This is a genomic window from Salinicola sp. JS01 (assembly GCF_030284585.1).
GTDB lineage: Bacteria > Pseudomonadota > Gammaproteobacteria > Pseudomonadales > Halomonadaceae > Salinicola.
The window spans coordinates 2,464,484-2,522,154 of record NZ_CP127244.1 but is presented as its reverse complement, the minus strand read 5'-3'; the positions used below and the strand labels follow the sequence as shown (position 1 = coordinate 2,522,154).

44 protein-coding genes and 1 pseudogene (1 of these 45 cut by a window edge) are annotated in these 57,671 nt (G+C 67.5%); 24 read left to right on the top strand and 21 right to left on the bottom strand.

Features of this window, described 5'->3' with window-relative positions:
- Window positions 1-222: 222 nt before the first annotated feature.
- The 5 genes from gpgF to QO259_RS11570 all read right to left on the bottom strand — a co-directional run bounded on the left by gpgF (window position 223) and on the right by QO259_RS11570 (window position 6,036).
- On the bottom strand, window positions 223-1,224 hold the full coding sequence (gene gpgF / locus QO259_RS11590; protein ID WP_207031037.1) for a glucosaminyl phosphatidylglycerol flippase: 1,002 nt from the start codon (window positions 1,222-1,224) through the stop codon (window positions 223-225).
- Window positions 1,221-2,012 carry an N-acetylglucosaminyl phosphatidylglycerol deacetylase gene (gpgD, locus tag QO259_RS11585; RefSeq protein WP_285950093.1) on the bottom strand — a complete coding sequence of 264 codons (792 nt, stop codon included), beginning with the start codon at window positions 2,010-2,012 and terminating at the stop codon, window positions 1,221-1,223. The genes gpgF and gpgD overlap by 4 nt, the downstream gene beginning before the upstream one ends.
- Entirely contained in the window at window positions 2,005-3,138 is a 1,134-nt protein-coding gene (gene gpgS, locus QO259_RS11580; protein ID WP_285950092.1) for an N-acetylglucosaminyl phosphatidylglycerol synthase, read from the bottom strand. The genes gpgD and gpgS overlap by 8 nt, the downstream gene beginning before the upstream one ends.
- Window positions 3,139-3,357: 219 nt before the next feature.
- The gene (locus QO259_RS11575) at window positions 3,358-5,298 is read right to left on the bottom strand and encodes an exoribonuclease II (RefSeq protein WP_285950091.1); all 1,941 of its coding nucleotides are present in this window, start codon (window positions 5,296-5,298) and stop codon (window positions 3,358-3,360) included.
- Window positions 5,299-5,403: 105 nt separating this feature from the next.
- On the bottom strand, window positions 5,404-6,036 hold the full coding sequence (locus QO259_RS11570) for an SDR family oxidoreductase (RefSeq protein ID WP_285950090.1): 633 nt from the start codon (window positions 6,034-6,036) through the stop codon (window positions 5,404-5,406).
- 177 nt (window positions 6,037-6,213) lie between these two features.
- Between QO259_RS11570 and QO259_RS11565 the strand changes: the two genes are divergently transcribed.
- From QO259_RS11565 to QO259_RS11535, 7 genes are all read left to right on the top strand, one after another.
- Window positions 6,214-6,948: a GntR family transcriptional regulator gene (locus QO259_RS11565; protein ID WP_285950089.1), complete on the top strand. Its 735-nt coding sequence runs from the start codon at window positions 6,214-6,216 to the stop codon at window positions 6,946-6,948.
- Window positions 6,949-6,979: 31 nt separating this feature from the next.
- Window positions 6,980-7,237 carry a hypothetical protein gene (locus QO259_RS11560; RefSeq protein ID WP_285950088.1) on the top strand — a complete coding sequence of 86 codons (258 nt, stop codon included), beginning with the start codon at window positions 6,980-6,982 and terminating at the stop codon, window positions 7,235-7,237.
- The gene (locus QO259_RS11555) at window positions 7,198-8,115 is read left to right on the top strand and encodes an N-acetylglucosamine-6-phosphate deacetylase (protein ID WP_285950087.1); all 918 of its coding nucleotides are present in this window, start codon (window positions 7,198-7,200) and stop codon (window positions 8,113-8,115) included. Before QO259_RS11560 ends, QO259_RS11555 begins: the two co-directional genes overlap by 40 nt.
- The gene (locus QO259_RS11550) at window positions 8,106-9,125 is read left to right on the top strand and encodes an SIS domain-containing protein (protein ID WP_285950086.1); all 1,020 of its coding nucleotides are present in this window, start codon (window positions 8,106-8,108) and stop codon (window positions 9,123-9,125) included. Before QO259_RS11555 ends, QO259_RS11550 begins: the two co-directional genes overlap by 10 nt.
- Before the next feature lie 260 nt (window positions 9,126-9,385).
- Complete coding sequence (ptsP, locus tag QO259_RS11545; protein ID WP_285950085.1) at window positions 9,386-12,112, top strand: phosphoenolpyruvate--protein phosphotransferase; 2,727 nt, start codon at window positions 9,386-9,388, stop codon at window positions 12,110-12,112.
- 65 nt (window positions 12,113-12,177) lie between these two features.
- A complete protein-coding gene (nagE, locus tag QO259_RS11540) occupies window positions 12,178-13,866 on the top strand; it encodes an N-acetylglucosamine-specific PTS transporter subunit IIBC (protein WP_285950084.1) in 1,689 nt (562 codons plus the stop codon).
- A 185-nt stretch (window positions 13,867-14,051) separates the two neighbouring features.
- A complete protein-coding gene (locus tag QO259_RS11535) occupies window positions 14,052-14,852 on the top strand; it encodes a Cof-type HAD-IIB family hydrolase (protein ID WP_285950083.1) in 801 nt (266 codons plus the stop codon).
- 182 nt (window positions 14,853-15,034) lie between these two features.
- Here QO259_RS11535 and QO259_RS11530 read toward each other — a convergent pair whose 3' ends face one another.
- The 3 genes from QO259_RS11530 to QO259_RS11520 form a co-directional block, all read right to left on the bottom strand.
- A complete protein-coding gene (locus QO259_RS11530; protein ID WP_285950082.1) occupies window positions 15,035-16,096 on the bottom strand; it encodes a YcjF family protein in 1,062 nt (353 codons plus the stop codon).
- Window positions 16,093-17,484: a YcjX family GTP-binding protein gene (locus tag QO259_RS11525; RefSeq protein WP_285950081.1), complete on the bottom strand. Its 1,392-nt coding sequence runs from the start codon at window positions 17,482-17,484 to the stop codon at window positions 16,093-16,095. The genes QO259_RS11530 and QO259_RS11525 overlap by 4 nt, the downstream gene beginning before the upstream one ends.
- 180 nt (window positions 17,485-17,664) lie before the next feature.
- Complete coding sequence (locus QO259_RS11520) at window positions 17,665-19,260, bottom strand: solute:sodium symporter family transporter (protein WP_285950080.1); 1,596 nt, start codon at window positions 19,258-19,260, stop codon at window positions 17,665-17,667.
- Between the two features lie 661 nt (window positions 19,261-19,921).
- Between QO259_RS11520 and QO259_RS11515 the strand changes: the two genes are divergently transcribed.
- The 6 genes from QO259_RS11515 to QO259_RS11490 all read left to right on the top strand — a co-directional run bounded on the left by QO259_RS11515 (window position 19,922) and on the right by QO259_RS11490 (window position 29,344).
- Window positions 19,922-21,508, top strand: coding sequence for a glucan biosynthesis protein G (locus QO259_RS11515; protein ID WP_233076485.1), 1,587 nt, complete (start codon window positions 19,922-19,924; stop codon window positions 21,506-21,508).
- A complete protein-coding gene (mdoH, locus tag QO259_RS11510) occupies window positions 21,501-23,999 on the top strand; it encodes a glucans biosynthesis glucosyltransferase MdoH (protein ID WP_285950079.1) in 2,499 nt (832 codons plus the stop codon). The genes QO259_RS11515 and mdoH overlap by 8 nt, the downstream gene beginning before the upstream one ends.
- 161 nt (window positions 24,000-24,160) lie before the next feature.
- Window positions 24,161-24,403 carry a GlsB/YeaQ/YmgE family stress response membrane protein gene (locus tag QO259_RS11505; protein WP_035473219.1) on the top strand — a complete coding sequence of 81 codons (243 nt, stop codon included), beginning with the start codon at window positions 24,161-24,163 and terminating at the stop codon, window positions 24,401-24,403.
- Between the two features lie 174 nt (window positions 24,404-24,577).
- Entirely contained in the window at window positions 24,578-25,858 is a 1,281-nt protein-coding gene (locus QO259_RS11500; RefSeq protein WP_285950078.1) for an acyltransferase family protein, read from the top strand.
- Between the two features lie 140 nt (window positions 25,859-25,998).
- Window positions 25,999-28,422, top strand: a complete 2,424-nt coding sequence (locus QO259_RS11495) for a DUF1266 domain-containing protein (RefSeq protein ID WP_285950077.1) — start codon at window positions 25,999-26,001, stop codon at window positions 28,420-28,422.
- A gap of 292 nt (window positions 28,423-28,714) precedes the next feature.
- Entirely contained in the window at window positions 28,715-29,344 is a 630-nt protein-coding gene (locus QO259_RS11490; RefSeq protein ID WP_285950076.1) for a C40 family peptidase, read from the top strand.
- Between the two features lie 162 nt (window positions 29,345-29,506).
- Here the strand turns inward: QO259_RS11490 and QO259_RS11485 are convergent, their stop codons facing one another.
- Window positions 29,507-29,989, bottom strand: coding sequence for an FKBP-type peptidyl-prolyl cis-trans isomerase (locus QO259_RS11485; RefSeq protein WP_207031222.1), 483 nt, complete (start codon window positions 29,987-29,989; stop codon window positions 29,507-29,509).
- Window positions 29,990-30,184: 195 nt separating this feature from the next.
- On the opposite strand from QO259_RS11485, the gene QO259_RS11480 reads away from it, so the two are divergent.
- Window positions 30,185-30,472, top strand: a complete 288-nt coding sequence (locus QO259_RS11480; protein WP_207030986.1) for a hypothetical protein — start codon at window positions 30,185-30,187, stop codon at window positions 30,470-30,472.
- Between the two features lie 92 nt (window positions 30,473-30,564).
- On the opposite strand, the gene QO259_RS11475 is transcribed toward QO259_RS11480, so the two are convergent.
- The 8 genes from QO259_RS11475 to QO259_RS11440 form a co-directional block, all read right to left on the bottom strand.
- Window positions 30,565-31,545 carry a lipid A deacylase LpxR family protein gene (locus QO259_RS11475; protein ID WP_285950075.1) on the bottom strand — a complete coding sequence of 327 codons (981 nt, stop codon included), beginning with the start codon at window positions 31,543-31,545 and terminating at the stop codon, window positions 30,565-30,567.
- A 197-nt stretch (window positions 31,546-31,742) separates the two neighbouring features.
- Window positions 31,743-32,210: an outer membrane lipoprotein gene (locus QO259_RS11470; RefSeq protein ID WP_035473204.1), complete on the bottom strand. Its 468-nt coding sequence runs from the start codon at window positions 32,208-32,210 to the stop codon at window positions 31,743-31,745.
- A 139-nt stretch (window positions 32,211-32,349) separates the two neighbouring features.
- Window positions 32,350-33,558 (bottom strand): cupin domain-containing protein, encoded by a 1,209-nt coding sequence (locus QO259_RS11465; protein WP_285950074.1) that lies wholly within the window; start codon window positions 33,556-33,558, stop codon window positions 32,350-32,352.
- A gap of 29 nt (window positions 33,559-33,587) precedes the next feature.
- Entirely contained in the window at window positions 33,588-34,961 is a 1,374-nt protein-coding gene (gene purB / locus QO259_RS11460) for an adenylosuccinate lyase (protein ID WP_285952768.1), read from the bottom strand.
- Window positions 34,962-35,039: 78 nt separating this feature from the next.
- Window positions 35,040-35,684, bottom strand: a complete 645-nt coding sequence (hflD, locus tag QO259_RS11455; RefSeq protein WP_285950073.1) for a high frequency lysogenization protein HflD — start codon at window positions 35,682-35,684, stop codon at window positions 35,040-35,042.
- The gene (gene mnmA, locus QO259_RS11450) at window positions 35,681-36,868 is read right to left on the bottom strand and encodes a tRNA 2-thiouridine(34) synthase MnmA (RefSeq protein ID WP_285950072.1); all 1,188 of its coding nucleotides are present in this window, start codon (window positions 36,866-36,868) and stop codon (window positions 35,681-35,683) included. Before mnmA ends, hflD begins: the two co-directional genes overlap by 4 nt.
- A gap of 209 nt (window positions 36,869-37,077) precedes the next feature.
- Window positions 37,078-37,527, bottom strand: coding sequence for an NUDIX domain-containing protein (locus QO259_RS11445; RefSeq protein WP_035473198.1), 450 nt, complete (start codon window positions 37,525-37,527; stop codon window positions 37,078-37,080).
- A 116-nt stretch (window positions 37,528-37,643) separates the two neighbouring features.
- Complete coding sequence (locus QO259_RS11440) at window positions 37,644-38,234, bottom strand: pseudouridine synthase (RefSeq protein ID WP_285950071.1); 591 nt, start codon at window positions 38,232-38,234, stop codon at window positions 37,644-37,646.
- Window positions 38,235-38,688: 454 nt separating this feature from the next.
- On the opposite strand from QO259_RS11440, the gene clpS reads away from it, so the two are divergent.
- A complete protein-coding gene (gene clpS / locus QO259_RS11435) occupies window positions 38,689-39,018 on the top strand; it encodes an ATP-dependent Clp protease adapter ClpS (protein ID WP_285950070.1) in 330 nt (109 codons plus the stop codon).
- A 112-nt stretch (window positions 39,019-39,130) separates the two neighbouring features.
- Window positions 39,131-41,394 (top strand): annotated as a pseudogene (clpA, locus tag QO259_RS11430) (ATP-dependent Clp protease ATP-binding subunit ClpA).
- 255 nt (window positions 41,395-41,649) lie between these two features.
- Here clpA and infA read toward each other — a convergent pair.
- From infA to aat, 3 genes are all read right to left on the bottom strand, one after another.
- A complete protein-coding gene (gene infA / locus QO259_RS11425; RefSeq protein WP_013332816.1) occupies window positions 41,650-41,868 on the bottom strand; it encodes a translation initiation factor IF-1 in 219 nt (72 codons plus the stop codon).
- Window positions 41,869-42,033: 165 nt separating this feature from the next.
- Complete coding sequence (locus QO259_RS11420; protein WP_285950069.1) at window positions 42,034-42,798, bottom strand: arginyltransferase; 765 nt, start codon at window positions 42,796-42,798, stop codon at window positions 42,034-42,036.
- A complete protein-coding gene (aat, locus tag QO259_RS11415; protein WP_502949110.1) occupies window positions 42,795-43,658 on the bottom strand; it encodes a leucyl/phenylalanyl-tRNA--protein transferase in 864 nt (287 codons plus the stop codon). Before aat ends, QO259_RS11420 begins: the two co-directional genes overlap by 4 nt.
- On the opposite strand from aat, the gene QO259_RS11410 reads away from it, so the two are divergent.
- The 3 genes from QO259_RS11410 to lolA all read left to right on the top strand — a co-directional run bounded on the left by QO259_RS11410 (window position 43,649) and on the right by lolA (window position 50,258).
- Window positions 43,649-45,658 (top strand): methyl-accepting chemotaxis protein, encoded by a 2,010-nt coding sequence (locus QO259_RS11410; protein ID WP_285950068.1) that lies wholly within the window; start codon window positions 43,649-43,651, stop codon window positions 45,656-45,658. The two genes, aat and QO259_RS11410, sit on opposite strands and share 10 nt — an antisense overlap.
- A gap of 204 nt (window positions 45,659-45,862) precedes the next feature.
- Window positions 45,863-49,558 (top strand): DNA translocase FtsK, encoded by a 3,696-nt coding sequence (locus tag QO259_RS11405; RefSeq protein ID WP_285950067.1) that lies wholly within the window; start codon window positions 45,863-45,865, stop codon window positions 49,556-49,558.
- A gap of 55 nt (window positions 49,559-49,613) precedes the next feature.
- A complete protein-coding gene (gene lolA, locus QO259_RS11400; RefSeq protein WP_285950066.1) occupies window positions 49,614-50,258 on the top strand; it encodes an outer membrane lipoprotein periplasmic chaperone LolA in 645 nt (214 codons plus the stop codon).
- 102 nt (window positions 50,259-50,360) lie between these two features.
- On the opposite strand, the gene QO259_RS11395 is transcribed toward lolA, so the two are convergent.
- Window positions 50,361-51,698 (bottom strand): replication-associated recombination protein A, encoded by a 1,338-nt coding sequence (locus QO259_RS11395; protein ID WP_285950065.1) that lies wholly within the window; start codon window positions 51,696-51,698, stop codon window positions 50,361-50,363.
- A gap of 357 nt (window positions 51,699-52,055) precedes the next feature.
- On the opposite strand from QO259_RS11395, the gene QO259_RS11390 reads away from it, so the two are divergent.
- The 5 genes from QO259_RS11390 to QO259_RS11370 all read left to right on the top strand — a co-directional run.
- Window positions 52,056-52,604 carry a hemerythrin domain-containing protein gene (locus QO259_RS11390; RefSeq protein WP_035476854.1) on the top strand — a complete coding sequence of 183 codons (549 nt, stop codon included), beginning with the start codon at window positions 52,056-52,058 and terminating at the stop codon, window positions 52,602-52,604.
- Between the two features lie 110 nt (window positions 52,605-52,714).
- Complete coding sequence (locus tag QO259_RS11385; protein WP_285950064.1) at window positions 52,715-53,614, top strand: LysR family transcriptional regulator; 900 nt, start codon at window positions 52,715-52,717, stop codon at window positions 53,612-53,614.
- Window positions 53,607-54,461, top strand: coding sequence for a glutamate racemase (murI, locus tag QO259_RS11380; RefSeq protein WP_285950063.1), 855 nt, complete (start codon window positions 53,607-53,609; stop codon window positions 54,459-54,461). Before QO259_RS11385 ends, murI begins: the two co-directional genes overlap by 8 nt.
- Window positions 54,462-54,603: 142 nt before the next feature.
- Complete coding sequence (gene trmA / locus QO259_RS11375) at window positions 54,604-55,728, top strand: tRNA (uridine(54)-C5)-methyltransferase TrmA (protein WP_285950062.1); 1,125 nt, start codon at window positions 54,604-54,606, stop codon at window positions 55,726-55,728.
- Between the two features lie 165 nt (window positions 55,729-55,893).
- A protein-coding gene (locus QO259_RS11370) for an NAD-glutamate dehydrogenase (protein ID WP_285950061.1) crosses the window boundary here: on the top strand, window positions 55,894-57,671 show its 5' end (the start). It continues 3,055 nt past the right edge of the window; the window shows 1,778 of its 4,833 coding nt (coding positions 1-1,778); it begins with the start codon at window positions 55,894-55,896; its stop codon lies off the right edge, out of view.

The window sequence follows — 57,671 nt, the reverse complement described above, 5'->3', positions numbered from 1 at the left end:
CACGGCGCGCAGCTTGCGCTGCGACGACGGCCCGCCAGGCACTGCCTGTCGGGCCGTTTGCGTTATGGGTCGGCTATATCGGAGATCGATCGCCGGCGGCGCTGGGCGCCATTAGTTGACTGGCAAACAGAGCGTGGCTGGGAAACAGTGCGACGAGCTTGGCCCCGGCAATCTCCCGGGCGCTAGATCAGGCCTGTGCGGCGCCGATCACGGCAGCGGCGCTCAGCGCCGCTGCTGGCGGCGCGCCATCATGCGCAAAAAGGCGCGGCCGGCGGTGGCGAGAAAGATCGGGAAGCCGGCCAGCAGATAGAAGTAGTAGGTGACGAAGCGCCAGATCAGCACCGAGGCGGCCGCTGCCTGGGCGCCGATCAGCGGCGTCAGCAGTGCCGAGGAGGTGAGTTCGGCACCGCCGGCGCCCCCGGGCAAAAAGCTCAGCTGGCCGGCGGCCATCGATACCATCTGCACCAGGAAGGTCCAGGCCCAGTCGATATGCTGCCCCAGCCCCTGTACCACCAGGAACAGTACGCTGTAGCGCACCAGCCAGTGGGCGCAGCAGAGCAGGAAGATGGCGAACAGCAGCCAGCGCGGCAGGCGCAGGGTCTCGACCAGCGAATTGCGAAAGTGCAGCAGACGCCGCGCCAGACCGAAGCGCGAGCGGCGCTTGACGTTGAGCTTCTCGAGCCAGCGCCCGGTCACCTGCATCACCCGGTTGTAGTGGCTCAGCGTCAGCCACAGGATCGCCAGCGCGCTGACCAGCAGCGTCGTGGGCAGGCCCACCAGCCAGCCCAGCTGCAGATCGACCGCTTCGATCAGCACATAGGCGGCGACGCCGACCAGGCCGGAGAGGAAGAACAGCAGGTCGGTGAGCTGGTCGACGGCAAAGATCGCCGAGGATTGCGCCGGGCGCACTCCGCGCCGGGCGAGCAGGCCGAGCAGAGTCAGCGGCCCGCCGGTACCACCCGGGGTGGCACAGATGGCGAATTCGGTGGCCATCACGATCGAGAAGGCGCGCGCCTGGGACAGCTTGCCGGCGCGCCCGGCCAGCAGCAGGCGCAGGCGCAGGGCGTTGAGATTCCAGCACACAAAGATCATGCCCAGCATCAGCAGCAGCGTGGAGGTGGGAAAGCCGCGCAGCTCGGTGACGATACCTCGCCCGCCGATCAGCAGGGGAATCGCCAGTGCTGCCACCAGGCCCAGCACCAGACACCAGATGATCCGTTTCATGCCGCCGAACGATCCTTGCGCATGGCGAGGTCGGGGGCGTGATGATCCAGCCAGTGCTGCTTGGTCACCGCCTGGCGTCCTTCACCCATGAGCTGTTCCACCAGCCGATACCAGTAGTCGTAGGAGACGCGGTAGCGCATGTCGACCGGATGCAGGGCCAGGCGCAGCAGTGCGGCCTGCTTGAAGCGGCGCTGCTGGACGGCACTGACCACCCGCGACATGCCGCGTCGCCAGGCACTGCGCGCGCTCCAGACGATACTCGGCGCCTTGATCGGCTCGAAACCGGGCAAGCGGTAGAGCTGCTGCGGGTCACTGGTGTAGGTGAAGGGGCGCTGGCGCAGCGCGACACGGGTGCCCTGGCTCATCAGCCAGGCCGGTGCCACGAAGCCGCCGTGGGGCCAGCCACAGGCGTCGAACTGCGCCATGCCGTCGTCGAGCAGGGCGCCGGCGGTGGCCTGGTCGAGGGTATAGAACTCCCCCTCCCAGGTGTAGATGCGGCGCATGTAGAAGTCGTGCAGGGTGCGCGGTCGGGGCGCATCGTCACGGTGAAAGTAGCCGTGCAGCACCAGTTCGTCGCCGCGGGCGAGGCGGCTGTCCAGGACCCGGCGCAGCTCGTCGCTATAGCGGCATGCGCCGCGACCGTGGAAGTCGGGTACTACCAGCCAGGTGATGGGAATCGGGCCGAGACGCTCGCTCAGACGGTCGATCGCCTCGACGAAGCCCTGGTAGTCGGGCCAGGTCTCCGGGGCGATGTCGTGCAGGACCAGGGAAAAATGCCGTTCAACCATGCTGCGACCCATGCTGCGCTGCCGTGGCGCTGGTGGTGGCATTGGTCAGGCGGCGATAGTGCGTGAGCAGGCCATCGATGACGATGTCCCAGTCGTGGTGGCGCTCGACGTAGCGCCGCGCGCGGCGTCCGGCCTGTTCGGCATCCTGCTGGGTGAACAGTTCGCGCACCGCGCGGGCCATGTCGGCAGGGGAGTGCGGCTCGCTGAGCAGGCCGCAGCCCAGCGGTACGTTCTCGGCCAGCGCGCCGGCGCGCGCGGCGATCACCGGAATGCCGCTGGCCATCGCTTCCAGCGCGACCAGGCCGAAGGTCTCCTGGGTGCCGGCGTGAACCAGGGCGTCGCTGGAGGCGAGCCAGCCGGCAACTTCCTCGGTCGGGGTATAGCGATCGATCACGCTGACGTTGTCCGGCGTCTGGCTGGGCATGCTGGGGCCGACCAGCAGCAGGTGATAGCCCTTGCCCAGTTGACGCGCCATCTCCAGCAGGTGATGCAGGTTCTTCTCGCGCGAGCCGCGACCGACGAAGATCAGAAGCTTGGTGTCGTCGTCGAGGCCGAGCTTGGCGCGCAGCGCCGGATCGCGAAAACGCGGATGGAAGCTCTCGAGATCCACGCCCAGCGGCTGTACCGCGACCTGCTCGATCCCCAGTCGGGTCAGCCGCTCGGCCATCACTCGGCTGGGCGCCAGCACCTGATCGAAACGGCGGTAGAGGCGATAGACATAGCGCTCGACCAGGCGGTCGGTGCCGCTGCCGAGGCGGTTGCTGATCAGGCGCGGCAGGTCCGAGTGGTAAAAGCCGACCACCGGTACGTCGAGCTGGCGCCCGGCATCGAGCGCTGCCCAGCCGGTGACGTAGGGGTCGCCCGCTTCGATGATGTCCGGCTTGACCCGCAGGAGCTCGCGTTTCCAGCCGCGACGGCGCAGCGGAAAGCGATAGCCCTGGCTGAACGGCAGCGGCGGCGAGGGGACTTCGTAGACGCCGTCATGGGAGACGCGCTCGGCGCCGGGAATCAGCAGGCTGCAGGTGACCCCGGGAAGTTTGGCCAGGCGCCGGTGCTTGGCGTCGAGGTAGGTACGGACCCCGCCACTGGCAGGGGCATAGAACATCGTGACGTCGGCAATATGCAACGAGCCGCTCCTCTAAAAAACGATCCCTGTCGATACGGCGCATTCCCGAGAATGGCGATGACGCCAGAAAAGACCGGATGACGGAGTGCCGGCGGATCGCTCGCGCCGCGCGTTGAAGGTCTTTCCTAGACAGCAGTATATCGCGTCGCTGTCACAGGGTGTTCACACCATGGTGGTAGCCTGAGTGCGCCATCCCTGGCGCACGCGGCTCGGTTCGTGTCACTCGGCGGGTGTCGCCACCAGCGAGCGGGTCGCTTCGCGCGCCTCGACGAGCTTGACGCGCAGCGTGCCGCCCAGTTGATAGCGCGGCTCGCCGGCGATCTGGATGCGGCCTTCCTTGTCGTCGATCGCCACCTGATTGCGGTCGCTGTGCAGCATCGGCGCGGGAATGAAAGCGGTGGCGCCGTTGGCGCTCAGCCGGACGCGCATGCCACCGCGGCGGATATCGATGATATCGGCGTCGTACACCGTGCCTTGATCCAGGAACTGCCCCAGATAGCGCACGTAGAGCCAGTCTTTGACGTCGCGCTCGGCCATTCGGTTCAGTCGGCGGCGTTCGGTCAGCTGCTCGGTCAGCCGCTGGCTGGCTTCCGCCGGCGCCGCTTCACCCTTGAGCACGCGCTTGATCAGGCGATGATTGACCATGTCGCCGTACTTGCGGATCGGCGAGGTCCAGGTGGCGTAGGCAGGCAGGCCCAGGCCGAAGTGGGGGCCGGGGCGGGCCGACATGTTGGTGTAACCCTGGAAGCGGCGCAGGCGGGCGTCGAGCCAGGCGTCCTCGCGGCTGTCCAGCGCCCGGCGCAGCTCGCGGTAGCGCGGCAGCTCGCTGAGCTGTTCGCGTTCCACCTCGATCCCCTGGGCGGCGAGGAACTCCAGCGCCGGGTCGAGCTTCTCCGGCTCGAAGGCGTGGTGGACGTTGAAGATACCGTGCCCCACTTCCCGCGACAGCAGGTCGGCGCAGCAGGCGTTGGCGACGATCATCGCCTCTTCGATCATGCGCTGGCCGGTGCGGCGGGTCTCGGTACGGATAGCGAGCACGTTGCCGGCGTCGTCGAGATCGAAGACGTAGTCGGGGCGATCCTTGAACACCAGCGTGTTCTGTTCGCGCCAGGCCGACCGGGCCTGGGCCAGGTCGCGCAGGGCCTCGAGCTGGGGCGCGACCGCCGCCGCCGGTGTCTCGGCGTTATCCACGCCTTCGAGCCAGTCGGAGACGTCGTCGTAGACCAGCCGCGCCTGGGAGCGGATGGTCGCGGCGAAGAAGCGATATTCGCCGAGGGTGCCGTCGCGTCCCACCTGCAGGCGGCAGGCGAGCACCGGACGCTCGACGTCGGGCTTGAGCGAGCACAGATCGTCGGCCAGCGCCTCCGGCAGCATGGTCACGTTCTGACCCGGCAGGTAGACGGTGAAGGCGCGGGTGCGCGCTTCCTGATCGGCCGGGTGGGTCTCGTCGACATAGGCGGTGGGGTCGGCGATGGCGACGGTCAGGGTCCAGCCGTCGTCGCTGGTCTCGACGCGCAGGGCGTCGTCCATGTCGCGGGTCTTCTCACCGTCGATGGTGAAGAACGGCTCGGCGGTGAGGTCTTCGCGCTCGAGACCCTCTTCCTGCAGCGGCCAGGAATCCGCCGCCGGCGGGCACTCCTGCTCCAGCGCATGGCGCGCCAGGGTCACCCGCCACGGCACGGCAGGGTCGTCGCGCTTGACCACCAGCTCGTCGATCTGGGTGAAAAAGCCGCGGTCGTCGGCACGCAGCGGATGGCGCACCAGACGTGCCACGACCCAGTCGCCGTCGGCGATGCTGGCCTCGTCGAGGGAGCGCTTGATGCGCGCCTTGAGCGGCTGGTTGATCGAGGGATGGTCGGGGATTACCGCCAGGCGGCCCTCGCGCAGCTGCACGCGGGCGATGAAGCGATCGAGAGAGGCTTCGATCAGCTTCTCCGGTTCGGCCTGCTTCTTGTCGCCATCCTCCTTGATCGCGGCCTCGATACGGTCGCCGTGCAGAACCTGCTTCATGGCGGGCGGGGGAATGAAGTAGGAGGTCCCGTCCTCGGTCTCGAGGAAACCGAAGCCCTTGTCGGTGGCTTTGATCGTGCCCTGGGCACGCGGGGTCTGGGCGCGGATGTTTTGCTTCAGCTGGGCCAGAAGAGCGTTGTTCTGCAGCATCGTATCGAATCGGTCGTTGGGCGAGAGCGCCACTATACGGATTCCCGCCTTTTCACGCCAATCCGCCACGCCGCCCCCAGGCCCCCGGCCGGCGTGGCTGGGGCTTCAGCTCGCGCTCATCGCCTCGGCGATCGGGGTGTCGCCCGCCAGTAGCACATACTCGCGCGCCGGGGCGGGGTGCCCGAGCACCGCCAGGGCAACGCTGGCGACGTCGTCGCGTGATATCTCGCCGCTGGCCGCAGCCGCCTGCGACAGCGCGACGCGGCCGCGGCCCGGTTCATCGGTGAGACGCCCCGGGCGCAGTACCGTCCAGTCGAGTTCGCTGGACATCAGGTAGGCGTCGGCGGCGCGCTTGGCGACCAGATAGGGCTGCAGCTTCTCGGGTCCTGCCAGCGGGTCGACGTGCAGCGTGGAAACCATCACGAAGCGTCGGATGCCGGCTTTGCGTGCCTCGTCCACCGCGCGCATGGCGCCATTGAGATCGATCATCAGGGTGCGGTCGAGTCCGGTGGACGCGCCGGAGCCGGCGGTGAACAGCACCGCGTCGCAGCCCTCGAAAGCGTCTGTCATGTCGCCGGCGAGATCGCCGATCACGCTCTCGACGCCCAGTTCGTCGAAGAAAGCCTGCTGGGAGGTGTCGCGCAGCATCGCCCGCACCGGCGCGCCCTGGGCGGCGGCCTGCTGGCAGAAGCGGCGGCCGATCTGGCCGTTGGCACCGATGACCAGTGTCTTGCTCATCTCATGTCTCCTTGCTGTCGTGATGACGTGCTTGATGACGTTTTGGGTCTATCTCCGAGCATGGCAGAGGATGCGTGATACGACCAAAGTGGGGGCTGGTGAAGTGGTATTGCAGTGGTTATGTTAGTGGTATTGAACTGGTATCCATCCTGACGCCTAACCCTGGAATAACGCGCCATGCCGTCGTCACTCTCCCGCCTGCAGCTCGATGCCTCGCGCGCCACGCCGCTCTATCGGCAGCTGGCGCAGCAGCTGATCGAAGCGATCGAGTCGGGTGACTGGGAGGCGGGCGAGGCGCTGCCCTCCGAACGGGTACTGGCGGAGACGCTGGACATTTCCCGCATCACCGCGCGCAAGGCGCTCGACCGGTTGGTGGCGCTGGGGCTGATCCAGCGCAGCCGCGGCTCGGGCACCTTCATCGCTCCCCGGCTCAACCAGTCACTGACCCGGCTCACCAGTTTCACCGAGTTGCTGGTGCAGCGCGGACATCGCCCCAGCTCGCGCTGGCTCGAGCGGCGTCTGGGCGTACCCACGGCGGAAGAGGGGCTGCGCCTGGGGCTGACTGCGGACAGCCGGGTGGCGCGGTTGAAGCGTCTGCGCCTGGCCGACGACGTGGTGGTGGCGGTGGAGGAGAGCTGCCTGCCGCTGAGCGTGGTGGCTGACCCGCAGGCGGTCGAGCACTCGCTCTACCGCTATCTCGAGAGTCAGGGCACCCCGGTGGTGCGGGCGCTGCAGCACGTCTCTGCGTGCAACGCCGACGCCGAGCTGGCGGCGCTGGCCGAGGTCGCCGAGTCCCAGGCGCTGCTGGTAATGACGCGTCTGGGCTATCTGGCGGACGGACGCGCGGCTGAGCTGACCGTCACCTACTGCCGCACCGACTACTACGACTTCATGGTGGAACTGACGCAGTGATGCCGGCGGCGGCATCACCCGAGGAGAGTACATGCTGTACGGTAACATCCTGACCCCGGAGGGCTGGCGCCTGGGCTGGCTGCGCTGGCAGGCAGGGCGGGTGACGGCGATCGACGGCGAGGCGGTCGACCCCAACGACAACGCGCATCCGCGGCTGCTGCCCGGGTTCGTCGACCTGCACGTGCATGGCGGCGGCGGTGCCGACGCCATGGAGGGGGCGAGGCCGCGGCGACCCTGGCACGCACCCATGTGCGCTTCGGCACTACCAGCCTGCTGGTCACGACCATGACCGCACCGGCGGCGGAGATCGAGCGCGCCCTGCGCGATGCCGCTGAGTGGATCGCTGCGCCCCCCGAGCGCGCCGCGCGCCTGCTCGGGGTCCATCTGGAAGGGCCCTATATCAACCCCGGCAAGCTCGGCGCTCAACCGCCCTGCGCGCGCCCCGGGGTGATCGCGGAGGTCGAGGCGCTTTTGGCGCTGGCACCGATCCGGCTGTTGACCCTGGCCCCGGAGCTCTCCGGGCATGCCGAGCTGATCCGCCATCTGGACGGGCGCGGCGTGCGGGTGCAGATGGGGCACTCGCTGGGCAGCTACGAAGAGGGCGTGGCGGGGCTCGCCCACGGTGCCCGTGGCTTCACGCACCTGTTCAACGCCATGAGCGGCCTGCACCACCGCAAGCCGGGCATGGTCGGTGCCGCCCTGGCCCATGCCGAGTACGCCGAGATCATCCCCGACCTGCTGCACGTGCACCCGGGGGCGATCCGCGCCGCGCTGCGCTGCATTCCGCGGCTCTACGCGGTGACCGATTCCACCGCGGCGGCGGGCATGCCCGACGGCGAGTATCGGCTTGGCGCGCAGCGCGTCACTAAGTGTCTGGGCGGGGTGCGCCTGGCCGATGGCACGCTCGCCGGCAGCACCCTGACCATGGATCAGGCGCTGCGCAATCTGGTCGCCATCGGTCTCGATCTGGCCGATGCCGCCCAGCGGCTGTCGCGCTTCCCCGCGGAGTTTCTCGGCGAGCACGAGATCGGCCGGCTCGCCCCCGGCGCCCACGCCGACGTGGCGGTGATGAGCGCCGATCTCGATCTCGACGCCGTCTATGTCGGCGGCGAATGTGTTCACCGCCGCGATGCGGCGCCTACCGCGGAGACAGACCCATGTCGCTGATGCTGGAAGAGGCGCTGAGCGCGCCGCAACGCCTGCGCGAGCAGTGGCAGGCCAATGCCGCCACGGTGGCCGCGCTGGGGCGCGAGCTGCGCGCCGCGGATCTACATGGGGCCGTGACCGTGGCCCGTGGCAGCTCCGATCACGCGGCGGCCTACTTCGCCTATCTCGGCATGAAGCGCCTCGGGCTGCCGATCGCCTCGATTCCGCCGTCGCTGACCACCCTCGCCGGGACGCCGTGGCGGGTCTCCGGGCAGCTGGCATTGGCGATCTCGCAGTCCGGGGCGAGCCCCGATCTGATCGCTACCCAGCGCGCGCTGGCCGCGGGCGGGGCGCGCACCCTGGCGCTGGTCAACGCCCCCGACGCCGAGCTGGCGTCGGTCTCGCAGCACCACCTGGGCCTGCATGCCGGGGTCGAGCGCAGCGTGGCCGCGACCAAGAGCTATCTCGCGACTCTGGCCGCCACGGCGCATCTGATCGCGACGTGGCAGGGCGACCCTGAGTTGCTGCGTGCCCTCGAGCGGCTACCCGAGCGGCTGGAAAGCGCCGCCGCCTGCGATTGGCAAGCCGCGGTGGAGGCATTGAGCGGCGCCGATCGGCTGCTTGTGATCGGGCGCGGGGTGGGGCTCGCCGTCGCCCAGGAGGCGGCGCTCAAGTTCAAGGAGACCTGCGGCATTCAGGCCGAGGCGTTCAGTGCCGCCGAGGTCAAGCACGGCCCGATGGCGCTGATCGAACCCGGCTACCCGGTGCTGGTATTGGCACCACCGGGGCCGGATCAGGCCGGCCTGCTCGACCTGGCGGCGTGGCTGCGCGGAGTCGGCGCGCGGGTGCTGCTGGCGGCGGACGCCAGCGTCGCCGGGCGCGAGCTGGACGTGAGTGACGCCGGTCACGACGATCTACAGCCGCTGGCGGTGATCCAGAGCTTCTACGTCATGGCGGCGCGTCTGGCGGTGGCCCGGGGCGGGGATCCCGATCGTCCGCGGCACCTGCAGAAGGTGACCCGAACACTCTAGGTTTTGTACGAAAACTACCTGCGCTCGGCAATACGGCGTTAAAAATCGGCTGGATCGCCAGCCCGGTCAAAATGCTCATTTACACCCCGTAAACTCCGCGTTTTCGCCAATTTTTGCCTTGTCTTGCCTTCGCTCGCTGACTTTTCGCACAAAACCTAATTTTACGCTCGGTCGCCTCCCCGTCGCCCCCATTCACTATCTCGGGTGGGGGCGCGGACAGGCGCCATCCATTCATGCTTTGACACGCCGCCGGAGGTCTCATGGCTGCTTCTCCTCACATGCTCAGTGCGCCCTTGCGAGGCCTGGTGGTGGCGCTCGGTGAGCTACCCGATCCGGTCTTCGCCGCCGAGGCCCTGGGGCCCGGGATTGCGCTCGATCCGCTCGACGACGCCCTTCACGCTCCCTGCGACGGCGAGGTGATCCAGTGCGCGCGCACGCGCCATGCGCTGACCCTGCGCGACGCTGCCGGTGGCGAGTGGCTGTTGCACCTGGGACTCGATACCGTCGATCTGGCCGGCGACGGCTTCAGCCTGCTGGTCGCCGAGGGGGAGCGGGTCAGCGCCGGCACGCCGCTGCTGCGCTTCGACGCCGACCGGGTGGCGCGCCAGGCCAGAGCGCTGTTGACACCGATCGTGCTGACCAACGCCGTGGACCAGCGCCTCGAGCTGCTGGTGACCCCGGGGCAGGTGGTCGAGCGTGGCGAGCCGCTGCTGCTCTGCCATGGCGAGGCTGTCGCGGGCACAGACAGTGCGAGCGCCACTCAGGCGGTGAGTGATGCGGGGCGCGATGCGGCGAGTAGCGTCGATGAATGTACTGACGAATGTACTGGCGAAGGTACTGGCGAAGGTACTGGCGAATGTACCGACGAAGGCGCCGAGGCCCGCGGCGGGGCGACCGTCGCCGCCGCCAGCGGTATCCATGCACGCCCGGCGGCGCGTCTGCGTGCCATTGCCCGGGCGCACGACGTCGCCCTGCGGCTGGTGACAGCGGATGGCCGTGAGGCCGACGCCGCGAGTGTCAGCGCGCTGCTCAACCTGGGGCTGGTTCAGGGCAGTCGGGTGACCCTGGTGGCCCGGGGCGCGCAGCGTCAGGCGGCACTCGCCGCCGCCAGTGCGCTGCTGGGCGCCGAGGAGGCGTCTGATGTGTCCATGGCGCCCGAGGCCGTGTCCACGGCGCCCGACGCCGCGCCGACCGGGAACGTTTCCACGGCGCCCGAGACCGCGCCGCCGGTGAGCGGCGTGCGCCAACTGGAGGAGGGCTTGCTGCGGGGCATCAGCGCCAGCGCCGGGATCGCGATCGGTCCGCTGCGGCGCTACGACCCGCCGCTGCCGCGGGTCGCCGAGACGGCCGCCGACCCGGCGGCGGAGCGTCAGGCGCTGGCGGTGGCGCTGGAGACGGTCGCCGCGACGCTGGAAGCTGCCCGACGCTCGGCCGAGACCCAGGGGCAACAGGAGGAGGCGGAGATCTTCGACGCCCACCTGGCGTGGCTGGAAGACCCGGCGCTGCGCGCGGCGGCCGAGCGCCATATCAATGCGGGGCAGAGCGCCGGGCAGGGCTGGTACGCGGCCCTGCAGGCGGAGGTCGAGCGCCTGCGCCAGAGCGACAGCGCGCTGTTGGCGGCGCGCGTCGACGATCTGCGTGACCTGCAGCGGCGGGTGATGGTGGTGCTGGCGGCGGACAACGGTGCTGCGGAAGCCGCGGATGACGATCTCGATGGGGCGATTCTGATCGCCCGCGAGATGACGCCGTCGCAGTTCGTGGCCGTGGCCGGGCGTATCCAGGGGCTGTGTCTGGCCGCCGGGGGTGCCACTTCGCATCTGGCCATTCTCGCCCGGGCGCGGGGCATCCCCTGCGTGATGGGGCTGGGCGAGGCGCTGCTCCAGCTCGACGCCGAGCAGGCGGTGCTCGATGCCACCCGCGGCGTGCTCGAGCGCGCGCCCGACGCCGAGCGTTTGGCGGCGTTCGTGGCCGAACGTGAACGCCGCCAGGCACAGGCGCGCAGCGCGGCCGAGCAGGCCGGTGCGGCGGTGATCACCCGCGACGGTCGCCAGGTGCAGGTCGCGGCCAATGTCGGTTCGGCGGCGGAGGCGCAGGCCGCCGCGCGCGCGGGAGCCGATGGCGTGGGCCTGTTGCGCAGCGAGTTTCTGTTCCTGGGGCGCAGCGCAGCGCCGACCCGCGAGGCTCAGCGCCAAGAGTACGCCGCCGCGCTGGCCGCGCTCGGCGGCAAGCCGGTGATCGTGCGCCTGCTCGATATCGGCGCCGACAAGCAGCTCGACTATCTGAGCCTGCCGGCGGCCCCCAATCCGGCCCTGGGCGAGCGCGGTATCCGCCTGTGGCAGACCTTTCCCGAGCTGTTCGAGACCCAGCTCGATGCACTGCTGCTGGCAGGCAACGAGGCGCCGGCGGCGGACGCGGCGACGCCGCTGCAGCTGATGCTGCCGATGGTCAGCGATGTCGGTGAGCTGCGCTGGGTGCGCCAGCGTCTGGCGGCGCGTGCCGCTGCACTCGGGGTCGACCGACTGCCGGCCCTCGGGGTGATGATCGAGGTGCCGTCGGCGGCGCTGTGCGCCGCGAGCCTGGCCCGGGAGGCCGACTTCTTCTCCGTTGGCACCAACGACCTGACCCAGTACGCCCTGGCCATGGACCGCGAGGTGGCGGCGCTGGCGGCGCACTGTGACGTGCTCCATCCCGGCGTGCTGCGGCTGATCCAGGCCACCCTCGAGGGGGCCCGAGGCCGCTGCCCGGTCGGGGTGTGCGGAGCGGCCGCCGGCGATCCACTGGCGGCGGCGCTGCTGGTGGCGATGGGGGTCGACGAGCTGTCGCTGGAAGCCGCCGGCATCGCCGCTATCAAGGCCTGGCTGCGCGAGCTCGACGCCGCGGCCCTGGCCGCGCGGGTGCCGGAACTGCTGGCGCTGGACGACGGTGCGGCGGTGCGCGCGGCGCTGGCGGCGTGGCTCGATGCCTCGGCAACCGACGCACCGGCGTGACCCCGCGCCGAAGCCATATTCACACGCACTAACACTAGTACAAGCACAATAGCCAGGAGAGGGTCATGCTCCAGACGATGGGTATCCGGCTGATGGCCGGACTGCAGAAACTCGGGCGCTCGTTGATGCTGCCCATTGCCGTGCTGCCGGTGGCGGGGCTGCTGCTGCGCCTGGGCCAGCCCGACCTGCTCGACATCGGGTTCATCGCCAATGCCGGCAACGCGGTGTTCTCCCACCTGGCGCTGATCTTCGCCATCGGCGTGGCGGTGGGGTTCGCCGATGACGACAACGGTGCCGCCGGGCTGGCCGGAGTGGTCGGTTACCTGGTGCTGGAGGCGGTGCTCGAGACGCTCAATCCCGAGATCAACATGGGCGTGCTCGGCGGGATCATCATCGGTAGCGTGGCCGGGCTGCTCTACAATCGCTACAAGGCGATCAAGCTGCCGGACTATCTGGCGTTCTTCGGCGGGCGGCGCTTCATCCCCATCGTCACCGGGCTCTCCGCGGTGGCGCTCGGCGGGCTCTTCGGGATGATCTGGCCGCCGATCCAGCACGCCATCGACCAGCTCGGCCAGTGGCTGATCGATGCCGGCGATCTGGGGCTTTTCGTCTACGGCGTGCTCAATCGCATCCTGATCGTCACCGGCCTCCACCATGTGCTCAACAGCTTCGTGTGGTTCGTATTCGGCAGCTACGACGGTGCGACCGGTGACCTCAACCGCTTCTTCGCCGGCGACCCCAGTGCCGGCGGCTTCATGGCGGGCTTCTTCCCGGTGATGATGTTCGGGCTGCCGGCCGCGGCGCTGGCGATGTACCACGCTGCGCCGCGGGGCCGCCGCGCCCAGGTCGGCGGGCTGCTGCTGTCGCTGGCGCTGACCGCTTTCCTCACCGGGGTGACCGAGCCGATCGAGTTCTCGTTCATGTTCCTGGCGCCGCTGCTCTACGCCTTCCATGCGCTGATGACCGGCCTGTCGATGGCGCTGATGGATCTGCTCGGGGTCAAGCTCGGTTTCACCTTCTCCGCTGGCGCCTTCGACTATGCGCTCTCCTACGGGCTTTCGACCCACGGCTGGATGATGATCCCGGTGGGGCTGGCCTACTTCGCGCTCTACTACCTGGTGTTCCGCTGGGCCATCGCGCGCTTCGATCTACCCACGCCGGGGCGTGAGCCCGAGACGGCGAGCGCGACCGCGGCGACCCAGGCCGGCCCGCGCGGACCCGCGTTCGTCGAGGCTCTGGGCGGGGCGGCCAATCTGCTCAGCGTGGGCGCCTGCACCACGCGGTTGCGGCTGGTGACCAAAGAGGCGGAGTCCATCGACGAGGCGGCGCTCAAGGCGCTGGGCGCGCGTGGCATTCTGCGGCTGCGCGGCGGCGGGCTGCAGGTGATCCTGGGGCCGATCGCCGACGCCGTGGCCGACGATATCCGCAGCGCGCTGCGCCAGCAGGGGGCGGCTGTCGATGCCGCGCCGGGGCCCGCGGCGGGGGACGCGGAGCACGCCGCGCTGGCCACCGCCGAGCTCGATGCCGACTCCCGGGCGGCGTGGCTGGCGGTTGTGGGCGGACACGACAACCTGCGCCAGGTGAGCGTCGTCGCCACGACCCGGCTGCGCCTCGAACTGGCCGATCGTCGGCAGTTGGACGAAGCCACGCTGCGCGGACTGGGCGCCGCCGGGGTGCAGCGCTTCGCCGACGGTACCCTGCATGTGGTGATGGGGCCACAGGCGGCGGCCGTGGCCAGGAGTCTGGCTGACTGAGCCTCACGCGCGGCGCGACAGTGGTATCTTGGGGCGTGGACGATGCCTGCATCGCCCGCGCCGGGGTGTGGCGCTTTGCTCGCGCGTCGTAAGCGCTCAGTGAGCGCAGGCTGCGCTCGCACCCAGTCCCATCCGCCCGAGTCCCATCCGCCCGAGTCCCATTTGCCAGAGCTACAGGAGCGCTCATGCCCCCCTATCTGATTGCCAGCGATCTCGACAGCACGCTGCTCGACGCCGAGCACCGTGTCGCCGCGTTGACCCGCGAGACCCTGGCGCAACTGGTCGCGCGCGGCCACACCCTGGCGCTGGCCTCCGGGCGTCACCACCTCGATATCGCCTTGATCCGGCGCCAGCTCGAACTCCCCGCCTGGATCATCAGCAGCAACGGCGCCTGCGTATTCGATGCCGACGACCGCGTGGTCAGTGAACGCCCGGTACCGCCGGCGCTGGTGGAGGCGCTGGTGGCGCTGCCGCGGCCGGCGGCGGTGCGGCTCAATCTGTATACCCGCGAGCGCTGGCTGATCGACGCCGAGGCGCCGGAGCTGTTGCCGCTGCATGCGATGACCGGTTTCACCTACCAGGTCGATGCGCTGCGTGACCTGAGTCAGGAGGCGGTGAGCAAGGTGCTCTATATCGGCGAGCCGGCGCTGCTCGCGCCGCTCGAGCGCACGCTGCGCGAGCGCTACGGTGATGCCCTGCACATCACCTATTCGGCGGCCAATTCGCTAGAGGTGATGCAGCGCGGGGTCGACAAGGGCAGCGCGCTGGCGCAGACGCTGGCGGCGCTGGCGATGCCCGCTTCCCAGGCGCTGGCCTTCGGCGATAACTTCAACGACATTGAGATGCTGACGCTGGCGGGCAACGCCTTCGTGGTCGCCAATGCCCATCCCGAGGTGATCGCGCGGCTGCCCCGGGCGGAGCGCATCGGCGCCCATCACGAGGCGGCGGTGGCGCATACCCTGCGGCGTTTCTTCGCGCTCGACTGAGAGGGTGTTTACAAAATGCCTGCGCTCGACAATACGGCGTTAAAATCGGCCTCAAAATGCTCATTTACCCCGTGTAAACTCCGCTTTTTCGACCGATTTTGCCTTGTCTTGCCTTCGCTCGCCGAATTTGTAAACACCCTCTGAGAGGGCGCTTACAACATGCCTGTGTTCTACGTTGGCGGTCAGCTCGGCTCGCGGCCGCTCTGGGCCGAATCGTCCAGCCGGCGCAGCTGCTGCCATACCTCGCGGCGGAGATCGGCCAGGCGCGGGCGCTCGTCGGCGGTAAAGGCGATCGGGCGGGTGGTGGCGATGGCTCGCAGGCCGAGCCTCGCGGTCAGCAGGCCTGCGCCCAGCCCCTGACCGGCGCGGGTGGAGAGCTTGGCGGCGAGGTTCATCGACAGTAGATCCATGCCGGCATCGGTGACCATCTCGCTGGCGCCGGCGAAGGCCATGTTGCGCAGCACCTCGCGGAACAGGCGCAGGCGGCTAGCGTAGCCGAGCTGCAAGCCATAGAGCGCGGCGATACGATCGAGCATGGCGATGTTGCGCCAGGCCATCAGCGCCATGTCGACGAGGGTCAGCGGGCTCACTGCGACCATCACTGCGGTCTCTCCCGACATTCGTGTGATCAGCCGGCGCGCGGCCTGATCCCGCGGGCGCAGTAGGTGCCAGGCGAGCAGTTCACGGGTCTCGGCGGCGCTGTGATGCGCCTCGTGCGCGGCGATGAAGGATTGCCAGTGCGGATGCCCCTGCGCGAGCCCCATCTGGGTGCGCAGCGCCTCGGCCAGCGCTAGCGGTTCGGCGTTCTCCTGGGCGCCTTCGCCGCTGGCCGGCCAGGTGTCGTCGAGACGCTCGCGCAGGCGTGCGTGGCGGCGCAGCTTGCGCAGTCGCCACAGCTCACCCAGCAGCGCCTTGCCGCCGAGGCCGATGGCCAGCAGTCCCAGCGCGCTCCAGGCGCCGGCCAGCCAGTCGCCGCCCAGGGTGGCATGGTAGAGGGTCTGGCCCGCCTCCAGCGTGCCCAACCCCAGGCTGGCGCTGAACAGCACCAGCAGCCCCCAGCGGCGCTTGCGCGGGGGCGCCAGGGCGGCGTCCAGCGCCGGCGAGGGCATCTCCTCCTCGGGCGCCGGGGTCGAGGCCTGCTCGGGCAGGTAGGCGTGCGCGCCGCGCAGCGTCGCGTCGTCGCCGGTGCGCTCGTCGCTGGCGGCGGGCTGGTCGAAGCGGCGGCCGGGGCGTGGATCGCTCATCGCAGTTTGTCTCCCAGCAGCCAGTCGAGCGCTGCGTCCATACGGATGTGCGGCAGCGCGCCGCCATCGGCCTGCGGCGGGCGAAAGGCGGTGAAGGTGAAGCCCTGGCGCTGCCAGAAACCGGCGTCGGGCAGCCGCGCGGGGACATCACCGGGATAGAGCAGCAGTGGGGCGTCGTCGAGGCCGTGGCCGCGCAGCGCTGGCTGGCGCTGGCCGTCGCTTTCCACCTCGCGATTCTCGGTGGCGCGGATCGCCGCGAGCGAGAAAGCGCGCACTGGAACGTCGGCGTAGCGCAGATCCTTGAGCGGTTCGGCCAGCAGCGACTCGAGCAGCGCAACCAGATGGGGGTGCTGATCCGGGGTGACGTGATCGGCCTTGGTGGCGGCGATCGCCAGCCGGTCGATACGCGGCGCGAACAGCCGGTTGATCAGGCCGCGCTTGCCATAGTCGAAGCTCTGCATCAGCGTGGTCAGGGCGGCGGCGAGATCCTCGAAGCGTTCGGGGCCGGCGTTGAGCGCACCGAGCACGTCGACCAGCACGATCTGACGATCGAAGCGGCGAAAGTGCTCGCGGTAGAACGGCTTGACCACGTGCTGCTGGTAGTGGCGAAAGCGCCGCGTCAGGGTCTTGTAGAGGCTCTCGGCGGGCAGCGCTTCGAGCTGGCGGCGGTCCGCCTCGGCGATGCCGGGCAGCGGAAAGAACTGCAGCACCGGCGCGCCCTCGAGCTCGCCGGGGAGCAGGAAGCGCCCCGGCTGCAGATGCGAGAAGCCGGCCTCACGGGCCTGCCGGAGGGTGTCGGCGTAAAGCCTCGCAAGCTCGGCCAGGCGGGTCTCGTCGAGCGTCTCGTCAGGGCGATGGGCGGTAACCGCGCGACGCCACGGCTCGGCGAAGCGCTGGCGCTCGGGGCCCATGGCCGCGAGCTGGGTCTCGCTCCAGCCGAGGAAGTCGTGGCCGAGCAGCGGCAGGTCGAGCAGCCACTCGCCGGGATAGTCGATCAGATCCAGGGTCAGGTTGGCGGTATCGCCGAGCAGGCCGCGGGCGCGTCGGGTCTTGAAGCGCAGCTTGAGGCGCAGCTCGCTGATCCCGCGGGTCGGCTCGGGCCAGCGCGGCGGCTCGCCGGAGAGGCTGGCGAGCGCCTCGTCGTAGGGGAAGCGCGGAATGCCCAGGTCAGGCTGCGACATCCGCTGGGCGCCCAGCAGGCGGCCTTCGCGGGCCGGCTTGAGCAGGTCCAGCCGGGCATCGATACCGGCATGACGCAGCTGGTTGACCAGCGAGGTCAGAAACGCGGTCTTGCCGGCGCGGGAGAGCCCGGTCACCGCCAGACGCAGCTGGCGATCGCGGCCGCGCTCGATCAGGTTGTGAATCTCTTGGGTCAGGTCTCGGGGCATCGCCTCGTTATCCGCACGCATTCGCCGTCAGGGTAGCTGAAATGTGTGGGTAAACCGCTGTTCAGGCAAGGGCCGCGCGGAAAAAGGACGCTCGGATACGCGAACGCCCCGCACAGGGCGGGGCGTTCTGGATGAGTCCGTATCGTCGCCGGGCGCTGAATGCGGCCGGCCTCGACGCACTCAGTTGGCGAAGGTGAGGTAGATCGCGAACACCAGCACCAGCAGCAGGATGCCCACCGGCACCGCGCCTTTCCACGGGGTCAGGTCGACTGCCTTGACGTCTTCCTGGATCCAGGCCTCACGCCGCGGTGCGATCTTGCCGATCAGCAGCATGCCGAGGATCAGCAGCACGAACACCCCAGCGACGAAGTGATACTGGTTGGTCAGGTCGAGGATGGCGTTGAACGGCGGCACGAAGTAGCCCAGTGCGATCAGCACGATACCGCCGATCAGGCCGAAGATGGCGGCGCTCTCGGGAACGCGCTTGGTCACCAGGCCGACGATCACCACCGCCAGGATGGGGATGAAGTAGATCGCGTTCATCGTCTGCAGATAGTCGAACAGGCTCTCCTGACCGGCCAGCAGCGGGGCGATCGCCATCGATGCCACCGCCATGATCCAGCCGAATACCTTGCCCGATTTGACCACCTCGGCTTCGCTGGCGTCCTTGCGGAACACACCCTTGTAGAGGCCCAGGCTGAACAGCGTGGTGGTGCTGTTGAGCGCCGAGTTGAACGAGGAGAGGATGGCGCCGACCATCACCGCGGCAAAGAAGCCGGTCAGCCACGGCGGCAGCAGGTGGAACACCAGATGGCCGTAGGCCTGATCCGGGGCGATACCGTCGCCGGCGTAGAGCTGGAAGGCGATGATCCCCGGCAGCACCAGGTAGAGCGGGCCGAGCAGCTTGAGGAAACCGGTCAGCAGCACCCCTTTCTGGCCTTCGGCGAGGCTGCGCGCGGCGAAGGTACGCTGGATGATCTGCTGGTTGGTGGACCAATAGAACAGGTTGATCAGGAACACCCCGGTGAACAGCGTCGGCCACGGGACCTGCTGGTCCGGCCCGCCGAGGGAGTTCAGACGCTCCGGCTGAGCTTCTTGGATCGCGTGCCAGCCGGCGGCGATGCCATTGCCACCACCCACCGCGTCGAGCCCCAGGTAGACGATCAGCAGGCCGCCCACCAGCAGGCCGATGGCGTTGATGGTGTCGGACACCGCGACCGTGCGCAGCCCGCCGAACAGCGCATAGACCGCGCCGATCAGGCCTACGCCCCAGACCGTCAGCCACAGCAGAGTGGTGCTCGAGTCGATGCCGGTCAGCACTGGTAGGTCGAGCATTCCCTGCAGGCCCACGGCGCCGGAGTAGAGAATGATCGGCAGCAGGATCACCGCGTAGGCGATCAGGAAGATCACGTTGCAGATCAACTGGGTGGTCGGGCCGAAGCGCTCCAGCAGCAGCTGTGGCACGGTGGTGATACCGCTGCGCAGAAAGCGCGGCAGGAAGAACAGTGCCAGCAGTACCAGCGCGACCACGGCAACCACTTCCCACGCCATCACGCTGAGACCGTCGGCAAAGGCGGCGCCGTTGAGCCCCACCATCTGCTCGGTGGAGAGGTTGGTCATCAGTAGCGAACCGGCGATCAGCGGAAAGGTCAGGCTGCGCCCGGCGAGAAAGTAGCCGCGGGTGTTGCTGAGATCGTCACGGTGGGTGATACGCCATGTGATCAAGGCGACCAGCCCCGTGAAGAAGAGAAACGAAATCAGAGTCCATGCATGCATTGGGGCAGTTCCTGGTTGAATGCATCCCAGCGGCGCCATCACAGGCGTGCCGCATTACGCTGCGGAGTGTCGGATAAGTGGGCGCGAAGCGCTATTCGCCATTTGTCTGACATAGCCTTTGCAATGTCTAGGCATGGGCACGGGCTCGGCGGAGTCGGCGTGACCAGGGGGATAGACGGGTGAGTCGAGCAACGAGAGCTGCACGATAGGCGTGCCGAAAAGGGCGGTGGCAGGCGGCTCGGGCGCCCGGCGGGACAGCCCCGGGGGTAGCTGAAAACGGCCAGATACGCCATTATGCCCAGCCAGCGGCATCGCCGGGATGGCGGTATGGCTCCAGGCGCCGGCTTCCATATGTACCTTGTCGGTGGCCGGCGGCAGTGACTGCGTCGCGCGCCGAGGTGCCGATGCGGCGCATTCGATACGCCGGCGCGGCTTGGCGATGGCGCCTATGCTAGACTGCGGCTGTCATAGAGGCATGGATGCTTCGCTATCCCGTCGTTTTTCGTCGCCAGTTATCATCGCGGCGCCCTTGCCATGGCAAGGCGAGGTGTCGTCGGCGCGCTTCGTTGCCGCCTGCCGCGGCAGGTTCGGCCCGGTGTCCGTGGTGGCGCCGGATGAGCGTGTTGTTACCGGACAAGATAGTTTTGAAAGGAGTGTGAGTGTGAGTGCATCGATCCGGCAAGGTAACCTTGAACGACGCAAGGGGCTGATACCCGCGGTGGCCCTGACCGGGCTGCTGCTTGGCGGCATCGCCCAGAACGTGCTGGCCTTCGGCTTCGACGACGTCGCCAAGCAGGCCGAAGAGCTCTCCCAGCAGGGTTACAGCGAACCGGAACGCAATCTGCCCGATGAGCTGCGCAACCTGAACTTCGCCCAGTACGAGCAGATCCAGTTCAAGCGCGATCGCGATGTCTGGAGCGGCGATGGGGTGCCGTTCACGCTGAGCTTCTTCCACGAAGGCATGCATTACGACAGCGCGATCAAGCTGCACAGCGTCGACGAGCAGGGTGAGGTGCACGACTTCGCCTACAAGCCCGACGACTTCACCTATGGTGACCTGAAGCTCTCGGACAAGGTCAAGAACAGCACCGATCTGGGCATCGCCGGCTTCAAGGTCAACTACGCGCTCAACGATAACCCGCGCAAGGACGAGACCATGGTCTTCCTCGGCGCGAGCTATTTCCGCGTGGTCGGCAAGGATCAGGTCTACGGTGTCTCCGGGCGCGGCCTGGCGGTCGATACCGGTCTCTCCTCGGGTGAAGAGTTTCCGCGCTTCAAGGAGTTCTGGGTCGTCAAACCGAGCAAGAGCAGCCAGTATCTGACCATTTTCGCGCTGCTCGACTCGGCCAGCGTCACCGGCGCCTACCGTTTCGTGCTGCGCCCCGGCGCCGATACCGTGGTCGACGTCAAGTCGCGGCTCTATCTGCGCCGTCCGATCGAGAAACTCGGCATCGCGCCGCTCACCAGCATGTATCTCTATGGCCCGGCGCAGCCCTCTTCCGAGCTCAACTATCGCCCCGCCATCCATGACTCCAACGGTCTTTTGATCAGCGACTCGCAGAACGGCTGGACCTGGCGTGCCCTGGCCAACCCGGCCAAGCTGATGATCAACGAGCAGGCGACCCCGCGGCTGCGTGGCTACGGCCTGATGCAGCGCAACCATGACTTTTCCGCCTACCAGGATATCGCCAACCGCTACGATCTGCGTCCCAGTGCCTGGGTCGAGCCGCAGAACGAGTGGGGCGCGGGCAAGATCGAGCTGATCCAGATTCCGACCCCCAACGAGACCAACGACAACATCGTCTCGATGTGGCTGCCGGAGACCGCGCCCGAGCCGGGTACGCCGCTGGACTACGACTACCGCTTCACCGTGACCAAGAACGAGAGCCGCTACGCCGATCCGTCGCTGGCCTGGGTCGAGCAGACCCGCCGTTCGCGCGGTGAGGTGCTCAAGGACAATCTGGTGCGTGAAGCCGATGGCTCGCTGGCCTTCGTGATCGATTTCGACGGTGCCGCGCTCTCCGGGCTTGGTGACGACGCCAATATCAGCGTCCAGGCCAGCGTGGGTGACAACGGCGAGCTGGTCGGCAGCCGCGCCGAGCCCAACCCGGCCACCGGCGGCTGGCGCGTGTTCGTCAAGGTCAAGCGCAGCGACAACAGCAAGCCGCTGGATATCCGCGCCTACCTCAACAAGGGTGACCAGCGTCTCTCCGAAACTTGGTACTACAGGCTGCCCGCCAATGGCTGATGCGACTCCCTCACAGCGGATCGCATCGGCTGACCAGTACCTCGAGCGCTTGGCGCTCGAGGCCCAGGACCGCGACGCGCGCCGTCGCCTGCTGGCGAGCGATCTGGATACCCACGACATGGCGGCGCTGCATGCCGCCCTGGGCGGGCACGAGCCGGACCCTGAGGACCCTGCGGCGCAGTCGGTAGGGCGGCGACTGGCGCTGGCCTACGCCGAACCGCCGTTGGCACCACCGGAGGTGCTCACCACCGACGCGGCAGGGATTACCCGCCTCGAGACTGCACCGCCGATGCAGCGCACCCCGCTGGCGCCGGAGGCGTGGTCGACCAACCCGTTCGTGCGTTTCGGGCAGCGCTTTCGCAACTGGGTGGGGCGCGGCTTCCGCCGTCGGGTGCGCCCGGCCAAGCCCAAGCCGCGCTGGCAGTGGGTCGCCACCGGGCGTCGCTGGGTGCTGCTGGTACTGATTTTTGGCCAGAGCGTGATCGCCGCCAACCAGATGCGTACAGTGCTGCCGGGGCAGGGCGCCCAGTGGCTGGAGATGGCCATTCTGGGGCTGTTCGTGCTGCTGTTCGCCTGGGTGTCGGCGGGTTTCTGGACCGCACTGATGGGCTTTTTCCAGCTTTTGCGCGGGCGCGACCGCTACGCCATCGATTCGGAAGTAGGTGACGAGCCGATCGACCCGAGTGCGCGTACCGCACTGCTGGTGCCGATCTGCAACGAGGACGTGCCGCGGGTGTTCGCCGGGGTGCGCGCGACCCTGGAGTCGCTGCGCCAGAGCGGTAATGATCGTCACTTCGATCTGTTCATCCTGAGCGACACTTTCGATCCCGACACGGCGATCGCCGAGACCCACGCCTGGCTGGCGCTGTGTCGCGATCTCGATGCCTTCGGCCAGGTCTTCTATCGCCGGCGCCAGCGCCGGGTCAAGCGCAAGAGCGGCAACCTCGACGACTTCTGCCGTCGCTGGGGCGCGCTCTATCGCTACATGCTGGTGCTCGATGCCGATAGCGTGATGAGCGGTGCCTGCCTGACGCGTCTGGTGCAGATGATGGAGGCACACCCGGATGCCGGCATCGTGCAGACCGCGCCGCGCGCCTCGGGGCGTCTCAATCTCTATGCGCGCATGCAGCAGTTCGCGACCCGTGTCTACGGCCCGCTGTTCACGGCCGGGCTGCACTTCTGGCAGCTGGGCGAGTCGCACTACTGGGGCCACAACGCGATCATCCGCATGGCGCCGTTCATGCGTCACTGCATGCTCGCGCCGCTGCCCGGCAAGGGCTCGATGTCGGGTGAGATTCTCTCCCACGACTTCGTCGAGGCGGCGCTGATGCGGCGTGCCGGCTGGGGTGTCTGGATCGCCTACGAGCTCGAGGGCAGCTACGAGGAGATGCCGCCCAACCTGCTCGACGAGCTCAATCGCGACCGTCGCTGGTGTCACGGCAACCTGATGAACTTCCGGCTGTTCCTCTCCAAGGGGATCCACCCGGTCCATCGTGCGGTCTTTTTGACCGGCCTGATGTCCTACATCTCGGCGCCGCTGTGGTGTCTGTTCCTGGTGCTGTCGACGGCGCTGCTGGCCGTGCATACCCTGAGCACGCCGAACTACTTCCCCGAGCCGGGGATGATGTTCCCGGTCTGGCCGCAGTGGAACCCGACCCTGGCCGTGGGCCTGTTCGGCGCCACCGCGACGCTTTTGTTCCTGCCCAAGGTGCTGAGCGTGGTGCTGGTGTGGATCCAGGGCAGCCGGCAGTTCGGCGGGCCGTTCAAGGTCTTCGTCAGCATGGTGCTGGAGTCGCTGTTCTCGATGGCGTTGGCGCCGGTGCGGATGCTGTTCCATACCCGCTTCGTGCTCACCTCGCTGATGGGTTGGGCGATCCAGTGGCGCTCGCCGTCGCGCGAGAACAGCGACACCACCTGGGGTGACGCGATCCGCAACCACTGGAGTCAAACCCTGATCGGCGCGGTGTGGGCGACCGGGGTCTACTTCATGGAGCCGACCTTCCTGTGGTGGCTGTCGCCGATCGTCGGCGCGATGATGCTGTCGATCCCGGTCTCGGCGCTGTCGAGCCGGGTGGGCCTGGGCAGCGCCTGCTTCCGCGCGCGGCTGTTCCGCATCCCCGAGGAGACCCATCCGCCACGCGTGCTGCGGCGGATGGTGCGCCATCTGGGGCGGATGAACGCGGCGGCGGCCACGCCGCACTTCGTGCAGGTGGTGGTCGACCCGGTCGCCAATGCGCTGGCCACGGCGCTGGGCACCTCGCGTCACGCCACGGCGGAACCGCTACGTCGGCGCCGGGCAGAGCGCGTGGCGGCGGCGGCGACCCGTGGGCCCGCGGCGATGAGCAATCTCGAACGGCTGGCGTTTCTCGACGATCCGGTGATGATGTCGCAGCTGCACTTCCGTGTCTGGAGCGATGCTCAGGCGCACCGGGAGTGGTTCGAGTCCGGCATGCCGTCGCGCGAGTCGACTCGGGTGCCGGTGTTCGCCTGAGCTAGGGGGGCAGGGCGAACGCCAGGATGGGCCGACGATCGTCGGCCCATTGCGTTGATGGGCGGTCGCGACCGTGAAGATTGTGCCCGGGATGTCTATTCTTGAGGCGACGGCGGCAAGCGCCGCCTCGACACCCCTCATCGGAATCAAGGAGTGACTCTATGGGCTTTATCTTGTGGCTGATCATCGGGGGTATCGCTGGCTGGATCGCGGGTAAGGTGATGCGCGGCGGTGGCTTCGGCATCCTCGGCAATATCGGCGTGGGAATCGTCGGCGCCGTGATCGGTGGCTTCATCTTCAGTCTGCTGGGGCTCTCCTCTAACGGGCTGATCGGGTCGCTGGTGGTGGCCACGATCGGTGCCATCATCCTTTTGTGGGTGGTGGCCAAGATCAAGAAGGCCTAGCGTCGAGCAGATGACAAGCCCGGAAGAAGCGCCCGTACAACGGCCTTCTGGCCGGGTCTGGCGCCTTGCGCTGGGTATGCCGCGCCATGAGGCGTGCCCAGCGGCGGGAATCGGGTAGAATGAGGCCTTTCGACGGCCAGAGATCTGCAAGGAATGCCTGATTCAAAGACCGCCGTGTCCGGCACGCAAAGCGCCGGCCAGAAGGAGCGTTTCATTGGCCTGGAGTGGCTGCGCTTCTTTCTCGGCCTGTATATCGTCATCTTCCATACGCTGCACACCTATCCCTCGATCAGCAGCTGGTCGCACTATGTGACCGATATCGGCTTCTTCTCGACCAGCGCGTTCTTCGTGCTCTCGGGGTTTCTGCTGACCCACGTCTATCTCGACGACGCGCATCGCATGCGCGAGCCGGTCAAGAGCTTCTTACTCAAGCGTTTCTCGAATCTCTATCCGATTCATATCGGCTCGCTGATCCTGGCGATGAGTGTGTCGGCGCTGGTCGGCTATCTCGCCATTGCGCCGGGTGACAGCGACATCTCGCTGCGCTTCGTGGTCTACGACGTCAACAACGACATCGGCCAGCTCGACTGGAAAAGCCTCAACCACACCATGTCGCCGCTGGAAACGGGCATCAATCTGCTGCTCAACCTGACCCTGCTGCACGCCTGGAATCCGCTCTATCTGACCTTCAATCCGCCCTCCTGGTCGATCTCGGCGCTGTTCTTCTTCTATCTGACCTTCCCGTGGCTGGCGCCGCGTCTGCGCCGGGTACTGCATCCGCGGCGCGCCATGCTGTGGGTCAATCTGATCTATCTGATTCCTCCGCTGATCGTGGTCTTCACCACCAATTACGGGGTGCCGGAGACCGGCATTCTGCACCGCAATCCGCTGATCCGGCTGCCGGAGTTCGCCGCCGGCATTCTGCTCTATACGTTCTATGCCCAGCAGCGTTCGGCGGGGCGCTCGATGTCGCCGAGCCGGCAGCTGCTGGCACTGCTCGGCGTGTCTGCCAGCATTGCGGTGGCGCTGTTTCTGCTCGGGCGCGGACACGCCTGGTACTACCTGCTGCATGATGGACTGCTGCTGCCGGCGCAGCTGACGCTGGTCTACGTGGCCGCGCAGTGGGGCGAGCCCAGGAGCCGACGGATCAAGCGCCTGGCCTCGCGTCTGGGCGGCGCCTCGCTGCCGATGTTCGCCCTGCACGTGCCGCTGTATGCGGTGTTCTCGCGGGTCGAGCGGGTGCTCTCGGGGGATCCGGGGCTGTGCCTGAGCGACTTTCGCGGCTGCCTGGCCGCGGCCGGCGAGGTGCATCTGTGGCTCTATCCGGTCTTTCTGCTGCTCACGGTGCTGTTCTGTATCATGTTCCAGGAGCAGTTCGTGGTCCGGGTTCGGCGCTGGCTGCTGCGCCATCTGCTGCACAAGACGCCGCGCACGCATGTCGACAAGATGAGCTGATTTGGCGACCCGCGCGATGCCCCGGCGACCTGGCGGTCGGCGGGGCGTTCGCTTTCCGGTATACTGTGCCGCCGCGTCCGTGGCGGTCTTCTCGATCGTCAAGCGGACGTCCTGTCTTCGGCGTTTCACGAGGTCTCTCTTTGCGCGAACTTCTCGTCCAGTGGTGGGCTCAGCAGCTGACACTCTGCGGTTGGCCCGAGGGCGCCGATCCGCGCCAGGCGCTGTCGCCGGTGCAGGCGCGGGAGCGTCTGCAGACGCTGGCGATCACCGATCGCGACGAGTTCGCCTGGCGGCTGTGGGAGAGCGCGGTCGATGGGCAGCAGCCACCGCTGTCGCGTCTGGCGGCGCTCGAACTGCTGGCGCTGGGTGGGGCGGCAGGGTGGCTCGAGGGCGAGCGCCAGGCCGCTTGGCTTGCCTGGCTGGCGGCGGAGATCATGACCGCCTACCCCTCGCTGACCCGCTGGCGCGCGGCGCTGGCGCCGTGGAGCGATCCGCTGCTGGATGCCGCCGGGCGCGCGCTGGCCAAGCGTGAACGTCAGGGTCGTGGGGTCGACTGGCAGGCGCTGGGGCGTCAGCTGGAAGGGGCGCAGGCGGTGCCCGAGTCGCTGTGGGCCGATCAGCTGTGGGGGGCGCGCGCGACCTTCGCCCCGGTGCTGTGCTGGCCGTTCACCCCCGACCCCGACGAGCGCTTGGGGTGGCAGCGTCTGCTGCGTGAAGAGCTCGATATCGCCGGGCGCGATGCGCTGCTCGCGGGCCTCGAGTGGCTGGCGCGTCAGGGCTATCGTTACGGCTGGGACATGGATGCCGCCCGGCTCGGGCGCGAGGGCCCGAAGGAAGCCGAGACCTGGCTCGCCTCGCTCGGCGAGCAGCGCGAGTATGGCCAGGTGCTGGTCGCCTTCCTGGCCCGCGCGGAGCCGCTCGAATGGGCGGCCTGGGACTGGCTGCGGCTGATCGACCAGGCTTATCTTGGCTTCGGCGCGGGCTGGCTGTCGGCGCAGGAGGCCGAGACCTTCGCTGCCCACGGTCTGGATCTGCTGCAGCAGCGCTACGCCGACTGGCCCGCCATGGCCCACGCCTACCAGCGTGGTCGCAGCCTGTTCGAGGGGCGTGATCTGTGCGCTGACCTCGAAGCCGATTGGGGCCGCCTGCTGGGGGCGACCGGCAGCCCCTGGCAGACCCCGCTGGCACACAGCCTCGACGATGGCCGTCGCCAGCAGGCGCGGCGCGTGGTGCGTGAGCGTCACGCCTCGGCCGACGCCTGGGTGCTGGCGCTGGCGGCGGTGCGGGAGCCGGACCTGGCGACCCGCCGGCAGCTCGGCGAGCCGCTGGCACCGGCGCGGCGTGAGGATGCCGAGCGCTATCTCAACGAGGTGCTGACGCTGCGCCGGGACGAACCGCTGACGGCGCTGGCGCGCTACTGGATGCCGGCTCAGGCGCATCATCTCAACCAGTTGGCGGCGGATGCGCGTCACCCCGGCGCGGCAGGCAGCGGTCGCGTGGCGGGCGAGCGGCGTCAGGCGTTGAAGGCGTGCGCCGATCACGCCGCGACCGTCTTCATGGCCGAGAAGTACGCTTTCTATCTGCTCATGGCGGCGGACAGCGAGCGCTACGCGCCGGCCGAGCTGCAGGCGCAGGCGCGTTCGCTGGCGGGTGCGCTCGGGCGCTTCTATGCTACGCCGCAGACGCTGCTCGCGGCCTGGCTGGCGTGGGAGACGCTGCTCAGCCCCGAGGAAGCGCCGGAGGAGACTGGGCTGGGCGATGATATCGCCTGGCACTTGCGCGACCCGGGCTCGCGCTTTCACTGGCTGACGCCGGTCTTCGATAGCCAGTGGCAGGAGCCGGGGCCGCGCCCGAGTCTCGAACAGTTCACTGCGATCTCCTTGGCCGGGCCGCTCAACGAGGCGGCCTGGCAGTGGCCGCTGCCGCTGGCGGCGGAGGATCGGCGCGCGCTGCAGGAGTGGTTGGAGCATCAGTACGCACTGCAGGGGGCCGTGGGGCTCACCGAGTTTCTCGATTTCCTGCTCGAGGCGGGGGATCGGCAGGAGTATCAGATCAACTACGCGCCCTATACGCTCAATCCACGCCGCCTGGCCGAGGAGATCGCGATTCTCGAGTCCGGTGACTGCGGCGAGGAGGAGCGGGTGCATCTGCTGCGGCTACGCCATGTGCGCGACAACGCCTGCGGCTGCAACGACGAAGACATGACCGCCTGGGATATCGCCCAACTGGTCGATCTGAGTCTCGCCGGGCGCCAGCTCGACTGGCTCGGCGATGCCACGCTGACGCGCTATCTCGAGGCGGCGGGGCGCCTCGCCGAGCGTCACTACAGCAGCTGGCAAGCCTACGCCGAGGGGCTCTACAGTGGTTTCGGCTTCTTCATGGACGACACCCCGGAGCGCGACGATTTCCTGCGCCGCTTCCGCGAGGCGTTGAATGCCTGGCTCGGCGCCTCGCCGCTGCTCGCCGGCAGCTGGGCGAGTCTCGACTTCCCTGGTCGTCCGGGGCGTCACTCGACGCCGCTGCACGTCGACGTGCTGGTAGGTGGGCCGCACCGGCTGCATTGACCGCGTTGCTGCGATCGAATCTCTCTTTCATCGCGATAGGGCTCGTCAAAGCCCTATCGATGACATATCATCCGCGATGTGCTACGCACGTCGGCCAGACGGCGCGTGGTTTTTTTGATCCTGACTATCGATGATTCGAGCCGAATACTGGCCGCTTTGGCGGTGATACCCCCACCGGTGTCACCACCACAGCGACTCAATTCGCCCGATGGCGCTTGCCCGGTCGTGAGACGTCCGCGGCGTGTATCGAGGCATGCCCGTGGTGGCTCACCGGTGAATGAGGTTGCGCTGAATGCTCAAACGCACGGCCCTGGGGTTGGCCATCGCCTTTGTCGTGAGTGGCTGTTCGACCCCCGCACAACAACAACAGGTTCACGCGCAGTACGCGCTTCCGGTGGCCAAGTCGCGCTTCGTCGTCGCCCAGCAGACGCCGGCGGCATCACCTCCCCGGACGCATCAGCAGGCACGCCAGGTGCGTGACTACCACCAGCCTTCCCCCGTCTCGCCTACCATCATTCGCGAAGCGCTGCTCGATGAGCACCAGCGCTGGGTCGGCACCCCCTATGCACTCGGCGGCAATGGCCGTCACGGCATCGACTGCTCGGCGCTGATGCAGCATGTGTTCACCGAGGCCTTCTCGCTCGAGCTGCCGCGCACCACCGAGGAGCAGGTCCAGGAGGGCAGCCGCGTCTCGCGCAGCGATCTCAAGGCCGGCGATCTGGTCTTCTTCCGTCCGCCGGGGCCCTACAACCATGTCGGTGTCTACGTCGGCGATGGCTACTTCCTGCACGCCTCGACGTCGCAGGGGGTCAAGCTGTCGCGGCTCGACAATGTCTACTGGGGACGCTACTACTGGCAGGCACGGCGCCCCATGGAGCGCACCCAGCTGGCGCAGCGGGTGGTTCTGGCCAGCGAGGGCTGAGGGTCACCGCAGCTTACGTGTTGCGCCATGCGCGCCGCGATGGAAGTAGACAAAAGGAAGTAGACAAAAGGAAGTAGACAAAAGGAAGTAGACAAAAAAAGGCAGCCGAGAGGCTGCCCTTTGTCGTTGCGCCCGCATGAGCGGGGCGCCGCGGTGTGCGACTCAGTGCTCGTGGCCGCCTTCACCATGGACGTGGCCATGGGAGACTTCGTCTTCGGTCGCTTCACGCACCTCGGTGATCTCGACGTCGAAGTTGAGCTTCTCGCCGGCCAGCGGGTGGTTGCCGTCGACGGTGACGGTGTCGCCTTCGACCTTGGTCACGGTGACCATCAGCGGGCCTTCCTGGGTCTGGGCCTGGAACTGCATGCCCGGCTGGACTTCCTCGACGCCCTGGAAGGCGTCGCGCGGCACTTCCTGTACCAGCGCCGGCTGTACTTCACCGTAGCCTTCGCTCGGCTCGACGGCGACCGTGAGCTTGTCACCATTGGTGCGGCCTTCGAGCTGCTTCTCCAGCCCCGGGATGATGTTGCCCGCGCCGTGAAGATAGGTCAGCGGATCGCGGCCTTCCGAGCTGTCCAGGACCTCGCCCGCGTCGTTGGTCAGGGTATAGTGAAAAGCGACCACGGAGTTCTGGGCAATCTGCATCTGGGAACCTTTGCGTTTGTGCATGTCTCCAATATCGTAACGTGCCATGGCTTCCGTGTCAGGTGGTGAGCGGTCGTCATGGGCGAAAACCATGCCTCTCGCCCGGCATTCACCGGCAGTTGCGCCGGATCGAGGCTGTGAGTACCCTGCGGAAGGCATTGATATCGTGATCTCTGGGGTGAGGAGAGGTGTTGCATGACCGTGTTTATCGTATGGCTCGTCGCCTTTGCCGTGCTGCTGTTCCTGGCGCTCAAGGCGTGGGATGGGGCGCTGGGTGGCGCGGTTGAGCGCTGGCTGCCGGCGCAGCTCAGAGGGGATCCGGCGCAGGATCGCTGGATGGTGTCGGTGGCGTTGGCGATCCTGGGGGCGACGTTCATCGTCAAGCCGATCTCGATGCTGCTGACGCTGATTCTGCTGGCACTGCTGGTGTGGGTCGGCAAGCGCCTGGCCTGCTGGGCGCTGCGTAAGGCCAAACTGCACTGAGCAGAATGTCGGCGATACTACCGGCCAGAGTGACGACGGGCGCTGTCGCGATGACAGCGCCCGTCGTGTTTTAGGCTCGGGAGCCCCCGGGCTCAGAGCCAGGTGGAGAGAGTGAGCGAGCCGAATCGATCGCTGCCGTCCTGCTCGTCGAACTCCTTGGTGCGCCACACCGAGCTGTAGGAGAGCTGCCAGCGGTCCCAGGACAGCGCCAGGCCGAGCTGGGCGTCACCGACCCAGGGGCGACGATCCACCGAGTGGCTGTCTTCGAAGGTGTTGCCGTCGAGCAGCATGTTGTGGGCCATGAGTCGGCCCTCGAGATTGGCGAAGAGATACCAGTTGAAACCGCTGTTCTCGCGGAAGTAGACCCGACTGCCCTGTGACGGCGCCACCGCCGGCACGCCGAAGCTCTGGTCGAGTCCCTCGCCCAGGCGCAGGCCCAGACCGCTGGCAGCGTAGGTGTAGAGATTGCCCACGGCGAAGCCCACCGAGGGGCCGAATTCGGTCTCCAGGCCGCCTAAGTGGGCGGTCTTCCACCAGGCGGTCTCGTAGGCCACATTGACGAAGGGCTCGTTGTGAAGCTGGTTGTGCCAGCCTTCGGGCTCGTCGCTGCCGATCCAGTGGTGGAAGTTCTTCTGTACCGTACGCGCACCCGAGCCGGGGCCGACCAGGCCAGCGTCGAAGAACAGGCCGCTGGTGCGGTGCCAGCCGGGCGTGCGCGACTCGTCGAACAGTGAGAGCCCGGCATACAGGACGCCGGCGTAGGGGCGATCGTCCTCGACCAGGCTGCGCTGATCGATGTCCTCGGGGGTGTAGATCTGCTGGCCGAAGCGATAGGCGGCGCCGTCCAGCGTGGCGCCGCTCCAGCCCGGCAGGATGTCGGCGAGCTGGCGCGTCCAGTGACCGGCACTCGGCGCGAAGGACCAGCCGATCTCGAGGCCGTTGGTGTAGTGACCGTCGCCGCCGCTGGCGAACAGGTCGTTTTCCGCTTTGAGCGTGAGCAGACCGTCGGCGCCGGCGGCACCCGACAGCAGCGCTGCGGCCAGGCCGGCCGTGGCTGTTATGCGTCCCTTCATGTCCCTGTCATTCCCTTAAGAGTCTTAACCACAGAACATACGATAGCGTATGTAAAGTGCGGGCGACAGGCGAAAATAGTATCAGGCTAACGATGCGCGCCGATCGCCTGCCAGAACGCAGAAACGGCGCCCCGGAGGGCGCCGTTTCGTGGCCGCTGACCGGCGATCGACGCGCAGGAGCGCGCCGCCGGCAGGCGTCAGTAAGGGGCGACGCTGACGCTGGAACCGCTGGCGATCAGGCGCACGCGCTGGCCGACCTGCCAGTTGCGATCGGCCTTCTGCACGACCACCACGTTCTGACCGCTGTCCTGGCGGATCTCCAGCTCGTAGGCGTCGACGCGGTCGGTCGCCTGCTGGACCTTGCTGCCGGCGATGGTGCCACCGATCGCACCCGCCGCGGTGGCCAGGGTCTTGCCGGAGCCACCGCCCACCTGGTTGCCGAGGAGGCCGCCGATCACCGCGCCGCCCAGGCTGCCCAGCACGCTCTCGCCGTTACCACCCTGAATCTGTACCGGGCGCACCGACTGAATGGTGCCGTAGCTGACCGACTGTGCGGTCTCGGCTTGATTGCCGCGGTAGACGTCGCCCGAGTAGGTCGAGTTGTTGGCGCAGCCGGCCAGCGCCAGCACGCTCATGGCCAGCGCGGGGATAAGCAGTTTCTTCATGTTCACTCCTCCTGAACCTAGCAACAAGGCGTTGTGCCAAGGATATTAAAACAGTGTTTCCGAACTCGTCCAGCATTTCTGCCGCGGCCGGCCCGACTCAGTGTAGGCGGCCTGCGACGAACTTGCCGCCGTTGCACGCTCACGCATCCTCGTCGTCTTCCTCATCCTCGTCGTCTTCCTCATCCTCGTCCCAGCACAGGCTGCCGGCGTCGAGCAGCGCGGCCAGCACGACGGCCGCCTCGGGATGGTCCAGGCTCTCCTGGCCTAGGGGCTCGGCCTCGCACAGGCGTTGCGCCAGCGCCGGATCGCAGTCGAGGGCGTCGCCGTCGGCGAACAGCGTCGCCCGGGTCGACGTCTGCCCCCGCCAGGCGAAGCGTGAGCCGGGGCTATGCAGCAGAAGCTCGCCGGCGGCCAGCGCGGCCTGTACCTCGGCCGGATCGCTGGGGCTGTCGCTGGGTACCAGCTGATCGAGATACTTGGGTTGGGTCATGGCGCGTCCGAACCATTGCGCCATCTGATCCGGGCGATCGATGGCGGCCAGCAGCAGCGCGCGCACGCGTTCCACCGCGGCGTCGTCCAGCTCACCGGGGTGCTGCGGCGGCTGCAGATCGGCATCGGTGTAGCGCTGGCTGTCGCCGAGCTGCTCGCCGATGTAGTCGGCGAAGGCAGTGACTGTCTCGTCGACCGAGGGCGCACGAAAGCCGATCGAGAAGGTCATGCAGTCATCCGAGGCGCTGACCCCGTGATGGGCCACACCCGGCGGCAGGTAGAGCATGTCACCGGGCTCCAGGACCCAATCCTGATCGGGCTGGACCTCGAAGGTATCGAGGATGCGCAGATCGATGCCGGCGATCAGCGGCGCGTCGTCGCCGGGCTTGCCGCCCAGCTGCCAGTGGCGCCGTCCGCTGGCCTGCAGCAGGAAGACATCGTACTGATCGACATGCGGGCCGACGCTGCCGCCGCTGGGCGCGTAGCTGACCATGATGTCGTCGAGCCGCCACTGCGGCAGGAAGTCGAACTGGGCGAGCAGTGCGGCGACCTCGGGCACGTAGTGGTCGACCGCCTGGACCAATAGTGACCAGCCGCTTTCGGGCAGGCGCGCGAAGGTGGCGTCGTCGAACGGGCCTTGGCTCACCTGCCACGCCTTGTCCGGGCCCTGCTCCTCGACCAGGCGCGACTCGACCTCGGGTTCGCAGGCCAGGCCGGCGAGGTCGTCCGGATCCAGGGGCGAGACGAAATCGGGCAGCGCGCCGCGGATCAACAGCGGCGACTTCTGCCAGTGACGGCTCAGGAACTGGGCGGGCGTCAGGCCGCCCAGCAGCGTGCGCGGGGTGTTGGCGGCGGTCATGGCATCCTCCTGCGGTGGGGCGGGCGCGCTCAGGCGTCCAGCGCCTTGGCCTGGGCGGCGGCGTTGCCGGTATAGGTGCCCGGGGTCAGCGCCTTGAGCTCACGCTTGACTTCGTCCGGCAGCGCCAGGGTGTCGATGAAGGCGGCGAAGCCTGCCTGGTCGATACGCTTGCCGCGGGTCAGTTCCTTGAGCTTTTCGTAGGGCTTTTCGATGCCGTAGCGGCGCATCACGGTCTGGATGGGCTCGGCCAGCACTTCCCAGCTGTTGTCCAGGTCGGCGTCGATGCGCTCCGGATTGGCTTCGAGCTTGCTGATGCCCTTGAGCGTCGCCTGGTAGGCGATCAGGCCTTGTGCCAGGCCGGTGCCGAGGTTACGCAGCACGGTGGAGTCGGTCAGGTCGCGCTGCCAGCGGGAAATCGGCAGCTTCTGGGCCAGGTGCGTCAGCACGGCGTTGGCGATCCCCAGGTTGCCCTCGGAGTTCTCGAAATCGATCGGGTTGACCTTGTGCGGCATGGTCGATGAGCCGATTTCGCCGGCCACCGTGCGCTGCTTGAAGTAGCCCAGCGAGATGTAGCCCCAGACGTCGCGATCAAAGTCGATCAGGATGGTGTTGAAACGACACACCGCGTCGAACAGCTCGGCGATGTAGTCGTGGGGCTCGATCTGGGTGGTGTAGGGGTTGAAGGTCAGCCCCAGTTCGGCGACGAAGGTCTGCGCATTGGCCGCCCAGTCGATGTTCGGGTAGGTCGCCAGGTGAGCGTTGTAGTTGCCCACGGCGCCATTGATCTTGCCCAACAGCTCGACGGCTTCGATCTGCTGGAGCTGGCGACGCAGACGCGCGGCGACGTTGGCCATTTCCTTGCCCAGGGTCGTGGGGCTCGCCGTCTGGCCGTGGGTGCGCGAAAGCATCGGCTGGTCGGCATGTTCGTGGGCCAGCGCGACGATGGCTTCGGTGACCTGGTGCATCATCGGCAGCAGCACATCCTTCAGGCCGCCGCGCAACATCAGGGCGTGAGACAGGTTGTTGATGTCTTCGCTGGTGCAGGCGAAGTGGATGAACTCGGTGACGGCTTGGAGTTCGGCGTTGTTCTCGACCTGCTCCTTGAGGAAGTATTCCACCGCCTTGACGTCATGGTTGGTGGTGCGCTCGATGTCCTTGATGCGCTGGGCATCCTCGACGCTGAAGTTGGCGACGATGGCGTCGAGCCAGGCAGTGGCGTCGGCTGACAGCGCCGGCACTTCCTTGATGCCGTCATGCGCGGCCAGGCGCTGCAGCCAGCGCACCTCGACGGTGACGCGGGCGCGGATCAGGCCGAACTCGCTGAAGTGCTGGCGCAGCGCGGCGGTCTTGTCGGCGTAGCGGCCGTCGACGGGAGAGAGGGCGGTGAGAGCAGAGAGTTCGATCATCTTGGGTTCCCGAAGCGTCACGCGAGCGATCGGCTCGCGTTGGAAAAGGCGAAAAGGGGCGCGGGCGGCCCGCGTTCAGTGGCCGTCGAGCTCGCGCAGGGCACGCTTGAGCGCGCCACGCTGGAAGATCAGGCTCCAGCGCCGGCCACCCTGCTGGTGCCACAGCAGGGCAAAGCGCACGCCGCCGAGCAGCGCGGTGCGGATGCGCGGGGGCATGCCCGGGCTCTGCAGCAGGCTCGGCTCGCCCTGCACCACGATGCGGTAGCGGAAGGTCGACAGCGTCTCCTGATACAGCTCGCCGAGGCTGGCGATCACATTGTCGTGGGTGTTGCCGAAGTGCTCGGCCTGGCCCTGTATGCGCCCCAGGCGCTCGCCCAGGGTGCGCATCATGGCCGGGTTCTTGCGCAGCTTCTGCATCAAAAGCACCATCGAAAAGCCGTAGCGCATCACCGCCGGGTCCGCCTGCTGACGCGACATCACGGCCAGCAGGGTGTCGATACCCTGGCGCAGATTGTTGTGGTGACCGCCGTAGATCGACTCGAAGGTGGGCGGGTCGGTGTCGAGCGTGGCGCGCACCAGCGTGTTCCAGGCGCGCTCGTCACAGTGGCCGGTGCGCGCGAGCTGGTCGACCACCGTGGCGGCCTGAAACACCCCGGCGAGGGCCAGCGCCTGACGGCCGCTGGCGCCGAGGGGGGCAGACTGGATGGGCGTTGGGTTCATGCCGAACGCGCGCTCCCTGTGAGTGAGGTGGGCTCGATCGCGCCGGCCGCGGTGGTGGCAGTGGCGCGGATCACCGCACCGCCGAGGCAGACGTCGTCGGCGTAGAGTACCAGCGACTGACCCGGGGTGACCGCGCGCTGCGGGGTGGCGAAGTGCACTGCCAGGCCGCCATCGTCGAGCACCTGCACCTCGCAGGGTTCGTCCTGCTGGCGGTAGCGGGTCTTGGCGCGCAGGCGCGTGGTCTTGGGCGGGGCGCCGGCGATCCAGGCGGCGGGTTCGCAGTAGGCGGTGTCGCTGTAGAGCAGCGGGTGCTCGCCCTGGACCACCACCAGCACATTGCGCGCGAGATCCTTGGCGGCGACGAACCACGGATCTTCGCTGTGCGCCTTGAGCCCGCCGATGCCCAGGCCGCGGCGCTGGCCCAGGGTGTAGTACATCAGGCCCATGTGCTCGCCGACCACTTCACCCTCGGGGGTCTCGATACGCCCCGGCTGGGCCGGCAGATACTGCTTGAGGAAGTCGCTGAAGCGGCGTTCGCCGATGAAGCAGATGCCGGTCGAATCCTTCTTGCGCGCGGTGGCCAGGCCGTGGCGCTCGGCCAGGGCTCGCACCTCGGACTTCTCGAGCTCCCCCACCGGGAACAGCGTCTTGGCGATCGCCGCGCCCGGCACCGCGTGCAGGAAGTAGCTCTGGTCCTTGTTGGCATCGCGCCCCTTGAGCAGCTCGGCGTGGCCGTCCGCGGTGAGGCGCCGGCGCACGTAGTGGCCGGTGGCGATCAGGTCGGCGCCGAGCATCTCGGCGTAGTCGAGGAAGACTTTGAACTTGATCTCGCGGTTGCACAGGATGTCCGGATTGGGCGTGCGTCCGGCCTGGTACTCGGCGAGGAAGTGCTCGAACACGTTGTCCCAGTACTCGGCAGCGAAGTTGGCCGTGTGCAGCTTGATGCCGAGGCTGTCGCAGACCGCCTGGGCATCGGCCAGATCCGCCATCGCGGTGCAGTATTCGGTCCCGTCGTCCTCGTCCCAGTTCTTCATGAACAGGCCCTCGACGCGGTAACCCTGCTCGAGCAGGCGCAGCGCGGTGACCGAGGAGTCGACGCCACCGGACATGCCCACGATCACGGTGGTAGCGCCGGTCGCGGTCGGGCCCTCGGGTGTCTCGGATGGAGGTGTGGCAAGCGTCATGGCGAATCTCTGGCCGACAGGGGCCGTGGCGAGCGGGGCGCAACCCCCGGCACCGGCACGGGCCGCGAAATAAATGACCCGGGATTATAGCCGAAAGCGCGGGGCAGCATCGAGTGCGCCGCGCTGTCGGCTCGGTTGCCGGTGGCGTGGGCATGGCGGTGCGAGTATGGCGGGGAAAACTTGGCGACGAGCGACTGGCGAGGCCGACGTCAGCGTTCGCGAATCGCGTCCAGCGGAAAGCGGCGGCCCTCGCGCACGTCACGCAGGCGCTGCATCACCACCGGGCTGCGCAGTCGGCGGGCGCGCTCGAGGTCATCGATCTCGTCGAAGGTCAGCCAGTGAGCGCTGACGATCCCCTTGTCGAGCGGGTTGCCCAGATGCGCCAGCGGTAGGCCCAGGAAGGCGTGGCTATGGAAGGTGAGGCCATCCTGAGTGTGATGGACATAGAGGCCGAGATAGTCGGTGATCGCCACCTGCCAGGCCGCTTCCTCGCGCACTTCGCGCTCGGCCGCGGAGACCAGCCGCTCGCCGCGCTCGAGGTGGCCGGCCGGCTGGTTGTAGAGGCTGAACGGGCCGCCACGATCCTCTTCAACCATCAGATAACGGCCGGCGCGTTCCACCACGACGGCCACGGTCACGCGTGGTGTCCAGCGATTCATGTCATCTCTCTCCCCACTCGAACGCTTCCACGGCGCGCTCTGGCGGCCGGGCTGACTACGATCATACCGGGTCTGGCGTCGCGGCACAGCCCGTGCGGCCCTCCCCGAGGCTGCGTTCAGCGGCGTCGGCGCGTTCGCGCGCGGCCCGGAGCGGGTGCCGTCGGCAGGTTGAGCCGTTCACTACGCCACGCCCCGGGAGCCAGCTCCCCCAACTGCCAGGGGCCAATCGCCACTCGCACCAGGCGCAGCGTGGGGTGGCCGATATGCGCGGTCATGCGGCGTACCTGGCGGTTGCGCCCCTCGCGCAGCTCGATCTCCAGCCAGGTGGTGGGGATGTCGCGGCGAAAGCGCACCGGCGGGTCGCGCGGCGCTGGCGGCGGGCCATCCAGCCGGCGAACTCGGGCCGGCCGCGTTGGGCCATCCTTGAGCGTCACGCCGCGGGCGAGCGCGGCCAGGGCGGCGTCATCGGGCGCGCCCTCGACCTGCACCCAGTAGCGTTTGGCCAGCTTGTGGCGCGGGTCGCTGATGCGGTGGATCAGGCCGCCGTCGTCGGTGAGCAGCAGCAGGCCCTCGGAGTCGTAGTCGAGGCGGCCGGCGGCATAGACGCCGGGCACCGCCAGATGGTCGGCCAGGGTGGCGCGACCGCGATCGTCGGTGAACTGGCAGAGCACCTGATAGGGTTTGTGCAGCAGATAGATTCGACCCATGGCGTTCGCGTCGAGACGGCTCCTGGCGAGTGAGTGGATGGTATGACAAGGCCCGGACGGCGAGTGACCGGGCGCGGGCGCTGACCTGTGCGGAACTGGCGCCAGGACCCACGGCTAACTATTTTTTGTTCGGGCTTGCATCATGGCGATATCGGCCGCATCTTCAAGGGAACCTCGGGTCTTCAACGGTATCCAACACCTCACTGACTGAGAGACGGCTCGATTCGCACCTGTATGATGATTCGCACTTGGGCGAGGCGGCCAAGGCACCGGTGCCCGGCAAGGCAACGCGGTGCTGCACAGCGTACCGGTGCCGGTCGCCAGCCGCACCCGCCGCAATATCCTTGCGACGACAGACGAACCCGGACCGTGCACTCAGGAACTCATCCTTACCATGTTAGAGATCGTAAATAGCGTGTCGTCTGATTCCCATGGGGAGCCGGCGCGTCTCGGTATGACGCGCCCTCCCGACCCTGATCACCACGAGCAGGGAGACGTTGCCGAACAGGCGTCGGAGCCGAAGCTGGCGCCGCCGCCGATGTACAAGGTCGTACTCTACAACGACGACTACACCCCGATGGAGTTCGTCGTCGAGATACTTCAGCGTTTCTTCGCCATGGACAGTGAGAAGGCGGTGCAGATCATGCTCGCCGTGCACACCCAGGGGAAAGCGACCTGCGGCATCTTCACCCGCGACGTGGCGGAGACCAAGTGTCATCTGGTCAACGAGTATGCGCGCGAGTGCGAACATCCGCTCCTGTGTGATGTGGATGCCGTCGAGTAGGGGTGGTGGGGCGGTCCGCGACGCTTTATGCGTCGGGGACTTGCGAAACCGCTGTTTGTGCCCGATTGTGAAAGTGCCGACCGACGCCCTCAGTGGCTAAAAGGGGACTGCCATGTTGAGTAAAGAACTTGAACTCACCCTGAACACGGCCTTCACCGTGGCGCGCTCCAAGCGACACGAGTTCATGACCGTGGAGCACTTGCTGCTGGCGCTTCTCGACAATGCTTCGGCAGCCGACGTGCTGAATGCCTGTGGGGCGAATCTGGAGAAGCTTCGTGCCGATCTGCAGGATTTCATCAACTCCACCACGCCGCTGATCCCCGAGGATCAGGACGATCGCGAAACCCAGCCCACGCTCGGCTTCCAGCGCGTGCTGCAACGTGCGGTATTTCACGTCCAATCCTCCGGCAAGAGCGAAGTCACCGGCGCCAACGTGCTGGTCGCGATCTTCTCCGAGCAGGAGAGTCAGGCGGTCTATTTCCTCAAGCAGCAGAGCGTGGCCCGCGTCGACGCGGTCAACTACATCGCTCACGGCATCTCCAAGGTGGCGGGCCACGGCCAGTCGCAGCAGCCTTCTCAGGAGTCCGAAGAGGGCGAGGAGGCCGCTACCGAGAATGGCCAGCACCCGCTCACCAGCTACGCCACCAACCTCAACGAGCAGGCCCGTCTGGGCAAGATCGACCCGCTGATCGGGCGCGATCACGAGCTCGAGCGGGTGGTCCAGATCCTGGCGCGCCGGCGCAAGAACAACCCGCTGCTGGTGGGCGAGGCCGGCGTCGGCAAGACCGCCATCGCCGAAGGTCTGGCCAAGCGTATCGTCGAGGAAGATGTTCCCGATGTGATCGCCGATGCGGTGGTCTACTCCCTGGACATGGGCGCGCTACTGGCGGGCACCAAGTATCGCGGCGACTTCGAGAAGCGTCTCAAGGGGCTGCTGGCGGAGCTGCGCAAGCAGGAGAACTCGATCCTGTTCATCGACGAGATCCATACCGTGATCGGCGCCGGCGCCGCCTCGGGTGGGGTCATGGACGCCTCGAATCTGCTCAAACCGCTGCTCTCCTCGGGTGAGCTGCGCTGCATCGGCTCGACCACCTTCCAGGAGTTCCGCGGTATCTTCGAGAAGGACCGCGCCCTGGCTCGCCGCTTCCAGAAGGTCGACGTGCCCGAGCCCTCTGTGGACGACACCATTCGCATCCTCAAGGGGCTGCGCGGGCGCTTCGAGGAGCACCACCAGCTCAAGTACACCGACGGCGCGCTGGAGAGCGCGGCGCGCCTGGCGGATCGCTACATCAACGACCGCCACCTGCCGGACAAGGCGATCGACGTCATCGACGAAGCCGGTGCGCATCAGCGGCTGCTGCCGCCCGAGGCGCGAGTCGCGACCATCGATGTCGACCAGGTCGAGGCAGTGGTGGCGTCGATCGCGCGGATTCCGCCGAAGAGCGTCTCCAGCTCCGATCGCAAGCTGCTCTCCAATCTGGAGCGCGATCTCAAGATGCTGGTGTTCGGGCAGGACGAGGCGATCACCAGTCTGTCGGCGGCGATCAAGCTCTCGCGGGCCGGGCTCAAGTCGCCCGACAAGCCGGTCGGCAGCTTCCTGTTCGCGGGCCCCACCGGGGTCGGCAAGACCGAGGTGGCGCGTCAGCTCTCGCATCTCATGGGGATCGAGCTGGTCCGCTTCGACATGTCCGAGTACATGGAGCGCCACACCGTGTCGCGCCTGATCGGGGCGCCCCCGGGTATGTCGGTTACGACCAGGGCGGTCTGCTGACCGAAGCGATCAACAAGCAGCCGCACTGTGTGCTGCTGCTCGATGAGATCGAGAAGGCGCACCCGGAGGTCTTCAACCTGCTGCTGCAGGTGATGGATCATGGCCGTCTGACCGACAACAACGGCCGCGAGGCGGATTTCCGTCACGTGATCATCATCATGACCTCGAACGCCGGTGCCGAGCAGATCTCGCGTCGCTCGATCGGGTTCCAGACCCAGGACCACTCGACCGATGGCATGGAGGTGATCCGCCGGACCTTCTCGCCGGAGTTCCGCAACCGCCTCGACGGGATCATCCAGTTCCACGGTCTCGAACCGTCGATCGTGCGCAACGTGGTCGACAAGTTCCTGGTCGAGCTGCAGGCTCAGCTCGACGAGAAGCGGGTGCAGCTGGATGTCGACGAGGATGCCCGTCGCTGGCTGGCAGAGAAGGGCTACGATCCGGAGATGGGGGCGCGGCCGATGGCTCGCGTGATCCAGGAGAAGCTCAAGAAGCCGCTGGCGGAGATGATCCTGTTCGGCGATCTGGCCGAGAACGGCGGCGTGGTCCACGTCACCGTGGAGAACGACGAGCTACAGCTGGAGACCGAGGCCGAAGTGGCCTAATCGGGTTGCCCGAGTGGCTGGGTGCGCGGCCAGCCACTCGATGTCCCGACGGGCGGTCTCGATACGCCAGAACGTCGAAACGACCAGGTCCAGAATTTACAACCTCTTCGAAACGACAACGCCTCGCCATGGCAACATGGCGAGGCGTTTTCGATTCTGGGTGCTGGCGGCGGCTGACGCCCGTGACAACGGTGGCTCGGGGCGCGATAAACAGGCGGGAAGCGCGTTCCCGTCAGCGGGGCCGAAGGGCAGGGCTCAGCGCGAGCGGTAGACGATGCGGCCCTTGGAGAGGTCGTAGGGGGTCAGTTCGACCTTGACCTTGTCGCCGGTCAAAATACGGATGTAGTTCTTGCGCATCTTGCCGGAAATGTGGGCAGTGACGACGTGGCCATTTTCCAGCTCGACGCGGAACATGGTATTGGGCAGCGTGTCGACGACGACACCCTCCATTTCGATATGATCTTCTCGTGCCATATAGGCGATCCCTCTTGGGTATTGGTTGGCGGACCGCTCGGTCGGCCGTCGACGCACACCAACGCGAACGGCGGCGATGCCATCCACGATCAGCGACGAGCCCGACCCGGGCCTCTGAAGTGCGCGATATTATGGGCCATCTCGACGCCGAAGGCAAAAAGCGGCTCAGGTCAATGCCGTCACCGGCACTCGTCGCTGCCAGCGGCCGCCGTCGAGGTACTCCAGCGGCTGATACGCCTGCTTGTAGCGCATCTTCTGGCTCTCGCGAATCCAGTAGCCCAGGTAGACGTGGGGTAGGCCCCGGCGGCGCGCCAGTTCGATCTGGCTGAGCACCGCGAACACGCCGAGCGAGCGGCGCTGCAGCGCCGGATCGGGATCGAAGAAGGTGTAGATCGCCGAGAGCCCATGGCCCAGCAGGTCGGTGGCGGCGACCGCGATCAGCCGTTCGTCGAGCCAGAATTCGAGCAGCTTGGCGAATGGCTGGGTCTGGGTCAGAAACTGCCGGTACTGCTCGCGGCTGGGTGGAAACATATCGCCATCGGCGTGGCGGGCACGGATGTAGCTTGCGTAGAGCGCGTAGTGGCGCTCGTCGAACAGCGTGGGGCGCAGCCGCGTGGTGATGTCGCGATTGCGCTGTATCAGCTTGCGTTGCGTGCGCGAGGGGGAGAAATCTTCCACCGGAATGCGCACCGAGACGCAGGCGCTGCAAGCACCGCAATGGGGTCGGTAGAGGTTGGCCCCGCTGCGCCTGAAGCCAAGCAGGGTCAGGGCGTCGTAGACATCCGCGGTGGGCGGCTCCTGCGGGTCGAGGAACAGCGTCGTCGCTTCGCGGCCGGGGAGATAGCTGCAGGGGTGCGGCACCGTCAGGAAGAAACGGAGATCGCGTGCCTGACGCTGCGCTGTGCTGCGGTTCGCATTGTCGCTGCTCACGGGGGCTCCGGGGGCCAGAGGCCGGCTGGGGTGGGTTGGTCCACGCTCTTCTCAAGGTAGTCGATGAACGTCTCGCGGGCGATCTCCCGGGCGCCCATGCTGGCCAGGTGCGCGGTATGCATCTGGCAGTCGATCAGTGGGAAGCCGTGTGCCTCGAGACGGCGTGCGAGGGTCACCAGCGCGACCTTGGACGCGTCGGCGCAGCGGCTGAACATCGATTCGCCGAAAAAGACCTGGCCCAGCGCGATGCCGTAGAGCCCGCCCACCAGCTCGCCGTGGCGCCAGGTCTCGACGCTGTGGGCGTGGCCCAGTGCGTGCAGGCGGCGGTAGGCGAGGGCCATCTCGGCGTCGATCCAGGTGCCGCCACTGCCCACGCGCTCGGCCGCGCAGGCGTCGATGACCGCATCGAAGGCATGATCGAAGGTGGTGGTGAAGCCGCCGTTGCGCAGGCGCTTGGCCAGGCTGCGGCGTACACGAACCTCTGACGGGAACAGCACCATGCGCGGCGCAGGCGACCACCACAGCAGCGGATCGCCCTCACCATACCAGGGGAAGATGCCGCGGCGGTAAGCGGCCAGCAGCCACTCCGGAGTCAGCGCGCCGCCGGCGGCGAGCAGCCCGTTGGGCTCGTCGAGTGCCTGCGAGACATCGGGAAACGCGATAGGGGCGGGGGGAGCCAGCGCAGCATGCAGCCTTCCTGTGGGTCTTGCGGCCGCGGAGCTGCGACCGCCTGGCGAGAATTCAGGGAACGTTAAGGTTTGCGCATCCGTTGCCGATAAGACGCCTGATCCTCTGACAATCGTGATCCTCTGACAACTCCGATCTTTCTGACGACAAGGTAGAACAATCGATGGCGGCAATTCGACAACGGCTGCGCCATGCGGGTATCGGTACCAAATTGGCGCTGATCGTCGGCCTGCTTCAGGTCGTGGTATTGCTGGGCCTGGCCGTTGCCATGGCGCAGACCAGCAGTAGCCAGCTACGCAAGGCCACCGAGCACGAACTGGCGACGCAACAGGCATCCATCGCCGATATGCTATCGCTCTTCGACTATAGCCTGCAGCAGCAGGCCAATCGCTTCCTCGACATCTTCGCCGATCAGTACATGGGGCGCTTCGTGCTGCTGCCCGATCAGCAGGTCGAGGTGGCCGGGCGTCAGACCCCGATGCTCAAGGATGGGCTCGAGGTGATCAACGACAACACCTGGAAGCTCGATCGCTTCACCGAGCAGACCACCGCACCGGCGACCATCTTCGCCCGTGATGGCGACGACTTCGTGCGCGTGTCGACCTCGCTCAAGGATGCCGACGGCAAGCGCGCCATGGGCACGCTGCTCGATCGCGGCTCGCGCAGCTATGCCAGTCTGATGGCGGACAAGACCTACACCGGCCTCGCCACGCTGTTCGGCACCGCCTACATCACCAAGTATCAGCCGATACATGATAGTGATGGCAAGGTCATCGGCGCGCTCTTCGTGGGGGTCGACATCAGTGCAGAAATGGAGAAGGTGCAGTCGCAGATTCGCGGCATGAAGATCGGTCAGCAGGGCTACACCATGCTGATCGCCGCCGGTGGCAAGCGCGCAGGGCAGGTGCTCGCGGGCGGCCCCTACGAGGGCACCGACTTGCGTCAGGGCGAGCGCGCCGCTGCCTTCGCGCCGCTGTTCGACAAAGCCTCCGGCGAGCTCGACTATACCGCGGATGGCGAGCAGCGGCTGTTGGCGTTCACCCGCTATCCGGACTGGCAGTGGGTCATCGCCGGCTCGGTATCGATGGACGAGATCAACGCCGGGGTGATGGCTGCCCGTGACCGCTTCCTGCTGATCGCGGTGGGGATCGCGATCCTGCTCAGTCTGCTCCTCTACGTCATCTTCAAGCGGCTGGTCTCGCGGCCCATGCAGCGCACGGTGGAGCTTGCCCGGGCGCTCGCCGAGGGTGACCTGTCGCAGCGTATCGACAGCCGCCGACGCGATGAAATCGGCCAGCTGGTGCTGGCGATGAACGGCATCGGCGACGGCCTCGAGCGGATCGTGCGTCAGGTGCGCTCGGCGATCGAGGAGACCGACGGGCATACCCAAGAGCTGGCTGCAGGCAACGCAGACCTCTCGGCGCGCACCGAATCCCAGGCCTCGAGTCTCGAGCAGACCGCCGCCAGCACCGAGCAGCTCAACGCCACCGTGCGCCAGAATGCGGAGCGCGCCCAGGAGAGCGACGCCCAGGCGAGCCGTACCGCCGAGGCCGCCGGGGATGCGCAGAAGACGGTCGACTCGACGGTCGAGGCGATGCGCCGTATCGACGAGATGGCCAAGCAGATCGCCGACGTCGTCGGGGTCATCGACAGCATCGCCTTCCAGACCAACCTGCTGGCGCTCAACGCCTCGGTCGAGGCCGCCCGCGCCGGCGAACAGGGGCGCGGCTTCGCGGTGGTGGCGCAGGAGGTGCGTAGCCTGGCCGAGCGTTGCGCCAACTCGGCGCGCGAGATCAAGGGGCTGATCGGGCGCACCGTGGAGGAGGTCGAGAGCGGCAATCTGCAGGCCGCGGAAGCCGGCGAGCAGGTCGCCGCGATCGTCTCCCAGATCGAACGTATCAGTACGCTGATGGCCGAGATCCGCCTGGCCTCCGAAGAGCAGTCCCACGGTATCGAGCAGATCAACGTCGCGGTGTCGCAGATCGACGAGACCACGCAGAGCAACGCCGCACTAGTGCGTCAGTCGAGCCGCTCGACCCAGCAGCTGAGCGAGCAGAGCCGGCGCCTGAGCGAGACCGTGGCCCTGTTCCGGCTGCGTGAGGGCGGTGGCAGCGATGACTCCGCGCTGGATGCGGCTGATACCCCGGCGTTGCCGGGACACACGCCGGCCTGACCCCACCCCCGGCGCCGCACTCGTGCCGGGTGCGGCGCCCCCCTGTGATGTCGACGCGGGCCCCGGTATGATGGCGGGTCGAGGAAATCGGCCCGCCGTCGCGGGCCGGTGGTTCATCGCCGCCGACCCGGGCGCCACGGCAAGCCCACGGGAACGCGGCCGTTGAGGCGTCCTGCCGGAAGCAGGCGCGAGGGGGTTGAGCGTTTGAGTGCCAAGAGTTCGGCCAAGAAGGGCCGTCGTTCATCTGCGCAAGCCAAGGAACAGGCACGCCGTGTGATCATGCAGCTCCAGGGCGTGACCCGCGAAGGCGCCGTGATTCTGCTGCTCGCGATCTGTGTGTTCCTGCTGCTGGCGCTGTTCAGCTATCACCCCGGCGATCCTGGTTGGTCGCATAGCGGGCCCGACCAGGATATCGCCAACTGGATGGGCCAGATCGGGGCCTGGCTCTCCGATGTCCTCTATTCGCTGTTCGGCGCCAGTGCGCTGTGGTGGCCGGGCATGTTCGGTCTGGCGGCGTGGCGCATCATGCGCCAGCACCAGGTTCAGATCGCCTGGGACCCGGTCGCACTCGCCGTGCACACCGGTGGCCTGGTGCTGCTGTTGATGAGCACCACCACGCTGGGTGACCTGCATTTCTATAACCCCGCCAGCGATCTGCCCAACCAGGCGGGCGGTATTCTCGGCATGGGCATTGCCGGTGGGCTGTCGCAGCTGGTCGGCGTGCATGGCACCACCCTGATCGCCATCGCCGCCTTCATGTGCGGTTTCACCCTGTTCACCGGCATGTCCTGGCTGACCGTGATGGATGAGCTGGGCAGCTCTTGCCATCGCCTGTTCCAGTGGCTGCGGGCACACAGCGCCGAGCGCCGCGAGGTGCGCGACAACCGCCGTGCCGAGCAGCGGGCCGAACGTGAGCAGATCGAGCATGAGCAGAGCGCAGCCGAAGAGAGCGATACCGCTTACTCAGCGTCCACCACCGCGGTGGACAAGCCGCGCTGGTGGGCGCGCTGGCTGCCGTGGCAGCGCGCGCCGGATCTCGAGCAGTGGGAGGCGGAGCCTTCGCTGGGCGCGGCGTTGCAACAGGAGTCGGCCTGGGAAGGGGCTGTTGGCGAGTCTGACAGCGGCCAGCGCCAGTCACGCTGGCGCCACGACGGCAGCACCGATATTCCCTGGGAGGTGCCCGAGCGCACGCCCTCGGCCAAGCAGCCCGATGCCGCCTATGCCAGCCGCCAGCAGCGTGAAGAGGCGCGCGAGCCGACGCTGCACGAGCGCCCGCCGGCTGGTGCCGCCTCTGCGCCCCGCAGCGAGACCGAATGGCGGCCCGCGCGCTCGGCCACACCGCCGCCGCGACGCCGCGAGGACTCTCCACGTGAACCCAGTCTGAATCCGCGTGAGCCGACATTGGCCCCGCGCGAGCCGACGCTAGCCCCACGCGAGCCCACATTGACCTCGCGCGAGCCCGCACCGGATAGCCCGACCGCGGATGCGTCGAAGCCGCAGGCGGCGTCGCCGACTCGAGAAATCCCGGATGAGGACGCCGTGCGCGCGCCGTTCCGCGCCGATGTCACCCGCCGGCGCATCCCCGAAGCGTTCCAGGCGTCGTCGATGGCGCCCGAGGAAAGCGGCGCGGAGACCGGTGATCACCCAACTGCCAGCGAGACAGGCGCCGAGATGGCAGACCCCCGTGGCGAGCCGGCCGACAGCGGCCGGCTCTCCGCGGCGGAGGACGAGACCCCCACCGCGCACTGGGGGCTGCGCGCCGAGCGCCACGAGGCGCCGGCCGGCTGGCGCCATGCCCGCGCCGCCAATGAAAGCGGTTCTGATGGCAACGGCGCCGAGATGCCGCGCCGCGATGAGGATGGTACCCGCGGTGCCTCGGCACGCCCCGGGCCCGCCGAGCCGACGCTGGGCGCGTTCGCGGCTGGCCTGGGCAGCGATCTGCCTGACGCCGGGGCGCGTGAACCGAGCCTCGACTGGGCGCGCGGCGGTGCGGACGAGTCGCGCTTTGTCGCGCCGACCCGGCGCGAGCCCACGCATTGGGGGCTCGATGACGTGCACGCAGAGACGCAGGCCGATGAGCCGCAAGCCGAGGAGCGTGATGCACCGGTCGAGCGCTCGCCGCTGCCGCCGGGAAGCGCTGCCAGCATTCACGCCGATGGCGCCGATAACGCCCTGGCGCCGTGGCGTGGCGATGCCGAAGAAGCGGATTGGGACGAGGCTGCCGACAGCAGCGAGGACGCGGCCAGGTATCATGCCGACGCACCGGCACCGGCACCGCGCGGCGATATGGCGACCGCCGAGCAGGCGCGGGCGGCGGCGGATGATCAACCGACGCTGTGGACCGTAGAGCATCTGCAGAGCCAGCGTCCGGCGTTCGATGACATGCCCGAGCCCACTGGCGAGCTGCCATCGATCCGGCTGACCACGCCGGCCGACCCGGAGCAGCCCAACTACACGCCCGAACAGCTCGCCGACATGGCCGAGCTGCTGGAAATGCGTCTGCGTGAGTATGGGGTCAAGGCCGAGGTGGTCGAGACCTGGCCGGGGCCGGTGATCACGCGCTTCGAGATTCGTCCCGCGGCCGGGGTCAAGGTCTCCAAGATCAGCAATCTGGCCAAGGACCTGGCACGCTCGCTGATGGTCAAGAGCGTGCGCGTGGTCGAGGTCATTCCCGGCAAGCCCACGGTGGGGATCGAGATTCCCAATCCGAACCGGGCGATGATCCGCATTCGCCAGGTGCTCGACTCCGATGTCTATCAGCAGGCCGACTCGCCGGTGACCCTGGCGCTGGGCCAGGACATCGGCGGCAAGCCGGTGGTGGCCAACCTCAACAAGATGCCGCACCTGCTGGTGGCCGGCACCACCGGTTCGGGCAAGTCGGTGGGGATCAACACCATGCTGGTGTCGATGCTGCTCAAGGCGACCCCGGACGAGGTGCGCATGATCATGGTCGACCCCAAGATGCTCGAGCTGTCGGTCTACGACGGCATTCCGCATCTGCTGGCACCGGTGGTCACCGACATGAAGGAAGCGGCCAACGCGCTGCGCTGGTGCGTGGCCGAGATGGAGCGGCGCTACAAGCTGATGGCGGCCATGGGTGTGCGCAACATCGCCGGTTTCAACGCCAAGCTCGACGAGGCCGAGCGCCACGGCGCCCAGGTTCAGGACCCGCTGTGGGAGCCGCAGCCGTGGGAGATGCACCAGCAGCCGCCGACGCTGGCCAAGCTGCCCTATATCGTGGTGGTGATCGACGAATTCGCCGACATGTTCATGATCGTCGGCAAGAAGGTCGAAGAGCTGATCGCGCGGCTGGCGCAGAAGGCGCGCGCCGCGGGTATCCACCTGATTCTCGCCACCCAGCGGCCCTCGGTGGACGTGGTCACCGGCCTGATCAAGGCCAACATCCCCACCCGCATGGCGTTCCAGGTGTCGTCGAAGATCGATTCGCGCACCATTCTCGACCAGGGTGGTGCCGAAAACCTGCTCGGCCATGGCGACATGCTCTATCTGCCGGCGGGGGCAGGGATGCCGCAGCGTGTCCACGGCGCCTTCGTCGACGACGACGAGGTCCACCGCATCGTCGAGGACTGGAAGCGGCGCGGTGAGCCGGAGTACATCGAGGAGATCCTCTCCGGTGGCGTCTCCGCTGACGCCCTGGCCGGGCTCGAGGCCGAAGGTGGCGACGGCGAGGATGCCGAACAGGATGCGCTCTACGACGAGGCGGTGCAGTTCGTCACCGAGAGCCGGCGCGCCTCGATCTCGGCGGTCCAGCGCCGCTTCAAGATCGGCTACAACCGCGCCGCGCGGCTGGTGGAGGCGATGGAGCAGGCCGGCGTCGTCTCGTCGATGGGCAACAACGGCTCGCGCGAAGTGCTGGCGCCGCCACCGGTGGGCAACTGAGCCGCCATCCCGCTGTCCAAGGATCATGTTCTCTGCACTCAGACAAGGAATGCCCATGCGTATGATGAAGAGCCTGGCCGCAGCCGGCGTGCTGCTGCTGGCGACCCAGGCGGCACACGCCGACCCGGCCTCGGTCGACCGCCTGACCCGGCTGCTCGAACCGCTCAAGACCTACTCGGCGGATTTCGATCAGCAGATCCTGGACGCCTCGGGCTCCAGCCTGCAGGACACCAGTGGCCATATGTGGCTGTCGCGGCCCGGTCACTTCCGCTGGGAGGTCAACGAGCCCTATCGCCAGATCGTGGTCTCCAACGGCCAGGAGGTGACGCTCTACGACCCCGACCTCGAACAGGCCACGATCCAGCCGCTCGACGACCGCGTCACCCACACCCCGGCGCTGCTGCTCTCCGGCAGCGCCTCGGAGCTGGCGCAGAACTATGAGGTGACGGGCCAGCAGCAAGGCACCGGCGAGACCTTCACGCTCAAGCCCAAGGCCAACGACACCCTGTTCGAGCAGCTCAAGCTGACCTTCTACAGCGAGAAGCTGGGCATGCTGCAGATGACCGACAGCACTGGCCAGCGCACCGCGATCAAGTTCGACGACGCCGAGGTCAACGGCAGCATCGACCCGGCCAAGTTCCGCTTCGAGATTCCCGCCGGCGCCGATGTCATCCGCGAGCAGTCACCTGCTTCCCCCTGAGCCTTGTTGCGGCCCGTCCCCCGGGCCGCCCGCTCGCCGCTGCGCTCATGTTTGACCCACTGCCGCCGTATGGCCGAGCGCAGGCATTTTGCAAACACCCTCTCAAGCCTGACGGTCGGCCTCACGGTCGAGCTCGTCACGCCACGCCTGCATCTGCTGGTAGCGCTTCTCCTGACCGAATTCACTGGGCACGTAGAAATTGGCTTTGGGCAACGCTGCTGGCCAGCAGTCGTGGGCGCTGCCGGCGGGGTAGCCGTTGGGCTCGTTATGGGCGTAGCGGTAGCCCTCGCCGTAGCCCAGCGACGCCATCAACTGGGTCGGCGCATTGCGCAGATAGACCGGTACTTCGAGATCGGCATGCTCGGCCACGAACGCCTTGGCCTGAGCCCAGGCCTGATCGACGCGGTTGCTCTTGGGCGCGGTGGCGAGATGGATGGCGGCGTGGGCGATAGCGCGCTGGCCTTCGTAGTCGCCCAGGCGCAGGTAGGCGTCCCAGGCGGCGATCACCAGCGGCAGAGCGCGCGGGTCGGCGTTGCCGACGTCCTCCGAGGCGATCGCGGTGAGCCGGCGCACCACGTCGAGCGGGTCGCCGCCGCCGCGCATGAACTGCGCCATGTAGAGCAGCGCGGCGTCCGGGCGTGACGAGCGTATCGACTTGTGGATCGCCGAGAGCAGGTCGTAATAATGCTCGCCCTGCTTGTCGAAGGCTGACGCCTGATGGCCGATCACCTCGACCACGGCGTCGCGCGCCAGGGTCTCGCCATGCTCGTCGCGACCGGTGAAGTCGCAGGCGGTCTCGAGCAGGCCCAGGGCGCGCCGGGCATCCCCCGCCGCGGCGCGGGCGAGGATTGCCAGGGCTTCGTCGCTGGCGCGGATGTCACGCAGGCCCAGGCCGCGCTCGGCGTCGCCCAGGGCGCGCTTGATCACCCTGATCAGCGCCTGCTCGTCGAGCGCCTTGAGCACGTAGACCCGCGCCCGCGACAGCAGGGCGGAGTTGACCTCGAAGGAAGGGTTCTCGGTGGTGGCGCCGATCAGCGTCAACAGCCCCGATTCCACGTGCGGCAGCAGGGCATCCTGCTGGCTCTTGTTGAGGCGGTGTATCTCATCGAGAAACAGCAGCGTCTGACGCTCGCGCAGCCGCGCCTCCTGGGCCCGCTCCACCGCGGCGCGGATCTCCTTGACCCCGGCCATTACCGCCGAGAGCTTTTCGAGCCGGGAGTTTGAAGCCTCGGCGAGGATGTCGGCGAGGGTGGTCTTGCCCACCCCCGGTGGGCCCCACAGGATCATCGAGCGCACGCTGCCGCTCTCGGCCATGCGCCGCAGGGGTTTACCCGGGCCGACCAGCGCTTCCTGGCCGACATAGTCGTCGAGACTTGTCGGCCGCATGCGGTAGGCGAGCGGCACATTGTCCTGGGGGGCGCTATCGGCAAACAGGTCCATCGGCGTACTTCCGGTTTGCGCTCGGCAACGAGCGGGTACATTTCACTACGCCAATCGCGACTTAAGGCGTAGGGCTTTCTCTTCCAAACCCGCTAGGGTAAGACAGTCGGGGCCGGTCGCGTCGGCACGCCCGCGCCATACCAGGTGGCGTCCTGGCAGTGTGAACGGCCCATGGTCGATTCTACCCAAGTGCGTCCCGACACAGTATGGCCGGCCAAGACACTACACGCTGGCCTTCGAGTGCCGCTACACTAGGATCTGAACGAAAAATCCGAGGTCTCGGCACGCTGGTTGTCAGTCTCGCCGCTTCACGCTCGTCGCCATAGCCGCCGCACGGACAGGAGAACTCCCATGCCCATGCTGACCCAACTGCGCCAGGATCACGCCAACATGGCGCGTCTGCTCCACGTGCTGCAGCTCAAGCACAAGACGCTCGCCGATGGTGAACGCCCCAACTTTCGCCTGATTCGGGAGGTGGTGGACTATATTCTCGACTACATGAGCGGCTTCACCATTCCGCTGGAGCGCATTTGCCGCGAGCAACTCTCCGCCCGGGCCAGCGACACCGACGCGCTGTTCGCTCGGCTGGCGGAGGACTATCAGCATCTGCATGAGCAACTGATGCGGCTCTCCAACGACATCGACATGATTCTGATGGATGGGGTGATGCCGATGGACAAGTTCGCCGAGGACCTGCGTGCCTATCTCGACGCCCACCGCGGCTATCTGCGCGCCGAGCGCGAGGAGCTGTTCCCGCTGATTCGCGAGCACTTCGACGATGACGACCTGGCGCGTCTGGCCGCCGAGATGCCGCCCCAGGCGGAGTCCGAACTGTCGCGCCTGCAGGAGGCCTACCCCGAGCTCTATTCCGAGTTCCGCGACGCGCCTTCCCCCCTCGAATCCTGATCACGACGGACCGCCGGTCCGCACTGCGTGATGACCCGATGACGATCGCACTGCGCGATCGTCATCGCTTTGCGTAGAATGGGCGCCCGACAGTGTCAGAGGGAGCCGGGATGGATCGGCTACAGGCGATGCAGGTGTTCCGGGCCGTGGTCGAGGCCGGCAGCTTTGCCGGCGGCGCCCGCCGGCTGGGCGTATCCAACGCCATGGTCAGCAAGCAGATAGCGCGTCTCGAGGAGAGTCTCGGGGTACGCCTGCTCGCCCGTACCACGCGACGGCTGCAGCTGACGGCGGAGGGCGAGCGCTATCTGACCACCACCACACGGCTGCTCGACGAGCTCGACGAACTGGAGGCGGGGCTGGGCGAGCAGCGCGGCGAGATTCGCGGACGCCTGCGCTTGTCGGCGCCCATGGATTTCGGCGCTCAGGCGCTGATGGTGGCGCTCGATGCCTTCGAGCAGGCGCACCCCGCGGTCACCCTGGAACTGGTGCTCGAGGATCGCCACGTCGACCTGCTGGCCGAGGACTACGATCTGGTGGTGCGGATTGGGGCGCTCGAGGATTCGAGTCTGATCGCCCGGCCGCTGATGCGCATGCCTTGCTACCTGTATGGCGCCCCCGACTACCTGCGCCGTCACGGCACCCCCGATCATCCGCAGGCGCTCAAGCACCACCGCTGCCTCCATTACACGCTGGCACGTCAGGGGCCGCAGTGGACCTTCGAGGTCGACGGCGAGCCGCAGCGGGTGCGTTTTCGCCCGGCGCTTGCGTGCAACAACGGGCGCGCGCTGGTCCAGGCCGCAGCGCTGGGCATGGGGCTGGTGGTCAAGCCCGCCTTCCTGGGTGAGCCCGAGGTGGCGGCAGGGCGTCTGGTGCGTCTGCTCGAGACGTTTCCGATTCCTGCGCTCGACGTGCATCTGCTCTACGCCGAGCGTGACTTCATGCCGGCGCGCCTGCGCGCGCTGATCGAAACGCTATTGACCCACTTCGCCGGGAGCCCGACCCATGCGTGATGCGCTGATCTTCGACTCCGGTGTCGGCGGGCTCTCGGTGAGCGCCGAGATCCGCCGTTGGCTGCCCCAGCTCGGCCTCGACTACGTCTGCGACAACGCCGCCTTGCCCTATGGCACCAAGCCGGATGCCTGGCTGGTGGCGCGGATCGTTGAAGTCTGTCTGGCGGCCTGCGCCGAGAGCCGACCGCGGGCGCTGGTAATCGCCTGCAACACCGCCAGTACGCTGGCGCTGGAGGCGCTGCGCGCGCGCTTGACGATCCCGGTGGTGGGCACGGTGCCGGCGATCAAGACCGCCGGGGAGGTCAGCCGTTCGCGGGTGATCGGCGTGCTGGCGACCAGCGCCACCCTCAAGCGCTCGTATCTGCAGCGGCTGGTGGCCGATTTCGCCGCCGACTGCCGGCTCGTCGGCGTCGCCGCGGACACCCTGGTGGTCGCCGCCGAGCGCAAGCTGGCCGGGGGCGAGCTCGACCCCGAGGCGCTGGCCGCGGCGCTGATGCCGCTATGGCGGGAGCCGGCTTTGGACACGGTGGTGCTGGGGTGCACCCACTTTCCGCTGCTGCGCGCCGAGCTCGAAGCGCAGGCGCCACGCCCGATCCGCTGGATCGACTCGGGGGCCGCGATCGCACGCCGCCTGGGGCAGGTGCTGGGTGTCGCGCCCCTGGCTGCGCCGGCGGCCACCCCGCCGGCGGCGACGACCGGCGCCAGCTGGGCGACCGGCGCCGACGCCACCGGGCTGGCCACGGCGCTGGCCGGGTTCGGCTTCGCCCCGCCGCGGGCGCTGCCGACGGTCGCTATGGTGCCCGCAGACACTGCTAAGGAAGCACTGCATAAATGCCTGCGCGAGTGAATCGCTGCGTTGCGCGGTGCTCGAAGACTCGCCTAACCCCATGTTATGTCTCGCCTTCTGTGCTCCGTGCGCCTTGCGCTTCATCCCGCTCGCCGATTTATTCAGCGCTTCCCTAATTCCGCTATCGATTGAGGAGTTTTTCGTGGTCATCACCACCATCGACCCGGCGCGCTATGACGCCCAGCTCGCGGCCAAGCGCGCGCGGATCGAGCAGCAGTTCGCCGCTTTCGACCCGCCGCCGCTGGAGGTCTTCGCCTCGCCGCCGATGCATTACCGCATGCGCGCCGAGTTCCGCCTCTGGCACGAGGGAGACGATCTCTACTACGCCATGTTCGAACCCGACCCGGATGCGCCGCTGCACAAGGGGCGGGTGGCCCAGAAGGTGGTCCGGGTCGATCGTTTCCCGGTCGCCGGCGAGCGCATCAATGCGCTGATGCCCCAGCTGCTGGACGCCATTCGCGACGACACCACGCTGCGGCGCAAGCTGTTCCAGGTCGAGTTCCTGACCACGCTCAGCGGTGAGGCGCTGGTGACGCTGATCTACCACAAGCCGCTGGATGCCGAGTGGGAGCAGCGTGCCCGCGAGCTGCAGGCGACGCTAGGTGTGGCGCTGATCGGGCGCTCGCGCAAGCAGCGTCTGGTGCTCGAGCGTGATCACGTGTGGGAGCGCCTGACGGTCGACGGGCGCGAGTTCCACTATCAGCAGGTGGAGAACAGCTTCACCCAGCCCAACGCCGAAATCTGCCGCGCCATGCTCGGCTGGGCGCGGGACGCCACGCGCCACAGCACGGGCGATCTGGTCGAGCTCTACTGCGGCAACGGCAACTTCACCGTGGCGCTGGCGGAGAACTTCCGCCGCGTGGTCGCCACCGAGATCTCGCGGACCTCGGTCGCCTCGGCCCAGGCCAACCTCGCCGCCAACGGCATCGACAACGTGCATGTGGCGCGGATGTCGGCGGAGGAGTTCGCTCAGGCTCTGGCCGGCGAGAAGCAGGGGCGCCGGGTGGCGGCGATGGCGCTCGATGAGTGCGACTTCTCCACCGTGCTGGTCGACCCGCCGCGGGCCGGACTCGATGCCGCCAGCTGTGCGCCGCTGATGGAGTACCCTCGAATCGTCTATATTTCCTGCAACCCCGACAGTTTGGCGGTCAATCTGGCGCAGCTCACCCAGACGCATCGGATCACGCGGATGGCGCTGTTCGACCAGTTTCCCTGGACCGACCACTGCGAGTGCGGGGTCGTGCTCGAGCGCCGCGAGACGGCCTGAATTTGTCAAGTCGCACCGGCGTCGTATGGCGGGTGTCATGATGCGTAAGCGACATGCGCCATAACGAAGCTTCAAGTGGATAGGGCGCCCCCGGGCGCTGGCGTAAGCTTCGCCCCACGTGAATGCGGCCGCCATATCGACGGCCGGTGCCAGCCGAGGTGATAGATGCAACACGTCGCGATCGAAGGAAAGACGGAGTTTCTTGAGCAGTTGCGGGAGAAGCTGGCGAAGCGACTTCCCGAGGAGAAGGTGAAGCGGATCACCGCCTTCGCCGAGGATCTCTACGCCACGGCGCCCTTCGAGGAGGCGGCCGACCGCCAGTTGGACGATGTCTACGGTGCCACGCTGGCGGCGTGGCACTTCATGCGCACCTTCGACCCCAGCGATGCCAAGGTTCGCATCTTCAATCCCAACTTCGAAGAGCATGGCTGGCAGTCGCCCCACACCGTGGTCGCGGTGCTGCACCCGGACATGCCGTTTCTGGTCGACTCGGTGCGCATGGAGCTCAATCGTCGCGGCCTGACCCTGCATGCGATCCACAATGCGGTGCTGGCGGTGGAGCGCGACGCTCGCCACCACGCGCTGAAGATCACCGGGCCGCGGGCCAAGGAGGCGCCGGCGTCGCGCGAGTCGCTGATTCTGATCGAGATCGATCGCCATACCGATACGGCGACGCTGGATGACCTGGAGCAGAGTCTGCACGAGGTGCTGCGCGACGTGCGCACCGCGGTCACCGACTTCGAGCCGATGTGCGACAAGCTGCGCGAGGTGATCGCCGAACTCGAGGCCCAGCGCCCGGCGGCGGTGAGCGCCGCGGATCAGAAGGAGACGATCGCCTTCCTCAAGTGGCTGCTCGACGAGCACTTCACCTTTCTCGGCTTCGCCGAGAGCCGGCTCTCCGGCAGCGGCGCCAAGGCGCGCGAGACGCGGATCGAGGGCAGCGAGCTGGGGGTGCTCAAGCTCGACCAGCCGCGCTATCAGGAGTCGGTACGCTTCGAGCTCGACGAGGAGCCGGGCCCCATGCCGGCGCTGCTGCGCTTCGCCAAGAGTTCACATCACGCGCGCGTGCACCGGCCGACCTACCCCGACCATATCGCCATCACCCGCCATGACAAGCAGGGCAAGGTGATCGGCGAGTGGCGCTTCTTCGGGCTGTTCACCTCGCTGGTCTACAACGAGTCACCGCGCTCGGTGCCGGTACTGCGGCGTAAGGTGCAGGCGGTGATCGATGCCGCTGGGGTCAATCCCAAGGGCCACAACGGCAAGCTGCTGTTGCAGATTCTCGAGGTGCACCCGCGCGACGATCTGTTCCAGAGCACCATCGAAGAGTTGAGCCAGACCGCTTTCGGCATTCTCAACATTCGTGAGCGCCGCCGCGTGCGCCTGTTCATCCGTGAGGACCGCTGCGGCCAGTTCTACTCCTGCCTGGTATTCGTCCCGCGTGACATCTTCTCCACCGATCTGCGTCTGCGCATTCAGAACCTGCTGTGCGAGGAGCTCGACGCCACCTTCGGCGACTTCAACCCTTATCTCTCGGAGTCGGTGCTGGCCCGTATCCAGTTCACCCTGCGTTTCAACGGCGACGAACCGGTGGCGTTCGATCGCCGCGCGCTGGAGAAGAAGGTCATCTTCCTGGCGCGCAACTGGCGCGAAGATCTGCACGGCGCGCTGATCGAAAGCCTGGGAGAAGAGGAGGGTAACCGCCAGGCACAGGTGTTCCGCGACGCCTTCCCCGGCAGCTACCGCGACGACTTCTCGGCGCGTACCGCAGCCAACGACATCCGCCACCTGAGCGCGCTCGACGATGGCGCGCCGATCGGCGTCAGCCTCTATCACCTGGCCGAGAACAGCGCCGATAGCGTCAATCTCAAGCTCTATCACGCCGACACGCCGATTCCGCTCTCCGATATGCTGCCGGTGCTGGAGAATTTGGGTCTGCGGGT

What these genes read in the sequence shown, in the direction of transcription:
- QO259_RS11505 (WP_035473219.1), top strand. Translation starts at nt 24,161, where the DNA reads ATGGGCTTTATCTTGTGGCTGATCATCGGGGGTATCGCTGGCTGGATC.
- QO259_RS11445 (WP_035473198.1), bottom strand. Translation starts at nt 37,527, where the DNA reads ATGAATCGCTGGACACCACGCGTGACCGTGGCCGTCGTGGTGGAACGC.
- QO259_RS11575 (WP_285950091.1), bottom strand. Translation starts at nt 5,298, where the DNA reads ATGCTGCAGAACAACGCTCTTCTGGCCCAGCTGAAGCAAAACATCCGC.
- QO259_RS11385 (WP_285950064.1), top strand. Translation starts at nt 52,715, where the DNA reads ATGGATCGGCTACAGGCGATGCAGGTGTTCCGGGCCGTGGTCGAGGCC.
- QO259_RS11565 (WP_285950089.1), top strand. Translation starts at nt 6,214, where the DNA reads ATGCCGTCGTCACTCTCCCGCCTGCAGCTCGATGCCTCGCGCGCCACG.
- QO259_RS11570 (WP_285950090.1), bottom strand. Translation starts at nt 6,036, where the DNA reads ATGAGCAAGACACTGGTCATCGGTGCCAACGGCCAGATCGGCCGCCGC.
- ptsP (WP_285950085.1), top strand. Translation starts at nt 9,386, where the DNA reads ATGGCTGCTTCTCCTCACATGCTCAGTGCGCCCTTGCGAGGCCTGGTG.
- QO259_RS11390 (WP_035476854.1), top strand. Translation starts at nt 52,056, where the DNA reads ATGCTGACCCAACTGCGCCAGGATCACGCCAACATGGCGCGTCTGCTC.
- QO259_RS11520 (WP_285950080.1), bottom strand. Translation starts at nt 19,260, where the DNA reads ATGCATGCATGGACTCTGATTTCGTTTCTCTTCTTCACGGGGCTGGTC.
- murI (WP_285950063.1), top strand. Translation starts at nt 53,607, where the DNA reads ATGCGTGATGCGCTGATCTTCGACTCCGGTGTCGGCGGGCTCTCGGTG.
- QO259_RS11485 (WP_207031222.1), bottom strand. Translation starts at nt 29,989, where the DNA reads ATGCAGATTGCCCAGAACTCCGTGGTCGCTTTTCACTATACCCTGACC.
- QO259_RS11440 (WP_285950071.1), bottom strand. Translation starts at nt 38,234, where the DNA reads ATGGGTCGAATCTATCTGCTGCACAAACCCTATCAGGTGCTCTGCCAG.
- nagE (WP_285950084.1), top strand. Translation starts at nt 12,178, where the DNA reads ATGCTCCAGACGATGGGTATCCGGCTGATGGCCGGACTGCAGAAACTC.
- lolA (WP_285950066.1), top strand. Translation starts at nt 49,614, where the DNA reads ATGCGTATGATGAAGAGCCTGGCCGCAGCCGGCGTGCTGCTGCTGGCG.
- mdoH (WP_285950079.1), top strand. Translation starts at nt 21,501, where the DNA reads ATGGCTGATGCGACTCCCTCACAGCGGATCGCATCGGCTGACCAGTAC.
- QO259_RS11410 (WP_285950068.1), top strand. Translation starts at nt 43,649, where the DNA reads ATGGCGGCAATTCGACAACGGCTGCGCCATGCGGGTATCGGTACCAAA.
- QO259_RS11395 (WP_285950065.1), bottom strand. Translation starts at nt 51,698, where the DNA reads ATGGACCTGTTTGCCGATAGCGCCCCCCAGGACAATGTGCCGCTCGCC.
- QO259_RS11470 (WP_035473204.1), bottom strand. Translation starts at nt 32,210, where the DNA reads ATGAAGAAACTGCTTATCCCCGCGCTGGCCATGAGCGTGCTGGCGCTG.
- QO259_RS11465 (WP_285950074.1), bottom strand. Translation starts at nt 33,558, where the DNA reads ATGACCGCCGCCAACACCCCGCGCACGCTGCTGGGCGGCCTGACGCCC.
- QO259_RS11535 (WP_285950083.1), top strand. Translation starts at nt 14,052, where the DNA reads ATGCCCCCCTATCTGATTGCCAGCGATCTCGACAGCACGCTGCTCGAC.
- QO259_RS11490 (WP_285950076.1), top strand. Translation starts at nt 28,715, where the DNA reads ATGCTCAAACGCACGGCCCTGGGGTTGGCCATCGCCTTTGTCGTGAGT.
- QO259_RS11560 (WP_285950088.1), top strand. Translation starts at nt 6,980, where the DNA reads ATGCTGTACGGTAACATCCTGACCCCGGAGGGCTGGCGCCTGGGCTGG.
- clpS (WP_285950070.1), top strand. Translation starts at nt 38,689, where the DNA reads ATGACGCGCCCTCCCGACCCTGATCACCACGAGCAGGGAGACGTTGCC.
- hflD (WP_285950073.1), bottom strand. Translation starts at nt 35,684, where the DNA reads ATGAACCCAACGCCCATCCAGTCTGCCCCCCTCGGCGCCAGCGGCCGT.
- QO259_RS11525 (WP_285950081.1), bottom strand. Translation starts at nt 17,484, where the DNA reads ATGCCCCGAGACCTGACCCAAGAGATTCACAACCTGATCGAGCGCGGC.
- QO259_RS11480 (WP_207030986.1), top strand. Translation starts at nt 30,185, where the DNA reads ATGACCGTGTTTATCGTATGGCTCGTCGCCTTTGCCGTGCTGCTGTTC.
- infA (WP_013332816.1), bottom strand. Translation starts at nt 41,868, where the DNA reads ATGGCACGAGAAGATCATATCGAAATGGAGGGTGTCGTCGTCGACACG.
- gpgF (WP_207031037.1), bottom strand. Translation starts at nt 1,224, where the DNA reads ATGAAACGGATCATCTGGTGTCTGGTGCTGGGCCTGGTGGCAGCACTG.
- QO259_RS11530 (WP_285950082.1), bottom strand. Translation starts at nt 16,096, where the DNA reads ATGAGCGATCCACGCCCCGGCCGCCGCTTCGACCAGCCCGCCGCCAGC.
- QO259_RS11550 (WP_285950086.1), top strand. Translation starts at nt 8,106, where the DNA reads ATGTCGCTGATGCTGGAAGAGGCGCTGAGCGCGCCGCAACGCCTGCGC.
- mnmA (WP_285950072.1), bottom strand. Translation starts at nt 36,868, where the DNA reads ATGACGCTTGCCACACCTCCATCCGAGACACCCGAGGGCCCGACCGCG.
- gpgD (WP_285950093.1), bottom strand. Translation starts at nt 2,012, where the DNA reads ATGGTTGAACGGCATTTTTCCCTGGTCCTGCACGACATCGCCCCGGAG.
- QO259_RS11475 (WP_285950075.1), bottom strand. Translation starts at nt 31,545, where the DNA reads ATGAAGGGACGCATAACAGCCACGGCCGGCCTGGCCGCAGCGCTGCTG.